We start from the raw sequence: 51,099 nt of genomic DNA, 5'->3' as shown, positions 1-51,099 counted from the left end.
GAAGGCGGCGGCGAAGGTGAAGGCGGCGGCGAAGGTGAAGGCGGCGGCGAAGGTGAAGGCGGCGGCGAAGGTGAAGGTGAAGGTGAAGGTGAAGGCGGCGGCGAAACCTTCTGATTTGGAAGCAAAAATACCGGTGCAAGATTCGATTGCACCGGTTTTCACTTTCTCAAAAAAGTTTTCAGTTTTCCTCAGCTATGCCCGTAAACACCCACCCAACGTCCGGGCCGGTTCGGGTCTTGCATGCGAAGAAACAGGTACCGCGTCGCTGTCCAGGGTTTGATACGGTTTGTGAGGTTGTCCAAAACCAAATCACCGTTTGAAGAGCGGTACACCAGCACCGCATGAGGCACTCGGCGCGTGTCCAGAACAGTAGCGATCAAGAGTTTGCTTGGATCGACGCCGGCATGGATCAAATCCCTTTTCTTCAACAGCACGAAGTCTTCGCAATCGCCGCCCCTGGCCGTCGGAAGCGCCCAACGCTCGGTCGTTTTATACTGAGATTGATCGGTGACTTCACGCGTCGATCTGTTCACACGCCGGTTTATCTGTTCGACAACCTTCAGTTCTTGCTGGCTGGACATGGACACGGATCGCTTTCCTGCACAGGCCCAATTGTATTGAGCGCACAAGTTGGCGGCTCCGGACGGAGGCGGTGAAGACGCAACACTTGGGATAAACCCGTTCCCAGACGCATGCGCAGCAGGGGTCATGGTAATGGCACAGATGCTCAAAACACTGATGCCAGCGACCCGCGCTGAAACTGGCAGAAATTTGGCGCCAAGCTGCCTGGCCAGAATTATAAAGTGCTTCATGCCTGTACCCCAATCCGATGTTTTTCGCACGATTGCACGTCAAACAGGGTCGCATTCCGATTCGTGAAACTATCCGCGAACAAACCCGCCCAGGCAATCACCTGAAAAGTTGAAGGGGAAAAAGGGCGGAAATTCGTCCGTCAATCTGACCTTTTTGCGCAAGAATTTGGGTGGCGCAGCCACAATTCAGGCGCAAACCGCGCATATCCGCAACAGCGCGGCCTGATAAGCAATTGAAATTATAAAATAATAAACTCAGCCCATATTTGCGGGCTGAGTTTCCCTGACCGATCGTGGCATAAGCCAATGATTGCCTATTCGCTGCCCGTATACCGGGTAAACCGCGCTACAAGCCGTGAAACCTGACGTTCACTCCGTGATTTCAACCACGACCAACTCACGTTCACTGGCGTCGCGCGCATGACTCAATGCTTGCTGATAATCATCCGAGTTGTAGCATTCGACGGCTGCTTCGAGCGACGGGAAACGGGCAACCACGTTGCGTGGCCGTTCCTTGCCTTCCAACTGAACGTAACGCGCCGCACGGGCGATGAAAGTACCCCCGTGCTTGGCAATGGCTGGCCCGGCCAGTTCGGCATATTTTCCATACGCCTCGGCATCGGTCACCGTCACATGCGCAATCCAGAGTGCAGCCATCTTATCCTCCCAAAACCTGTTCTGCGGCCTTGATCGCCGAATCCGCGTTCGACGCATCCCGACCACCGCCCTGGGCCATGTCCGGGCGGCCGCCGCCGCCCTTGCCGCCCAATTCCACCACGGCGGCCTTGACCAGGTCGACCGCCGAAACGGTTCCTGTCAGGTCTTCGGTGACGCCAGCCGCAACCGCGGCCTTGCCGCCGGTATCCGCGATGAGCAGTACCGCCCCCGACCCAAGACGCGCCTTGTGTTCGTCGATCAATGCCGGAAGATCCTTGCCGGACACGCCGCTGAGGGCCTGCGCTATGAACTTCACGCCGTTCACATCACGCGCTTCGGCACCGCCGCCCTGCCCGCTCCCGCCGGCCATCGCCAGATCTCGACGCAGTTGAGCCACTTCGTTCTGCAATGACTTGCGTTCCTCCAGCAGGCTTTTCACGCGTGCCACCACATCATCCGGCTGCGCCTTCAGTTCCGACGCCACCTGCGCAAGACGGTGATCCTGTGCCGAAAGGTAACGGAACGCTTCATCCCCGGTCAGTGCCTCGATGCGGCGCACGCCGGCACTGCTTGCGCTGTCGCCCAGGATGACAAAGGTGCCGATGTCACCCGTCTGACGCACATGAGTACCGCCGCACAGTTCGATCGACCAGGTTTCGCCATCATGGCCCTTGCCCGTAGGTGCCTTGCCCATCGAGACAACACGCACCTCGTCACCGTATTTCTCGCCGAACAGTGCCTGCGCGCCCAGTTTGCGCGCGTCATCTGGTGTCATGACCCGTGTCTCGACGGCCGAGTTCTGGCGGATGAAGTCGTTCACCTCACGTTCGATCTTCTGGATTTCCTCCAGGCTCAGCGCCTTGGAATGGCTGAAGTCGAACCGCAGACGATCCGCCGCATTCAGCGAACCGCGCTGCGCCACATGGTCGCCCAGCGTTTCCCGCAGCGCTTCATGCAGCAGGTGCGTGGCCGAGTGGTTGGCCCGGATTGCAGTGCGGCGTGCGTGATCGACTTCCAGCTCGACAGCATCGCCTTTTGACACGGCACCGCTGACAACCGTCACCTTATGTGCATAGACCTTCCCATCGGCGAATTTTCTGGTGTCCTCCACCCGGCTGAGGTGATCGCGATCTTCAAGGCGCCGCATCTCGCCAGTATCGCCCACCTGGCCACCAGCTTCGCCGTAGAACGGCGTCTGGTTCACCACGACCCAGCCGGTGCTGCCCGCGTCGATCTTGTCAACCAAGGCACCGTCGACAACCAGTGCCGCAACCTGAGCTTCGGCTTTCTCGGTGTCATAACCAAGGAAGTCGGTCGCCCCGGCGCTGTCCAGAACATCGAACCAAACCGCCTGATCCGCGGCTTCACCTGACCCGGCCCAGGCAGCCCGCGCCTTGGCCTTTTGTTCGGCCATCGCCGTTTCAAAGCCTTCGGTGTCCACTGTCCGGCCTTTTTCACGCAGCGCATCCTGCGTCAGGTCCAGTGGGAAACCGTAAGTGTCATACAGTTTGAAAGCCGCTTCACCGGACAAAGGCGCACCCTCGGAAAGGCCGGACACCTCATCGTCCAGCAGCCTCAACCCCCGGTCCAGCGTCTGCTTGAAGCGGGTTTCTTCAAGCAACAAGGTCTCTTCGATCAATGGCTGTGCCTGGGTCAACTCGGCATAGTGACCGCCCATCTGTTGTACCAATGACGGGACAAGACGGTGCATGACCGGATCCTTGGCACCCAACAGATGCGCATGACGCATGGCACGACGCATGATGCGGCGCAGAACATAACCGCGGCCATCATTGCTGGGCATCACGCCATCCGCAATCAGGAACGAAGTCGAACGCAGGTGGTCCGCGATCACACGGTGGTGTACGTTCTGATCCCCGTAAGGATCCACGCCAGTCGCATCGGCCGAGGCCTCGATCAGTGCCTTGAACAGATCGGTGTCATAGTTGTCATGGCTGCCCTGCAACAATGCGCCGATCCGCTCGAGCCCCATGCCCGTATCGATCGACTGCATGTCGAGTTCCACCATCGAGCCGTCTTCGAACTGCTCGTTTTGCATGAAGACGACGTTCCAGATTTCAATGAACCGATCGCCGTCCTCTTCGGCAGAGCCCGGAGGACCACCCCAGATGTGGTCGCCATGGTCATAAAAGATTTCGGTACACGGGCCGCAGGGGCCGGTCGGACCCATCTGCCAGAAATTGTCGCTGGTGGCGATGCGGATGATCCGGTCTTCGGGAACACCGACCTTTTTCCAGATTTCAAACGCCTCGTCATCGGTATGATAAACCGTTGTCAGCAGGCGGTTCTTGTCGATTCCGAATTCCCTGGTGATCAATTCCCACGCGAACGGGATCGCTTCGCGTTTGAAGTAATCACCGAACGAGAAGTTCCCCAGCATCTCGAAGAATGTATGGTGGCGCGCGGTGTAACCCACATTGTCGAGATCGTTGTGCTTGCCGCCGGCACGTACACATTTCTGCGCCGTGGTGGCGCGCTTGTAGTCACGTGTTTCCAGGCCGGTGAACAGGTTCTTGAACTGCACCATGCCCGAATTGACGAACATCAGCGTCGGGTCGTTGCGCGGCACCAGCGGGCTGGACGCCACGACCTCATGCCCCTGTTTTTCAAAGTAGTTCAGAAAGGTCGATCGGATGTCGTTCAGGGTTGGCATAGGGCTCTCTCGGCGCACAAAAAATTGGTCCCCGCAGGTTTATCCCCCTGTCAAACGAGTGTCCACAGCAGAGGCGTATCCGAACGAAACAAGGCGGCCCGGGGGACCGCCTTGTTCATGGTATTTTCAACACAACACGTCGGACCGGGAACGTAACGCCCCCCGTCAGCGACCGTCAGGCTTCAAGGATGTCATCATCTTCGGCTGCGCCCGGAGGCATGTCGAAATCCAATCCGTGAGCCGCCCGAATCTTGTCTTCGATCTCAAAGGCAATGCGGCTGTTGTCGCGCAGATACTGTTTGGCGTTCTCACGCCCCTGCCCGATCCGTTCGTCACCGTAACTGAACCATGACCCTGACTTTTCGACCACACCGGCTTTGACACCCAGATCCAGCAGTTCGCCCATCTTGCTGATGCCCTCGCCGTACATGATGTCGAATTCCACCTGCTTGAAAGGCGGCGCAACCTTGTTCTTGACGACCTTGACGCGCGTCTGGTTGCCGACAACTTCGTCCCGGTCCTTGATCGCGCCGATGCGGCGAATATCCAGACGGACCGAGCTGTAGAATTTCAGTGCATTCCCGCCGGTGGTGGTTTCGGGGCTGCCGAACATCACGCCGATTTTCATCCTGATCTGGTTGATGAAGATCACCATACAGTTCGAGCGGCTGATCGAGCCGGTCAGTTTCCGCATCGCCTGGCTCATCAGACGGGCCTGAACGCCAACATTGCTGTCACCCATATCGCCTTCCAGTTCGGATTTCGGCGTCAGCGCCGCAACCGAATCGACCACAACCATGTTGACCGCGCCCGAACGCACCAGCGTATCGGTGATCTCAAGCGCCTGCTCTCCGGTATCGGGCTGCGAGATCAGAAGCTCATCCAGATCAACGCCCAGCTTTCGGGCATATTGCGGGTCCAGCGCGTGCTCGGCGTCGACAAAGGCGCAGACGCCGCCGCGTTTCTGCTGTTCTGCAATGCAATGCAACGTCAGCGTCGTCTTCCCCGAGCTTTCGGGGCCGTAAATCTCAACGATCCGCCCCATCGGCAGACCACCAATTCCCAACGCTATGTCCAGCCCGAGCGAGCCTGTCGAACTTGCGTCGATGTCCTGTTTGGCGCCTTCGCCCAGCTTCATGATGGAGCCCTTACCGAACTGCCGTTCGATCTGGGCCAGCGCGCTGTCGAGCGCCTTTTGCTTGTCTGCGTTTTTCTTGTCGCTCATTGTCAGAAGATCCGCCATTGTCCTGTCGCCTTCCCTTTTGTCACACCCTTGATCGGGCGGCAATCGCTGCTTTGTTCGCCTCTTGTTCCTTATGGGACCAAAAAGAGAACATTTCAATAAAAACTTACAGGGTTTACTCTTCTTCAATTGTATTAAGGAGTCGTTTACGACAATCTGCGCGCATAGCCGGGTGACAATTGGAGCAATTAAATGCTTGTTTTCTATGAGGAACGCCTTGCCTTCCTTGCCGTTCCGAAAACCGGCAGCACGGCTTATCACACAGCGTTGCGGGATCGCGCTGATATCGTCGTCACTCATCCGCCCGAGCTCAAACATGCTCCGGTGCGCAGGTATGATCGGTTTTTCCAGAACATTTTTCGCAAGATGTACGATACCGAGATGGAGATCCTGGCAGTTGTTCGCGAACCCGTTGACTGGCTGGGCAGCTGGTATCGATTTCGCAGCCGCGTCGACCTGATCGGTCACGTCCATTCGACCCGAGACATGAGTTTCGACACGTTTGTGCAGGCCTATATGACAAACCCGCGCCCGGATTTTGCCGATGTTGGCAGCCAAAGCCAGTTTTTCCGTACCCGCAGCAATGGTCGCGGTGCCACTCATATCTTCAAATACGAAAACCAGGGCAAAATTCTCGACTTCCTGCAAGCGCGACTGGACATGCAGATCGACCTGCCGCAAGAGAATGTATCACCATCGGGTGATCTGACGCTGACGCCCGAGACACGGCAGAAATTTCATAAAAGACACGCAGAGGAATTCGCGCTCCACGATGCAGCATTGTAGGATGTTCAGTTCAATTGTTGGAAAACCGCCTCAGTCAACTGGTTGAGAGAAAACGGCTTGGGCAGGAAGGTCGAATTGGCGATCTCGGGTTCTGAATCGCCAAAGGCACCTTCCGTATAACCCGATACGAAGACCACGCGGGCGTCCGGGCGTGTTTCCCGAGCTTTGCGCACCCAGGTCGGCCCATCCATGCCGGGCATGACCACATCCGTCACAAATACGTCGACGTTCAAAGACGGATCCTCCAGAAGCCGCAGTGCTTCCTCGGCCGAATCCGCCTCCAGCACGGTATAGCCCTTGAGCCGCAGAGCTCTGGTTGCGAAGGCGCGGACCGGCGCTTCGTCTTCAACCAAAAGCACGACGCCCTCACCTTGCCGGGCACTTTGGGATTCGGGTTGCGCCGGAGAATCCTGTTCCGCCTCTGCCACTGTGGCGCAAACCGGTAGAAAAACGGTGAATTCAGTGCCTCGGCCCACCGTGCTGTCGACAAAGATGAAACCGCCCGTCTGCTTGACGATGCCATAGGCCGTTGAAAGCCCAAGCCCTGTACCCTCGCCCGTACGCTTTGTCGTATAGAACGGCTCGAAGACCTTTTGCAGTTTGTCGGCAGGTATTCCCACGCCGCTGTCCATTACCCTGACCGTAACATATTCGCCTGGCTGGACGGTCGCCCTGTCCCTGCTGAGCGGTTGCGACAGGTTCAACACTTCGGTCTCGATACGTATTTCGCCCCCGTCCGGCATGGCATCGCGCGCGTTGACGACCAAGTTCATCAACACCTGTTCCAACTGCCGTTTGTCCGCCCGAACCGGCTTTAATACCGGATCATGGCTGAGGGTCAGCAGAACTTTCTCGCCCACCAATCGGTTCAGCAAGTGAATGAGGTCCGAGATCGTGTCACGCAAATCCAGAACTTCGGGCCTGAGAGTCTGTTTGCGCGAGAATGCCAGAAGCTGGCTGACCAGCGCAGCGGCCCGGTTGGCGTTCTGATTGATCTGCACCAGATCCCCGTAGTCCGGGTCATTCTGATCGTGGCGCAACAACAGCAGATCGCAGTGCCCCGAAATGGCCGTCAGCAGGTTGTTGAAATCATGCGCGACCCCGCCGGCCAATTGACCCACAGCTTGCATTTTCTGTCCTTGGACAAATTGAGCCTCCAGAGTCTTCAGCTCGGTCGCATCATTCAGGACCGCGATAAGACAGATCTTGCCATCGACAACGACACGGCTCAGCGTGACCTGTACGAAGACCTCCTTGTCTTTTCGGGTCAACTGAAGAAACTCGGATCGTTGCGCGTCTTCTTGCGCGGCTGTCCGCGCCAGCCAATCCAGAATGGGGTGCCCCATACCCCGCATGATGTCGGCTATGTTGGTGCCTTCCAGGTTTTCATTTCCCAGCAACTTGTTCGCCAACCTGTTGGCATTCAGAATGGCCCCCGCCGGAGACAGGGTGAGAACCGGAACCGGAAGATCTGCAAAAGACGTGCTGGCCCCGGGCGCCTGAGTTTCAATGAGCGGCACCAACCCAAGGCTTCGTTCCTTGCTGGATCGGGAAAGCTCCGTCACAGCCACCGGAATCATTCCGTCCTGTGACTTGATAATGTTTGAGGCTCCGACCTGGGGGTCAACATCACCGAAGATGTCGCGAACCCGTTCGGGATGCGGCCCAAGCAACTTTTTCGCCGCCGGATTCGGGCACACCACGTCATCCACGCATCCGATGGTCAGAACCGGCAGGTTGAGAGACTGCCAGCTTTCCTGTTCTGACTGTTGAAACCGCCAGCAAAAAATGTCGGGAGCCAATTGAAACACGGTGACACTGTTTGTGTTTCCCCTGATCACGCAGTCTTCGCGGGCCCGACCGAAGGATCGGGCCTGAGATTGCAACCTCAACAAAATCACCTGAGGGGTCGAGAACGTCGAACCGAGGCAGCTTTCAAGGCTGGCTCCTTTCGCCGCGCCGAACTGTTCCCGCGCTGATGCGTTGGACGCCAGAATGTCGCCATAAGCATTTGCGATCAGGAAGGGTGACTCTTCCTGTTCTGCAAAAGCGGCCATGACGGCAGTGGTTTGTTGCGCGTGTCTGGCGGCGACCTGGCCTTTGATCACGACGCACAATACCACAATCAAAAGCGAAATCCCCGCGACCATCATGCCCGTGGTCCAATCCGGTGGCAGCAACCCGACCAAGGGCGCAATGCCGATCAACAATGCCACCGCCACCAACGACCAAAGACGAGATGCCGGGGGCGTGTGAGCAAGAGATGGGTCGCTGAAAAATTCTGCTGTGTCAGACATAAACGGCTCGGGCGCAAAGTTATCGGCTATAACGGCCAAAATTGGTTAATTCCCGCTTAACGGCGTTTGGAAAGCGGCAATCTACCCAAGGTTGTTATTTGCCAAAAGCTCAGCGCGTCAAGTGCGACGTAAAGAACCCGTCAGATTCGTGTGTAACGTGCCACGTTTTCCGGTAGGTTTCCCGCCACTGGGAAAAATGATCCAGAAAACCGTCTATGATCACGCCGTTTTCATCGTTCAGAACCGAACAGGTTGCGTAAGCCAGCAGGCCGCCCGGATGCACCAAAGGCGCAATGTCGGATAGAATACGGGCCTGAATGGTGGTGAGGTCCCGCAAGCGATCCTCGGTCAAGGCCCATTTTCCGGCTGGCGCCCTTCGCCAAGATCCGCTGCCAGAGCACGGCGCATCAACCAAAACCACATCAAACGGATCAACACCTGAAAGGTCATCGGAGTTGAGGATGGTTATCTTTGCGCCTGCTCGTTCCGCCCGCGTCGGAATATCTTTCATGCGGCCGGAATTCACATCATGTGCGTACACTTCGACGCCCTCGTGCGCTGCAAGAGCCAGCGCCTTGCCACCGCCACCCGCGCAATAATCCAGAACGCGCATTCCCGGCCGCAGATCCAGCGCGGCCACAACCGCCTGGCTTGCAGCGTCCTGAAGCTCGACCAGGCCCCGGGCATAGGCCTGGCTTTGGGCAATGCGCCGGGCCCCCTCTGTCACTTCAAGGGCGGTTTGGCATACCTGAACCGGATGGGAGACAATACCCTCGGACTTCAAGGCGTCGATGGCCTCGCCCAGATCGGTTTTAAGGAAGTTGACCCGCAGATGAACGGGCGCCCGGTTCTGCAAAGACATCGCGCAAGGAACCATGGCATCCTTCAGAGAGTCAACGAACCGAGGCCACAGCCACTCCGGAATGTCATATTTCTCGGCCTCGGACGCGAAATCCCGCGCCGTTTCCGTTTCCTCAACCGGCATCGGAGCGTGACGATCGCCGGTAAACAACTCGGCCAGATCACCGCCTGACGCACGGGTCGCACCGATCATCAAACCGCGCCCGGTGTCGGACCCTCCCAACGCTGCATACGAGCGCTTGCGTCGCAACGCGTCGAATACGTGATCGCGAATGGCCGCCCGATCCTTGGACCCTGCGAAACGACTGCGCCGCGCCCAGCCGGTGAGTGCTTTTTCGACCGGCGCGCCAGCCAGAATATCATCCAGAATTTCGATCGAGGCCTGAACACGGGCGGCGGGTGTCATGGTGGAATACCTCGGCGGAAATGGGCCCGGCTGGCCGATCCAATTGGTAAAATGGCACCCGCTCGCGGGTGCCTTGTGTCTTGCTGGATGGCTTACATGACCCGGTAGTTCGGGCTTTCGCGCGTGATCTGAACGTCATGCACGTGGCTTTCTTTCAGACCGGCGCCGGTAATTTTCACGAAATTGCAGTTCTTGCGCATCTCTTCGATGGTGGCGCAGCCGGTATACCCCATCGCCGCGCGCAAACCACCAACCAGCTGGTGGATCACGGCACTGGCCGAGCCTTTGTAGGGCACCTGACCTTCGATGCCTTCGGGCACCAGCTTGTCATTGGCTGCATCTTTCTGGAAATAGCGGTCGGCTGATCCACGCGCCATTGCGCCCAGGCTGCCCATCCCGCGATAAGATTTGAACGAACGACCCTGATACAGGATCACCTCGCCCGGGCTTTCGTCGGTGCCCGCAATCATCGACCCGACCATGGCACAGGATGCCCCGGCGGCAATCGCCTTTGCAAAGTCACCCGAGAACTTGATACCACCATCCGCGATGACCGGAACGTCGCCCGCTGCTGCCGCACAATCGCTGATCGCGGTCAACTGAGGAACACCAACCCCTGCCACCATCCGTGTGGTACAGATCGACCCCGGGCCAATACCCACCTTGATCGCGTCGGCTCCAGCATCGATCAGCGCTTTGGTCGCCTCGCCGGTTGCAACGTTCCCGGCAATGATCTGAACCTCGTTCGACAGGGTCTTGACCCGCCTCACAGCGTCCAGCACGCCCTGAGAATGACCATGCGCCGTATCGACGACGATGATGTCGACACCCGAATCCACCAATTGTTCGGACCGTTCGAACCCGGCATCCCCGACCGACGTCGCCGCAGCGACCCGCAGGCGACCCAGACGGTCCTTGCAGGCGGTTGGGTTCAAAACGGCCTGTTCCGTATCCTTCAGCGTCAGAAGACCGGTCAGCTTGCCTTCGCCATCGACAACCAGCAGTTTTTCGATACGGCGCGCCCGCATCAGGCTTTTGGCTTCTTCCAGATCGGCCGGTTCCTGTAGCATCGCCAGGTTTTCCGAAGTCATCATCGCGTGTACCGGCGTATCGTCCGAGTTCGCAAAGCGCATGTCGCGGTTGGTCAGGATACCCACCACGCGGCCCTGCTCGTCGACGACTGGAAAACCGGTGAAGTTGTAGCGCTGTACCAGCGCGTTGGCGTCGGCCAATGTCTGATCCACCCGCAACGTCACGGGGTTATAGACAATACCGGATTCGAACCGCTTGACCCGGCGGACCTCGCGGGCCTGTTCTTCCACCGAAAGGTTCTTGTGTACCACACCGATGCCGCCCGCCTGCGCCATGGCAATGGCCATTCGCGCCTCGGTCACGGTGTCCATGGCCGAACTCAGCAGCGGGATGTTCATGGTGATCTCGCGCGTCACACGCGTGGTCGTATCCGCCGTTGCCGGCAGCACGGAAGATGCGCCCGGAACCAGGAGAACGTCGTCAAAGGTAAGTGCCTCACGAATCTGCATCTGAATACCCCATGCAAAAGCCCGTTTGGCGGTGACCCTATTACACGGATTGAACCAAAGGAAAAGCCCTTGGGGGCAACTCTTTGGCTCTGGCTGTCGATGCAGTGGAAGAAAACGACGCTCGTTGTGCAGATCGTGCCGCTGATGGCCTTTCCCTTTTCGCTCAAACCCATATCTTGCCCGGCATACGCGCGAATATGAAAAGGTATGTCACTGATGACCACCGACCCTCTTGTCGTCTTTACCCCGTCCGGCAAACGCGGGCACTTCCCCGTCGGCACCCCAATACTGACGGCGGCCCGTCAATTGGGGGTGGATCTGGATTCGGTCTGTGGGGGCCGCGGCATCTGTTCAAAGTGCCAGATCACACCCAGCTATGGCGAATTTCCCAAGCACGGCGTCACGGTGTCCGAGGGCGCGCTGAGCGAATGGAACGCCGTCGAACAGCGTTATGACGACAAGCGCGGGTTGAAACCGGGCCGCCGTCTGGGCTGTCAGGCCTCGGTTCAGGGCGACGTGGTGATCGACGTACCGCCGGAAAGCCAGGTACACCGGCAGGTCGTGCGCAAGGCGGCCGCCGCGCGTGCCATCACGATGGACCCGGCCACGCGCCTTTATTTCGTTGTGGTGGAAGAACCCGACATGCATTCGCCCACCGGCGATCTGGAACGGCTCGAGCGGGCGTTGCGCGAGCAGTGGGACATTGATGCCGTCACGGCGGACCTGACGCTGATGTCCAAACTTCAACCGGTTCTGCGCAAGGGCAAATGGGAAGTCACCGTGGCGGTCCACAAAGGTCACAAGGACAGCGTGGCGCGTATCGTCGAAATCTGGCCCGGCCTGCATGAAGGCGGGCTGTATGGTCTGGCCATCGACCTCGGATCGACCACCATCGCCGCGCATCTGACCGATCTGGAAACCGGCGAGGTCAAGGCATCCTCTGGCCTCATGAATCCCCAGATCCGGTTCGGTGAAGACCTGATGAGCCGTGTTTCGTATTCCATGATGAACCCCGGCGGTGATCAGGAGATGACCAGGGCCGTGCGCGAGGCGATCAATGACCTGGCCACGTCGATTGCCGAAGAAGCGGGCATCGATGCCTCTCTGATCGTGGAAACGGTATTCGTCTGCAACCCGGTCATGCATCACTTGCTGCTGGGGCTGGACCCGGTGGAACTGGGTCAGGCGCCGTTTGCACTGGCAACGTCGGAAAGCATCTCCCTGCCCGCGCGCGAGATGGATCTGACCACTATGAACCCACGCGCGCAGGTCTATATCCTGCCCTGTATCGCGGGCCATGTGGGCGCGGACTGCGCGGCGGTGGCCCTGTCCGAAGAACCCGGCAAGTCCGAAGATCTGGTTCTGATCGTCGACGTGGGCACCAACGCTGAAATCCTGCTGGGCAATACCAGCCGCGTGCTCGCCTGTTCCTCGCCCACCGGGCCTGCCTTCGAAGGCGCTCAGATCAGTTCTGGCCAGCGCGCTGCTCCCGGCGCAATCGAAAGAATCGAGATCGACCCCGTCACCAAGGAACCCCGGTTCCGCGTCATCGGGTCCGATAAATGGTCCGACGAAGACGGCTTTGATCTGGATATCGCCACGACCGGTATCACCGGCATCTGCGGTTCGGGTATAATTGAGGCAGTGGCCGAAATGCGTATCGCTGGCCTGCTGGACGAAAGTGGTCTGATCGGATCGGCGGAACAGACCGGTACGGCCCGCTGCGTGCCCGAAGGTCGCACACACGCCTATCTGATCCACGACGCCAGCGCCGAAGACGGCCCCCGCATCACCGTCACGCAGGGTGACATCCGCGCCATTCAGCTTGCGAAATCCGCATTGTACGCAGGCGCACGCCTGCTGATGGACGAAATGGGCGTCGAAGAGGTGGATCGCGTGGTTCTGGCCGGTGCGTTCGGCGCGCATATCTCGACCAAACACGCCATGGTGCTTGGGATGATACCCGATGCGCCGCTGGAGAAAGTCTCGAGCGCGGGCAACGCCGCAGGTACCGGCGCGCGTATCGCGCTGTGCAATATCGGATCGCGCGCCGAGATCGAACGCGTCGTGCGCGAGATCACCAAGATCGAAACCGCCATCGAGCCGAAGTTTCAGGATCATTTCGTGGCCGCCAATGCGATCCCGCACAAGACCGACCCGTTCCCGGAACTGGCCCAGGTTGTCACACTGCCCAACCCAAGCTTCAACACCGGCGGCGAGACCGAAGCAGGTGGCGGACGTCGTCGCAGGCGCCGCGGTTAAACCGACAGTTCAGTGACCCGTGGGAAACCTCGGGTCATTGTCCTCACCGATAACAGGCGTTGCGTCGGACCTCGTCCAGCGACGTGACGCCTAGTTGGGCCATGGCGATGCTCATTTCTTCGCTGAGTACCGACCATAGCTGTTCAAGGCCCGCTTCGCCTTCGGCCGCTATTGCAAACTGAAGGATACGACCGAAAAAGGCAAAGTCCGCCCCGTTCGAAAGTGCCTTGAGAACGTCTTCACCCGACCGCAACCCACTGTCGTAGAAAAGCGGAAAATCCGGACCGACGGCCTTGCGTATCTCGGGCAGAACCGTGATTGGCGCGGGCGCACTTTCCAACTGGCGTGCACCATGGCTTGAGACCTGAATGGCGTCCACGCCCGCTGACTTGAGCCTTTGCGCGTCGTCTGCATCCAATATGCCTTTGACCACCAGATTCCCGGCCCACTGGTCGCGCAGGCGGGCCAATGTCTCCCACGTGGCCTTGGCGCGGCTTTCGGTCCGGTCGAAATCGTAGCCATCCATCAGGAAATTCGCCATTTCCGGCTTGCCTTTCAGCAGCACCGGCAAGGACCACCGCGGGTGCAAGGCAAAATCCATCACCTGCTTGGGACCCATTTTGAAGGGCATCTTGAACCCATGGCGCAACTCGCGCGGGCGTCGTCCAACCTCGGGCACATCCACGGTCAGCACCAGTGTTTCATACCCCGCAGCCTTGGCGCGATCGACAAGCTTGAACGTGCCGCTGCCATCGCCGCTGAAATACAGCTGAAACCAGGCATGGCCTTCAGCTTCGACGATCAGATCCTCCATCGCGGTCGAGGCGACAGTCGAAACCCCAAGCGGCACTTCATGGCGTGCTGCGATGCGGGCCAGCATCAAGTCGGCCCCCGGCGCGGACAAATTGCACATGCCCATCGGAGCGATACCAAACGGGCGTTTCGCGGGCCGGTCGAACAGGGAACTTGCCAGAGATCTTTCACTGACGTCGCGCAGGATACGCGGGCGCAAGGTCATTGCATCCAAAGCGGACCGATTGCGACCGGCACCCATCTCGGCCCCGGCTGCACCATCAATATAGTCGAACACCATCCACGGAAGACGCCGCCGCGCCAGGCGGCGGGCGTCCTCGGCACTGTGGATGGCGCTTGCGCCCATCAGGCCTGAACGGCCTTCATGAAACGGTCGCGGATGACGACTGGATCCATCGTGATCGGCGGCATCTTGGCGTTGCCGCTTTCACATTTGCTGACGACAATGGTCATCTGTTTGGCATCCAGCGCCTCTTGCAGCACGCGTCCGGTGTCTTCGGCGGCACATTCGATCACGCGCTCACACCCGGCTGCTTCGGCCATTTTGGCCAGAGAGGTCTTTTGCCCGGCATAGGTCGGCTGATCGCCGGTCGAACCGTACGAACCATTGTCAACAATCAGCAGGATATAATTGTCTGCCACGTTGTTGGCGATGGTCGGCAACGTCCCCAGATTGGTCAGGATCGAGCCATCCCCATCAATGACGATCACCGGTTTAGGCTGGGCCAGCGCAAGCCCCAGACCGATCGAGGACGCCAGGCCCATTGTCCCCAGCATGTAGAAATTGGTTGGCTGGTCGTCGATGGCGTGCAGTTCCTGACTGGGAATGCCGATGTTGCAGACAACCAGTTGATCACGCAGGATCGGGGCGATTTCTTTTAGTATTTCAGAACGGATCATTGGTCGCCATAGCCTCCCCAGAAATTGGCGTCGGTCAGGATGGCGACCGGCTTGTTGCACATGAATGTGTATTTCAGGATCGCGTCGAGCTCCTCGACATCCGCCTGATGGTGGAAGTGGTAGGTGGGGATGTTCAGCTGGGCCAACAACGCCTTGGTGTGAACCGCCATTTCAACCTGGCAGGCAATGGGCTCGCGCAGTTCGCCCCGGTACGAGATCAGCATCGGCAGCGGCATCCGGTAATACTGGATCAGCGTCGCCAGCGTGTTGATCGTCACGCCAATGGCCGTGTTCTGCATGATGATCGCGGGACGCTTGCCGCCCATCCACGCCCCTGCACACAGGCCCATCCCTTCGTCTTCCTTGTTGGACGGAATGTGATAGATGCCATCACGCTCATCGATTTCCGCGATGACACCTGCCAATTGCTTGCACGGGACAGTGGTGACAAACGAGATATCGTTCGCCACCAGATCGTCGGTGATCTTCTTGTCTATGTTCATGATCCAGCTTTTGGTCCTGTTTGGGGCGCTAGACGCGCGATTGAGGAATTCAGGCCCTTCGGTGCACGTGCACGGCACAGGGGGCATGGCGGACGACGCGCGAAGCGGTCGATCCCAGGAAGTAGTCGCTCAGGTCCGGTTTGTGCGAGCCGATTACGATACAGTCGACATCTTTGCTGCTGGCATAATCGATGATGGACCGTGCGGTATGGCCTTTGACGATTTCGGCCGTCACCCCTTCAAGCCCCTCGATTTTTTGCAGCAATTGCAAACGGGCCCGTTCGAAACCTTCGGCGACAACCGATTTGTCCAGATAGGCGCTGACCGATCCCTGAGGCATCTCGTAGACATGCAGCGCAATTATTTCCGCGCCCTTTCCTGACAAGGCCCGTGCGATTTCCAGCGTGTGTTGCGATATGCCGTGATCCAAAGCCAACGGGACCAGTATTTTCGTGTACATGAAGGTCTCCAGTTCTGTCAGTTCTATCCCCAGGGTTTCAGGATAATCTTGGGTGCGGCCACGGCGCCAGATCGGATATCGCAAAACGCCTGCGCGCCGTCGGCCAGGGCTCGTTCTTCGATCCAGTCCAGAGCCCCCAGCCGCCCGTCAAAGATCGCCTGAGCTGTCTGGCGAAAGTCCTTGGCGGTGTAGGTGTAAGTCCCGATGAATGTGATTTCCTGCAAGGTCATCCGGCGAATATCCAGACCACCGGTATCCTCACCCAACCCCACATGCGCGATCACGCCCCCCGGCTCGGCCATGGCCGAGGCAACTGACCGCGTCGCAGCATAGCCCACGGCATCTATGACCAACGGGTAAGTCCCCTTGGCTGAACCCACCAGCGCAAAGCTCTCGATTTTCGCCAGGTAGGTCCGACGCAGCTCATTTGGTTCCGCGATTGTCACGTCATCGACGCCCATTGCCCGCAAGGCCAAGGCCGCCGCAAGGCCGATGGCCCCGCCGCCGATCACCAGTGCGCGACGGTCCATCGCCGGATGCAGCGCCTCGATTCCCAACCGGACCGTATGCCAGCTTACCGCCAGCGGTTCCGCCAGCGCGGCTTTGACAAACGATATATCTTCCGGAACTTCGACAAGATTGCTGGCAGGCATGGTGACGTATTGCGCGAACGCCCCTTCGCGCGGCGGCATCGAGATGATCTGGCGATCCGGGCACAGGTTTTCACTACCAGCAAGGCAGGCCGCGCATTGACCGCAGCTGACCAGCGGGTTGATCGTCACACGATCACCGGCGCGTTTCTCGTCAACAATCACACCGGCCGCCTCGTGCCCAAGGATCAGCGGTGCCGGACGACGCGCATCGTGTCCCAGATAGGCATGCATGTCCGATCCACAGATGCCGACCGCCTCGATCCGGATCAAATGTTCGGATGGACCGGCCTCGGCATCCGGCACCTCACCGAACACCATCTGTTCCACACCTTGGTAAACCAGCGCCTTCATTTGGCCGTGAACCCTCCATCAACCATAAGAACCTGCCCCGTGACATAGCCGGACGCGTTCGAGCACAAAAACAGGATCGGTCCATCGATGTCCTGCATCTGTCCATTGCGCCCAATGCAGGTTTGAGCGGCGTTCCTCTCTGCGCGCTCGGGGTCGTCGAACACGGCCTGCGTCAGTTCAGTGGGAAAGAACCCCGGACCGATCGCGTTGGCGGTAATGCCAAAGGGCGACCAGGCCTCGGCCATCGCGCGGGTCAGTTGCCCGATCCCGGCCTTGGTGGCCCCATAGGCAATGCCGCCCGGAAACGCGCGCGTTGTTTGCAGCGAGGCGAAATTGACGATACGCCCCCAGCCCTTCTTTTTCATTTCGGGCACCATGGCCTGACTGAGGAAAAACGGCGCGCTGAGGTTCAGTGCAAGCGTGGCATCCCATCCTTCAGGAGTAACATCGTCGGCAGCCTCGCGTGTGTTGACCCCAGCCGCATGTACAATGATGTCCGGCGCTCCAAACTTCGAATTGACCGTCTGAACCAGCTCGCCCATTCCGTCACGATCCGAAACATCGGCGACCACCGCTTCTGCGTTGTTGCCGATTTCGGCCTGCATCTGCGCCAACGCGTCGCTGCGCCGGGCCACGCCGACAACACGCGCGCCGGCTGCGGCAAGTGTCCGCGCCACCTGCCGTCCCAGCCCCGAACTGGCGCCGGTGATGCAGGCCACCCGGCCCGTCAGGTCAAACAATGCGCGCGGGTCATCCATCGGCGGTCAGGTCGAACGTTTCATCCGGGAAATACTTGGCCAGACGCACATCCGCTGCACGGGCGTGACCCTCCATTCCTTCCAGTCGGGAAATCCGGGCGGTTGCTTCGGCGATCGATTTGGAACCTTCACGCGTGGCCCGCTGCCAGGTGACGATCTTCATGTATTTGTGAACGCTCAAACCGCCGGTATAGCTGGCCGCACCGGACGTTGGCAGAACATGGTTCGTCCCGGTCGCCTTGTCTCCGTAGGACACGGTGGTTTCCTCACCCAGGAACAGCGAGCCATAACACGTCAGCCGATCCAGCCACCAATCCAGATCCTCGGCCTGAACCGTCAGGTGCTCGGGCGCATATTCATCGGAACAGGCGGCCATCTCTTCGCGGTCGGAACAGACGATGACTTCGGCATAGTCGCGCCACGCGGCCGAGGCGTTTTCGCGGTTCAGCTCTGGCAGATCGTCGATCAAAACCGGAACCAGCTCCATCACTTTCCGCGCAAGGTCGCGATCATCCGTTACCAGCCAAACGGGCGAATTGTACCCGTGCTCTGCCTGACTGACCAGATCGGTTGCCACCACATGGGCGTCCGCGGAACTGTCGGCAAGGATCAGGCTGTCGGTCGGACCCGCGATCATGTCGATGCCAACCTTGCCGTACAGGATGCGCTTGGCTTCGGCCACGAACTGGTTGCCCGGCCCCACAAGGATATTGGCGCGCGGCAAACCGAACAAACCATAGGTCATGGCAGCCACGCCCTGTACACCGCCCATGGCCAGAATGCTGTCGGCTCCGCAGATATGCGCGGCATAGACAATCGCGGGCGCAACACCTTCGCCCGGTCGCGGAGGAGAACAGGCGGTGATATGACGGCACCCGGCGACCTTGGCCGTTGTCACCGTCATGATCGCGCTGGCGATATGGCTGTAGCGCCCACCGGGAACATAGCATCCTGCCGCATCCACCGGGATCGCCTTTTGCCCCGCAACGAAACCGGGAACGATCTCCATCTGTACGTCCGACACGGTAGCCTTCTGCGTCTCGGCAAAGCGTCGGACGTTGTCATGGGCAAAGCGTATATCGGCCTTCAGTTTTTCCGGCACTAGCGCGATGGCGGCATCAATCTCGTCCTGCGTCATCAGGACGTTTCCTTCGAACTTGTCGAACTTGATGGCGTATTCCAGCGCCTTGGCATCGCCACCGGCCTCGATATCGGCAAGGATGGTCTTGACCGTATCATGCACCTCTGAGGCATGTGATTGAGCGGTTAAAGTCGCCTTTTTCAAATATTCACGAGGCATGTTCAGCAGGTCCTATTGGTAGATTTCAGGAAGCAGGGTGGTCGACACAGCAGGCACGTAGGCGATCAGGATCACCACGATCAGCATGGTCAGTACGAAAGGAATGGCCCGGGCGGCAATCTTCAGAATGGACTCACCGGTAATGCCAGATACGACGAACAGGTTCAGACCCAGCGGCGGCGTGATAAAGCCCACACCCAACGCGGTGATCATCATGATGCAGAACTGGATTTCGTTCATGCCGATATTGTCGGCCAGCGGTTTCAGGATTGGTGCCAGGATCACGATGTTCGGCGTTGTCTCCATGACGCAGCCCGCTGCGATCAGGATGCCGATCATCAGCAAGATCAACAGATAGGGATCATCGGTCAGCGACGTGACCGAGGCCACGAAGCCCTGTGGCACGCCCATGATCGCCAGTGCTTCGGCCAAAGGGGCCGAGAAGGCGATGATCGGCAGGATGACTCCGTTCACCTTGGCCGAACTGACCAGCATCGATGGAAAGTCCGCCAGCGTCAGTGTGCGCAGGATGAAACCCATGATGATGGTGACGACCACGGCGGTTGCGCCGGCTTCGGTCGGGGTCAGGCGACCTGAGAAGATGCCGTAGAAAATGATCCCCGGCACGATGAAGGCGTACCAGCCCGATTTCAGCGCCTTGCCCAGATTGGCCAGCCATTCCCCCATGGTCATCATGCCGCCGCCCTCATAGGCGTAAAGACGGTTCATGATGATGTTGGTGATCAGGATCGACACCAGGATGGCCAGACCCGGAATCAAGGCTGCAAGAAACAGGGTCGAGGCGGAGATACCCAGCACGAGGCCGATGATGATATAGGCGATCGAAGGCGGGATCAGGATGCCGGTACAGGCACCAGCCGCAACCAGAGCACAGGCATAGGGGCGCGGATATCCGCTTTCCACCAGCCGATTGATGGTCATGCGCCCCACCGCAGCCGCCCCGGCAGCATCCGACCCTGAAATCGCGGCAAACATACCGCAGACCAGAACCGTGGCCGAACCGAACCCGCCCTTGGCAAAGCATGTCAGCGCCTCGGCTACGTCCAGGAATTTGCGCGACAGACCGGTCCGCACCAGAACGTCACCGGTCAGGATGAACAAGGGTACCGCGGTCAGGGCAAATGCGTCGATACCTGTGAACAGGCTTTCTCCGACCAGGCTGAGAGGTAGATCACCGGACATGATCAGCATCACGATCGCCGCTGTTCCTATGGCGGCCCAAACGGGCACGGCCAAGGCGATCAGGCCTACGAACAGGATCACCGGCAGGTAAAAATCCCAGCCCAGTTCAACGGTTTGATTGAGGGAATTCCAAAGCATCCGTATTCTCCTCAGTCAAACAGCTTGTCGCCTTCGAAGACGGGGGTGCCGTCACGAAGTGATTTCAGGTCACGCAGGAAGGATTGGATCAGCCGCCATATCATCAGGGCAAATCCAGTGGGCACGGCCATAAGGAACCAGACTTTCGAGACCCGAAGCCCATCCGTGACCGAGCCGAACTTGGCCGAAACATGAACCGCCTCATACGACCAGTAGAGCGCGATGATCGCCACGCCGAACATCACCAGATCGCCAAAAATATAAAGCACCGCTTTGGGTCGTGGCCCGATGTAGTGCATGATCACATCGATCCGTATGTGCGCCCGCTCTTTCACCGCAGCGGCGGCACCGATCCAGGCAAGGTAGATGAAGGAATACCGAACGATCTCCTCGCCCCAGATCGACGAATAGGCAAAAATCTCGCGCCGCAGCACCTCGATGGCCATGGTAATCACCAGCATCACGTAGAACACCAGCAGCAACCAGCGCTCTGCATTCCGGTCTATGTTTTGAAGAATGGTCATCTGATCCTCCGGCGCAGATACAGCCTGACCCACGCCTAGCTTGGCGGGATGTTGTCGGGCTGACTGAAAGTAAGGTTCGTGGACGCCTGTCAGGCGTCCACGGCTTGGGCCTTAGGCGTCGTGGACGTAATATTTGCCTTGAGTACCGGCGGCTTCGACGAGCTTTTCGAAGTTGTCCATCGATCCGGCCAGTTCCATCTTGAACGGATCCCAATCGGCGTTCTGATACCCGCCTGCATCCTGCCATTCCGCCAGTTGATCGTCACTGAGCGAATGGAACTGCACCCCGGCCTTGTTCAGCTCGGCCATGGCATAGGCGCGGGCCGACGGAACCTTGGACAGGTTCTGGTGGCTGGTCATTTCCGATCCCCACATGATGCCTTCCTGTACATCGGCAGGCATCGAATTGAACCATTCCAGGTTACAGGAATAAACCTGGCTGTCCGGCACCGCCTGCGTGAAGGTCACATGGCTGAGGATATCCTTGAAACCGAAGACATAGAGCGCGCCAACCGAAGGATCGAGCGCATCCGCAACGCCCTGCTTGATGGCCGACGGGGTCTCGCCCCAGGCTACCGGCGTCGGGTTCGCGCCGACCATCCGGTAGTATTGTTGCAGCATCTTCGATCCCGGCACGCGGAACTTGATCCCGCTCATGTCACCGGGGGTGAGTACGGCATTGCCGCCCTGACGAACCGCAACCACGCGCGGGTCGATGTTTACATAGAACAGGGCCTTGAATCCTGCGGCCTCGACCTTGGGGTGAACCTCATTTTTCCACGTGTCCGAATGGACAAGGTTGGTGAAACGCTGGTTCGAGCCGCACAGGTACGGCATGTTGATCAGGTCGACTGTCGACGCGAACGGCGCGAAATTCGACAGCGAATGCTGCGCGGCCTGAATGGTGCCGCCCTGCACCTTCTGGACCAGTGCGCCACCCGCACCAAGCTGACCGCCGGGGGCCAGTTTGACATAGACCTTGCCGTTTGTGGCGTTCTGAATGTTTTCTTTCAGGTCCAACTGCATGATCGGATAGCTGCGCGACGCGCCAAGCACATAGGCCGTGGCCACGGTCATCACGTGATCTGCGGCCTTTTCACGCTCGCTCTCTTCCTTCGCGGTCTGCGCAGCGGCCTCGGAAGACCACAAAACACCCCCTGCCCCAGCCACCATTGCGGCCGTGAACGCGCCACTGGCGCTCAGTTTCAGAAAATTGCGGCGCTCGGCCGATGCCAGTTCGGTCTTGTCGGTTTTCATCAATTGCCCTCCCAAGCAAAAGTTCAGCTGCCGTCTTGTGCGTTCCGGTCAGCTTCCTTTTTCAGAATTGCGACAACGAACAGGATCGAAGCCGCGAACAGAACCAACATCTCTCCAACGTCGCCAAGAAACGCGCTGCTCGCAAAAGCACCCAAAGCGACATTTGCGAAATAGATCGCAAAAACGATGACTGATGCAGCGAGATACATTTCCGGGACTCCCTTCAGAATCGGCTCAAATACCTTTGTAAGCGCTTACATCATAAATGCAAGCGCTTACATAAACGCTTTCATCCTTGGAAGAATGCGACTAACTTAGGCGAACCGGAATTGAGAGTTCGAGAATGTCAAAACATCGGTCCGCACCGACGCTGGATGACGTTGCCAAGGCAGCAGGCGTTTCCACTGCCACCGTGTCACGGTGCCTGAACACCCCGCAACAGGTGGTCGAGGCAACGCGGAAACGTGTTCTGTCTGCCGTGGACTCCCTGGGATACACGCCAAACTTTGCGGCACGCGTGATGGCTGCACGGCGTTCTTTCACGATTGGCGCGATAATCCCGACGATGGAAAATGCAATCTTCGCAAGGGGGTTGCAGGCGTTTCAAGAGGAGATCCACAAACAGGGCTACACCTTGCTGGTCTCCAGCTCGGCCTATCAACCGGCCGCAGAAGAAGAACAGATCCGAACGCTGGTTGCGCGGGGCGCCGACGGGCTGTTGCTGATCGGGCATGACCGTGACGCGCAAATCTACGACTATCTCGAAAGGCGTAAAGTGCCGGCCCTGGTCGCGTGGTCCTTCCTGCCAAACGAACCAATACCGTCCGTCGGGTTTGACAACAGACGGGCGATGGAGGCTTTGACAAGCAAGATCATCGAATTAGGCCATACGCGGTTGGCAACGATTTCAGGCATCAGCAAGGGCAACGACCGTGCGCGCCTACGGATCCAGGGGATAAAAGACGCGATGTCCCGACATGACCTTTCGCAAGACGATCTGGTCGTGATCGAAACCTCGTACGAGATTGAAAATGGCGCCGAGGCATTCAAGCATCTCATGTCGAATGACAACCCGCCGACCGCGGTTTTGTGCGGCAACGACGTTCTGGCCGTCGGTGCGGTGCGGCAAGCTCAGCAGATGGGACTTCGGGTACCCGAAGATGTATCGATCACCGGATTTGATGATATCGAGCTTGCGCGCATCGTCGCCCCTGCCCTGACAACTGTCCATGTTCCTCATCGTGACATGGGACGCAAGGCTGCTTTGGCGTTGATACAGATGATCGAATCCAACGCACCGGGCAAATCTGTCGAACTGCCGACCCGCATCGTAGGCAGAGAGTCTCTGCTTGGCCTCAACAGGTAGCGCCGGCTTTATCAACCCGTTGAGCAGATCCACGGAAACATGCGCCGGTTAGATCCGTAAAGGTGGTGGAAAGCCACGCGGCGTCATCTTTTTGATTGAGTAACAGCACTTTACAGATCGTTGCTGGAGCGGGTAGCGGGAATCGAACCCGCGCGTTCAGCTTGGGAAGCTGACAGGCTACCATTACATCATACCCGCCTTGTCAGATGAAATAGCACCAGAACAACCAGACGTTCAACCCGGATCGCAACCAACTTTTTTCGGTTTCTTACTCGGTTCGGGCCCGCAGGCTGTCGATCAGGGACTGGTCGACATCCAAAGCGGCGCCTGCCGCCTCCAAAGTTCGGCGATCGAGATGCTGGGGGTTCAGATCCACCCCTTTTGAAAACGCGTCAACAATGGCCTTCATGGCTGTGATCCGCGCGTATTTCTTGTTGTTGGACGGGATCACGTGCCAAGGCGCAACTTCCGTCGACGTCCGCGCCAGCATTTCGTCCACGGCCACTTCAGCGACATCCCATTTTTCGCGGTTTCTGAAATCTTCGTAAGTCAGCTTCCAGCGTTTCATCGGATTGGTCAGACGCTCGGTAAAACGGCGCATCTGCTCTTCCTGTGAAATGTGGAAGAACAGTTTTACGATTCGAGTCCCGTCATCGACCAGCATTCGTTCGAAATCATTGATTTCCTGATAAGCGGCCCGCCAGCGTGTTTCCGGGGTCAGCTTTTCAATCCGCTCCACCAGAACCCGACCATACCAGCTGCGGTCGAAAGCGGAAATCGCTCCCGAAGGCGGCAGGCGTTCCCAGAACCGCAGCAGATAATGCCGGTTGAGATAATAGTTCCGGGGTGCGCCGATGGGCCAGACCTTGAAGCTGCGCGGGTCCAGGGCCTGACTGATCCTGCGAATGGTTCCGCCTTTTCCGGCAGCGTCCCACCCTTCGAACACCAACACACCTTTGAACCCATGAAACAGATAGGCTTGCTGAATTCTGGCCAATCTTGTCTGCAATTCGACCAGCTGACCAAAGTAGGCTTTTTTGTCCAGTTTCCTGGTCAGATCCGCATCCGAGAGTTTTGGAGGGTGATGTTTACTCATGCTGCCACCTGATCGATGCATCCTGGATCAGGATATCCTGAAGCCTTCTGCAAATTCGACATTGATCAGGGTCAAATGAAAAGGCCGGGCGCTGTGCCCGGCCTTTGCTGTCCGTGTCCTTCAGATCAGGCGCGGCGGCGACGGCCACCACCGCGACGGCCACCGGCGGCGCCGGCGGCGCCCGCCTCGTCCGGCGCTTTGTTGAACCGGATCCACTCACCGCCATGCGGGTCGTTGTTGGTCAGCAGGTTGGCGGCGCGAATGGCCTCCATTTCCTTACCGGCGCGCGGCTTGGTCGAGCCAAGACCGAACAGCTGGCAGAAGGTTTCATCATCCATGTCCGCAGGCAGTATGACACCCTTGGCTTCAATCTCGGCCTTTTTCTCTGCGATCTTCTTGGGCCCTACAGGCAACGCAACAGGGTTCATGATTGCCGAGGTCATGCCCGCACCCATCGCCATTGGAAGGAAAGCGTTGTTGATGCCGTGGCGATTTGGCAGGCCGAACGACACGTTGGACGCACCACAGGTGGTGTTTACGCCCAGCTCTTCGCGCAAGCGACGGACCAGAGCGAATACCTGCAGACCAGCAGTTGCCATCGCACCGATGGGCATGACCAGCGGGTCGACCACGATGTCATGCGCGGGAATGCCGAAATCAGCCGCGCGCTCGACAATCTTCTTGGCCACTTCGAAACGCACATCGGGATCTTCCGAAATACCCGTGTCGTCATTCGAGATCGCCACAACCGGCACGTTGTACTTCTTGACCAGCGGCAGAACCAGCTCCAGACGCTCTTCTTCTCCGGTGACCGAGTTCAGCAGAGGACGCCCTTCAGCCGCCTCAAGACCGGCCTCCAACGCACCCGGCACCGACGAGTCGATGCACAGCGGCACGTCAACCAGACCCTGAACCAGTTCGACGATCTGGCGCATCAGCGGCGGCTCGGTCTCGTTCGGGTTGGGATTCGAGTTGTAGACAACGCCCGCATTGATATCCAGAACGGTCGCGCCAGCTGCCACCTGAGCCAAGGCGTCCTTTTCGACGGTCGAAAAATCGCCCGCTTCCAGCTCGGCGGCCAGTTTCTTGCGGCCTGTCGGGTTGATCCGCTCACCGATCACGCAGAACGGTTCGTCAAAGCCCAGGACGGCTGTTTTTGTTTTTGATTCTACGACTGTTCGGGTCATGTCCGTTCCTTAGGAGTTTACAGGCTTTGCCGAAGCGCCGCCGTTATTGATCGCCCAGTTGGCGTTGGTCTTGATTCCGCCCAGCGGGAAGAAGTGTACGTTGGTGATGTTGAAATCCGGGTTGGCCGCCTTGTGGTTTGCCAGTTCGGTCACGACATCGGTCGGCTCGTAGGGCAGCAACAGCTTGGAGACATCCATGGCGCGCTTTTGCAGAACCTTCAGCGACGGCCCAACGCCGCACGCGATGGCGAATTTGATCAGGGTTTGCAGCTTGGCCGGACCCGCGATTCCGATATGGATCGGCAGATCGATGCCCGCTTCCTTCAGGCTGTCGGCCCAGGCGATGATCGGCTTGGCGTCAAAGGCGAACTGGGTTGCCAGCGCCATTTCGGCATCCGTGGTCTCGTTGAACTTCTGCTTCCAGCGCAACGCGTCATCGACATTCTTGGTCGAGCCGTCCGGGTCTATGTCCTTGTTGCCTTCGGGGTGGCCCGCCACGTGCAGGCGCTTGAAGCCCGCCCTGTCGAACAGACCGGTTTCCAGCAACTGCATCGAGCTGTCGAAATCGCCGTGCGGGTTGGCGACACCGCCGGCCAGCAACAACGCCTGTTCAACACCCGCTTCGCCCTGGTACATGGAAATCCAGTTTTCCAACGTCGCCGCATCCTTGATGATCCGAGCCGGAAAATGCGGCATGACAGGGTAACCTTCCGCCGCAATACGCTTGGCGGTCTTGACCATGTCTTCGATCGGCGTGCCCTCGATATGGGCGATGTAAACGCGTGTCCCCTCGGGCAACAGCGCGCGGAAGTCATCGACCTTTTCGGCGGTACGCGGCATGACCTCGATCGAATAGCCCTGCAAAAAGGCTTCGACGGTCGGATTTACTGGGCCGTTTTCGACCGCATCACGTTTCTTGAAGTTCAGCAAAGCCATTTCGGCCTCCCATAAAGTCTGGGGCTCATGCCCAACCGTCATTGGCGATCAGCGCTTTGACGCGGTCCTGATCGTATTCCGTTTCCAGACGCACAGCCTCGGCTTCGGCAATCTCGGCAGGATCGCCTTCGACCGCGAAAGGTTCGGCTTTGCGCCATTCGGCCAGATAGGCATCACTGTCCTTGGCGTTCACCTTCATCGCGGCACGGTCGATGGCTTGTTCAAACCGTTCCTCCAACTGCCGCTTTGCGCCACGACGGCCTTTGCCGACGATGACCTGAGCGGGAATGTCGCGCCAATACACGATGGTGACGTCAGGCATTGCTGTGATTCCTCCTAACCCGATGGGCCGGTTCTAAACTTCAATGTAGGCCTGGGTCGGTCGATTTTCGACACACGGCGCTTTTCCAGCGACGTTTTTGCCCACGGTGGTGTATCGGGCTTGTAACCAGTTTTCCGGCAAACGCGCATATCATAATTCTCATCGTCACTATGAAAGCGCTGCATGAAAAAGAAAAACCCCGGACGGGAAAAACCGCCCGAGGCAAGAAGTGATGGGTCAAATGGCCTTAGCCGACCAGACCGCCATCTTCGCGGGTAATGGCGACAATGGCCGAACGCGGCACCGAGTCACCGCCTTCAGGCCAGTGGCTGTTGCCTTTTTCGCCCGGGTGCTGAATGCCGACGAACATCGTACGACGGTCCGGCGACCAGCTGAGACCGGTGACCTCGCATCCATTCGGTCCAACCAGAAAACGGCGGATTTCACCGGTGACAGGGTCACCTGCCAGCATCTGGTTGTTGCCCTGACCGGCAAAGTCACCTTCGTTGCCGTAATTGCCATCGGTCTGGATCCACAACAAGCCATTGCTGTCGAACTTCAAACCGTCGGGCGAGTTGAACATGTTGTCGGCGTTCACGTTCTCGGATCCGGCATAGGCGTCTTCGTGGACCGTGGGATTGCCTGCCAGCACGTACAGATCCCAGCCGAAGCCAGCCGCAGCATGATCGCCGCCATCCGGACGCCAGCGTAGGATCTGACCGTAATGGTTCTTGTCCCGCGGGTTCGGGCCGTTGGTCGAGGTATCGTCGCCCCCTGCATTCGGCTTGACGCCACGGTTCTTGTTGTTGGTCAGGCAACAGTAAACCTCGGGCGCGTTTGGATTGGCCGCGACCCACTCGGGACGATCCATGGTGGTTGCTCCAACCGCCGAACCAGCCTGACGGGTGTGGATGCAAACCTCGGCCTGCGATGCAAGCCCGGTGGTTTCAGGTGTCAGATCGAGCCACTCACCGGTTCCGTCGTCGTTGAACTTGGCAACCGAAAGTGTGCCTTTCTCCAACAGCGCGTTGGTATCCACACCAGCGGCATAAACCCCTTCCGAGACAAAGCGGTAAAGAAACTCGCCGCGTTCATCATCGCCCATGTAAACAACGACACGGCCGTCGTTGTTCACTATGACTTCGGCGTTTTCGTGCTTGAAGCGTCCCAGTGCTGTCAGCTTGCGCGGTGTCGATGCCGGATCGGTCGGATCGATCTCGACGACATAACCGGCACGGTTCGGTTCGTTTGGGTTTTTCGAGACGTCGAAACGGTCGTCGATCTTGGCCCAGCCATAGCCCCAATCGCTGGCCGATACGCCATAGCGCTTCAGTTCCGGGCTGGTCTCGTGGTTTTCATCCTCAGCCGAGAAGTAACCATTGAAGTTCTCTTCACAGGCCAGATACGAGCCCCACGGTGTCATGCCGTTTCCGCAATTGTTCCATGTTCCCTTGCACGTCGTGCCGGACGGATCGGCGGCGGTTTTCATCAAGTCATGGCCGGCGGCCGGACCCGTGATGGTCATTTCGGTCTGCGGTGTAACGCGGCGGTTATACGGGCTGTCCTTTACGATGCCCCAGTTGCCATCGGTGTTCGCGATTTCCACGATCGTGACACCATGCGCCATCATGCCCTTTGCGATGTCGTCATCGGATGCTGGTTTGGCGTCCGGATTGTTGCCCCAAAGAATGCCGCGGTTGGTATATTCGTTGTTCACCACCAGCAGAACATGGCCGTCGTGGAAAAACACATCCTGGCCATCCGTGTTGTCACCAAATGCGCGTGCCTGACTGGCCGCCGTGCCTCGGGTGTCATGATCGAATTCCGGAACGTCCGACCACAGCGGATCACCCCAGCGCACCATGACCTCGGCCTTGTAGCCCGAAGGCACAGTCACTTCGTCCGCCGTCGAAACCGGAATCGCCTCGAACGAGAAACGGTCCGCCGCCGCGCGGGCACCTGTCGGCAGAACCGAGCCGCCAACGGCAGCGAAACTGCCCATCGCCAGAACGCCTCCCAGAAACCCGCGACGCGACAACGCGCGCTCGACGACGCGGTCAAAGTCACATTCTTCGGGTCGTGGGCTTATGATTTCATCGTATTCATCAAAAGAAAGGGTGTGATCGTCTTTCATGGCAATCTCCATACCTGGCTGTAAGCTCGTAAAGAATCCCGCTGAGGGTTCCGTGGATGCCCATCGCACCCCAGTATGAACGGCACGTGACACGCGCGTTAATTTCAAACTTGAAATCACTTGCACGTCGGCGATCCCCCGCCTAGGGTCGGGGTAACTCGAAAATCGGAGGGCGTAACGATGGCGCCCAAGCGTCCCAAAGGTGCGGGCGCGTTCCCGAAAGCGGTCGAAAGCCCCGCGCCGGCAAGACCCGATCCGGATGCTCTTTATGCGGCACTGGATCTGGGGACAAATAGTTGCCGCATGTTGATAGCCCAGCCCAAGGGAAGTGGGTTTCATGTGGTCGACAGCTTCTCCAAATCCGTGCAGTTGGGCGCGGGTCTGGAACGCACCGGACGACTGTCGCGGGCGTCGATGTCGCGCACCGTTCAGGCATTGCGAATCTGTCAGCAAAAGCTGAAACGCAACAAGGTCAAACGGATGCGTCTGATCGCAACCGAGGCGTGCCGCCGCGCCAAGAACTCGCGCGAATTCATCCGGCAGGTGAAGCGCGAAACCGGGCTCACGCTTGAGATCATTCAGCCCGAGGAAGAAGCCCGTCTGGCGGTGATTTCCTGTGCCCCGCTGGTTTCGACCAAGACCGAGCAGTTGTTGGTCGTCGACATTGGAGGCGGTTCGACCGAATTGGTCTGGATCGACATATCGTCCGTTCCACGCCGCGACCGACCCGCGGCCATCATGCGGCTGCATCACGGGTTTCACACTGTCGACAGCCCTTTTCCCGCGGCCAAGGTCGTTGACTGGATCAGCGTACCGCTGGGCGTCGCCACGCTGCGGGACCAGTTCAATGATGTCGAGGATGACGCCGCCCGTTTCGCGTTGATGAGTTGGTTTTTCGAGGAAAACCTTGCCGATTTTGCGCCCTACAAGGACGAACAGACGCGCGAAGGGTTTCAGATCGTCGGCACCAGCGGCACGGTCACCACTGTGGCGGCCTCGCATCTGGGCCTCAAGCGGTATGACCGGACCAAAGTGGACGGGCTGCGCATGACCAGCGATCAGATTGACAAAGTCATACGCGGGTATTTAGAACTCGGCCCTCATGGGCGGCGCCGGGACCCTCGCATCGGTGAAGACCGGCAAGCCCTGATCATGTCCGGTTCGGCCATATTGCAGGCTTTGCTTCGTTGCTGGCCCACTGACCGCCTTTCGGTGGCGGACCGGGGGCTGCGCGAAGGTCTGCTTTATGCACAGATGAGCGCGGACGGTGTATTGGAAGACGGACCGTTCTGATGGCGAAGACACCTAGTGGAAAAAACAATTCGGGCCGCGGACAGCGCGACCTGAAGGTCAAGGTCAAGACAGCGCGCGGGCGCAAGCTCAGCTCGACCCGCTGGCTCGAGCGGCAGTTGAACGATCCTTATGTAAAACGCGCTCAGGCCGATGGATATCGTGGGCGAGCGGCATATAAAATTCTGGAACTGGACGACAAATTCCGCTTTCTGGTGCCCGGCGCGCGCGTGGTGGATCTGGGTTGCGCGCCCGGTGGCTGGTGTCAGGTCGCCGTCAAGCGGGTGAACGCGCTGGGCGAGAAATCAGGCAAACGGATCGGATCGGTGCTGGGCATTGACCTGCAAGAGGTCGAACCGGTCGCCGGCGCCGAGATCCATGTTCTGGACTTCATGGAAGATGACGCCGACCAGAAGGTCAAAGACTGGCTGGACGGCAAGGCAGACGTCGTGATGTCGGATATGGCCGCGGCATCATCTGGTCACAAGCAGACCGATCACCTGCGAATCATGGCGCTGTGCGAAGCCGCAGCTTATTTCGCGTTTGACGTTCTGGAAGAAGGCGGAACCTTCGTCGCCAAAGTTCTGGCCGGTGGTGCTGAAGGCGATCTGCAAAAACTGCTGAAGCAGAAGTTTCAGAAAGTTGCCAACGTCAAACCGCCTGCGTCACGCTCGGACAGTTCGGAAAAATTCGTTGTGGCAACAGGGTTTCGCGGCGATTCTTAATCATCCAACCGAATGCGATTTCCGCTCAGGCGTTGTTCGCGCAACGACGTGGCCGCCATGCCCTGCAACATCAATGTGTCACCATGGGTCAGGTATTCAGGTTCGCGGCTGCGCAACTCTTCAATACGTTGCGCCAACGAAATAGATCGTACACCCGTTGGTCTCTGCTTTGACACTTCAATGGACATCCGTCACCTCTGAACAGCACACCTGAAATGTTGTTAGCGGGGAATTTTGCCGCGAACATGGAGCAAATCGGGCACGTATATGCCGGTTCAGGGGCTGAGTTGTTGCGACAATTGCAGCAGGTTCGGATCATCCGGCAGCCTGTCCAGCGCCTCTTGCAGCACTATGCGCGCAGCTTCCGGGCCACGATTGATCTGCGCCAGTTGTACCAGCATCGGCCACGCCTCGGCCCGCTGCGGGTCCAGCGTCACAACTTCGCGAAAGGCCTGTTCAGCCGCAGGAGCATTGCGAAGCGTCAAAGCCATGCCCCCCAGTACAAGGTGGGTTTCCGGGGCATCCAGCCTATTCGAAATCGACTGCTGCCATTCCGACATGCCCTGCCCAAGCTTGGTCCGTTGCTCGGCCGTCAAACCCTGCGGCGGTATGCTCAGGAACTCTTTGGCGGCAGCGATGCGCACGTTTCGCAGAGGATCAGACAGCAACGGCTCGAGCCTGCGCACCTGATCTGCCGGGCTGGCCTGACGTTGCAGCGCCGCTGCATTCGCTCGTATCAGCGGGTCATCTTCCTGCAAAAGCGACGCTGTGACAGCGGCTATCTCTGGCGAGCCAAACGGCTGCATAAGATATGCGGCGGTTGCTCTGACGATCCCGGGCTGCGACGCATCCATTGCGACGGCAAGCAAACCTTCGGGCGTGTCGAGCTGCCCTTCGGCCGCAGCTTTGAAAACTGTCCCGTAATGCGGGCGTCGATTTGGCGATTCCGGAAACCAGCCTTCAATCTGGCTTGCAGCCCAGGCCTGGTCCTGGTCTTGATGGCAGTCAGTGCAGGCATCAACGCCCAACCCAAGATCCGGTCGGGGTATGCGAAAGCTGTGATCGCGTCGACCGTCGACACCCATGTAGGTCCGCTGGATCATATGGCAGCTTTTGCATTGGGCCCCTTCCCCGCCTTCCGGGTGATTGTGATGCGAAGGCGTGTCATAGTCCTTTGCGGCAAGGGTGGCGAATTCCGGATTTCCGGCAGGCGAATGGCACTGTGTGCAAACCCCGTTTCCTTCGGCTTTCAATTCTGCGCTGTGCGGCTCGTGGCAGTTCATGCATCCGACGCCCTGCGCGTACATCTTGGATTGCAGGAACGAGCCGTAGACGTAAACTTCATCCAGTATCTGCCCGTCGGGATGATAGGTCCCGGGGCGCAGCACAGCCAGATTATACGCACCATGGTACGGAGTTCCTGGAACCGGGTTTCCGTTGCCATGCGCCTCGCGCCGGGAATGACATCCGGCGCATTGCTGTATTTCTTCTTCGGTCCGCCCCTTGCCCCAACTCAACAGAAAGCCGGCATTGCCCAGGTCATCTGAAGACCCCTGTTCCCGGACCCAATCGATATGAGCGGACCCCGGCCCGTGGCAGGCCTCGCACCCGACCCCGATTTCGACCTGCTGAGACGTGTAGGATCTGGTTTGAGGATTGTAGTTCTTCTCAAAACCCGTGGCATGACATTCGGCGCAGCGCGCGTTCCAGTTCTTGTAGGGGCCTGTCCAATGTAACCCGTCATCAGGTGGCAGGTCCTGATCAGGGTACAGGTGATACCAGCGCTTTTGCTCTGTGTCCCAAACCACGTCGAAACTTTGCAAACGGCCCGGTTCGGTCTCGAAAAGGTATTGCTGCAAGGGTTCGATTCCAACGACGGAATGCACGTCATATTCCGTCGTCGCACCGTCTTTTTCCGTTACGCGGGCCGAGTACCTGCCTGCCTCACGTTTGAACTGGACGGACATACCGTCATGATCGAACCGGGTTCCGTCAAAATCGGCCGCAAGAGCGCCGTCAGTGGTATCTGTCCACGCCAGCGCATGATGTGACCCAGCCCAGGCTTCGGCTTCTTGCTGATGACAGTCGGTACACTGATCTGAGCCCACATATTCTGGGGTCTGCGCCTGAACTTCGCCAGCGATTGCAAGGCAGGCCAGTATCAGGGCAAATCTCATGCCGTATCTCCTTCTGAGGCATTTTGCAGATCAATCAATGCACCATTGTATTCGGCCCCCAGAATCAGGATCGCGGAATAGAGATACAGGAAAATCAATGCCGCCATGGCCCCCGCCAATCCTGCATAGGTGGCGCTGTAGGTGGCGAACTGACTGATATAAATTGAAAACGCCCATCCACCGGCCGCCCACAAGGCCAAAGTCAGCAGGACGCCGGGCAGAATTTGCATCAGGCTGTGCCTGCGGGTCGGCAGCACGAGATGTGCCAGAAGAACGGTGCCCGCAGGAACCGCCACCGTGAACGTCCAGCGCAGGCGATCCACGGAAAACCAGTTGGCCACGGCAACTTCCGTGTGTTCGGCCACCAGTTTCGTATAGACCGGCAAAACCACCTCGACCGCGGCGATGATCAGAATGGCCGACCCACCCAGAATGACCAGCACCAGGCAGAGCAGCCGGGTTTTCCAGAATGGCCAACTGTCTTCGTCATGGTAGGCCTGGTTCATGGCTGCACGTACGGCGGCAACGCCGTTGGAAGCAAAATAGATCGCCAGCAAACCACCCAAGGTGATGACACCCGAACCGGATCCAGCCAGAACGGCCCGCAGTTCGGCCACGATGGGATCTGCGACATCCTTGGGCCACGCTCCGAAAATCAGGTCAATCAACTCATCCGTGACATAGCCTTGCGACAACGCCCCTGCCAGCGCCACGGTGAACAGCACAAAAGGAAACAGCGCCATCATCAGCGACATGGCCACATGGCTGCTCATGACAAAGCCGTTCTTTCTGCTGAACCGACGGATCGACAGCCAAAGCGCCTGAACAGGTCGGCCAAACAGGGGATTCGCGGCAGTGGTCATGCGGCAACCCTAACCTGCCGAAATGGAACACAGAACCCGTCATGAATATCTATTTGGAGAATGAGGGCCAACAAACGCCTGAACGCATTGCATAAACAAGACCTCGCGTGCAGGATTGGGTCGCGCAGGACGGTAAATGCGCCAGACACAGGATACCGAATGACCCCGGATCAAAAAGACATTACGGTTAGTCCCAGGCTTCGACTGTCTGTTGTCCGGGATACATGCATCATCGCGACGCTGATCGTGCTGGGCCTCTATGCCGGGGCAAACTTCCTGATCCCGCTTGCCATGGCGCTGCTGGTCAATGTTCTGATCATCGCGCTGAGCGATCGCGTCGTCGCCCTGACCCGCGCTCCGGTCTGGCTGGCCAATATTGCCGGTGTGACCGTCGTTCTGGCGGGTTTGTTCATGATCATGTACGTGCTGGGCAGTCAGGCGACGCAGTTTGCACGCTCGATCAGCACCTACGAAAACCAGTTTGATGGTGCAGTCGAGCGAATAACGGGGCTGGTCGGCAACGACGTGACCACCTTCATTCGTGACAATCTGGTAAGTATCGACATGTCCTATGTCGCACGCGTATTGCTGGGCAGCGCCACCTCATTGTTGAACCAGTTCTTCCTGATCAGCCTTTATGTCGCCTTTCTGATGGCCGAACGACTGGCCTTTCGGAAAAAGATCCAACTGGCCGCCGGAGATCCTGTCGCCGCAGCCGAGTTTTCCGCCATGCTCGATGCGATTTCGGTCAGCTTGCAACGCTATGTCGGCGTCAAGACCCTGATCAGCCTGATAACGGCAACCATCAGCTATACGGTTTTCCGCTCGCTTGGTCTGGAATACGCGGAAACATGGGCCGTATTGACCTTTGCCCTGAACTTCATCCCCTCGATCGGTTCGATTATAGCGGTGTTTTTTCCGGCCATGATCGCACTTGTTCAATTCGAAACGATCATCCCCTTCCTGGTCATCGTGCTGGGATGTGGGACGATCCAATTCCTGATCGGCAATTTCCTTGATCCGGCCATGCTTGGCCGATCCCTGAACATGTCGACCTTTCTTGTCATTCTGGCCCTGACCTTCTGGACAACGGTCTGGGGCCTGATCGGAGCGTTTCTGAGTGTGCCTCTGACCGTATGCATCCTGATCGTTTTCAGCCACATCCCGGCCCTTCGGCCGGTCGCCATACTGATGTCTCTGGATGGCAGATTGGGCGAGGACAACAGTCAGGCCGCAGCAAGCTAGGTCATGAAGCGCCCCCTGTTCATCGGATCGGATATCTACCGCAACTCGACCTACGGTTCAAAACACCCGCTGGCCATCCCACGGGTTTCAACTGTCATCGATCTGTGTCGCGAACTGGGTTGGTTGACCTCCGAGAACTACCGCGTCAGCCCCTGCGCAAAGCCAAGTGTATTGGAACGGTTTCATACGCCGGACTATATCGCCGCCCTGCAAAAGGCAGAAGCGGACCAGCATGTCACGGACGAAACACGGGATAAATACGGTTTGGGGACTCTGTCGAACCCGGTCTTCGCCGAGATGTATCGCCGGCCGGCAACCGCCGCCGGTGGTTCCATGCTGGCCGCCGAACTGATCCGGGATGGAGGGATCGTTTTCAACCCTGCGGGCGGTACGCATCACGGCCTTGCGGACCGGGCGAACGGGTTTTGCTATCTGAACGATCCGGTTCTGGCGATACAGACCCTTTTGAACACTGGCTTGGATCGCGTGGTCTATGTCGACATCGACGCCCATCATTGCGATGGGGTTGAACTTGCGTTTCGCGGGTCGGACAGAGTCCGGATGATCTCGGTGCATGAAACGCGGCGGTGGCCGTTCACGGGCCAACTTGAGGAAGACGCCGGTGGCGCGGCCTTCAACCTGCCGGTTCCAAGACATCTGAATGACGAAGAATTCACCGCCATTCTGGATCAATTGATCCTGCCAGCCACCGAGGCGTTCAAACCGCAAGCGATTGTCCTGCAATGCGGGGCCGACGCCGTGGCCGAAGACCCGCTTTCGCGTTTGACCCTGTCCAACAACGCGCATTGGCGAACGGTCGCGGCGCTGAAGCAGCTTTCGGCTCGTTTTCTGGTTCTGGGCGGCGGAGGGTACAACCCCTGGTCCGTAGGGCGATTGTGGAGCGGCGTTTGGGCCACCCTGAATGACTTTGAAGTTCCTGACACACTTGACGACGCTCCACAGAAAATCCTGCGGGATCTGACCTGGAGCAGGGCCGCAGGACAGGCGCCTCAACCCCACTGGCTGAACAGTTTGCGAGACGCGCCAAACCCCGGCCCCATACGACAGGAAGTGAAGGACGGTTTACGTCGCCTCACCGCCAGACATTGACAGTAGATCGGCCTTTCAAAGCCTGCTAACATTCCGACATTTCGGGATATTCCTGACCGACCCAACCCCTGTTCCGTCATCAATTCATTTCTTTCAGTTTGGCACCGATTGGACCACCACCTATGAATGCACTTAATCAGATACTTGATCTCAAGGCCCGCATGGGCCAGTCCATCATCGGGCAAACCGAGGTCATCGACCGACTGCTGATCGGGATGCTGGCCAACGGAAACCTTCTGATCGAAGGTCTGCCCGGATTGGCCAAAACACGTGCAGTCAAGGCGATGGCACGCAATCTGGACGCAGAGTTCAGCAGGATCCAGTTCACGCCTGATCTGCTGCCTTCAGACGTGACGGGAACCGAGGTGTTTCAACAAACTGATGAGGGCGGCACCTTTCGCTTTGAACCCGGGCCGATCTTTGCCAACATCGTCCTCGCTGACGAGATCAACAGGGCACCGGCAAAGGTGCAGGCCGCTTTGCTGGAAGCGATGGAAGAACGGCAGGTCACGGTTTCCGGAACCACCCACAAGATGGAACCATTGTTCATCGTGATGGCAACCCAGAACCCCATTGAACAAGAAGGCACCTATCCCCTGCCCGAAGCGCAGATGGACCGGTTCCTGATGCATGTTCAGATCACCTATCCGCCGGTCGAAGACGAGGTTGAAGTGATCCGGCTGGTACGGGGCGAAGAGATCGCCGCCGGGAAAGGCGCGTCAAGCGAGCCACCACCGACGATCCCGCAGGACGCCGTTTTTGCAGCGCGTTCGGAAATCGGGCAGATCCATGTTTCGGATGCAATGGACCGCTATATGGCCGATCTGGTTCAGGCGACCCGGACGCCTGCGGCGCTCAGCGCAGAACTGGCCAGCTGGATCGAAATCGGCGCCAGCCCGCGTGCCTCATTGGCATTGGACAAATGCGGTCGGGCGCATGCGTGGATGAACCAGCGTGATTATGTGGACCCTGCGGATATTCGAGCCATAGCACATGACGTGTTCCGTCACCGCATCACGCTGAGCTTCGAGGCGCAGGGGAACGCCAAAACGGCAGATGACGTGATCGCGGAAATCCTGCGTCTCGTCGCGCTGCCCTGACGGTTCGGGTTGGCCGGGTGCATCAATCCTCAGCATATCCCGATGATCCCCGCATTCACGTCACTGCGGATCACCTGTTGCGTCTGGAACTGCATTCTCGTGCCCTGAGCTTTTTGCCACGTCAGCCTGCCCGGTCAATCCTGAATGGAACACACGCATCACGCCTGCGCGGACGCGGCCTGAACTTCGAAGAATTGCGCAACTACCAACCGGGCGACGACATCCGCACCATTGACTGGAAAGTCACGGCGCGAACCGGTGAGCCCCATGTCAGGGTCTATACCGAGGAAAAAGACCGCCCTGCCCTGTTGCTGGTCGATCAACGCGTTTCGATGTTTTTCGGAACGGAGGTCTACATGAAATCGGTCATCGCCGCCGAAGCTGCCGCAATCACCGCGCATCGCGTTCTTGGCCAGGGCGATCGTGTCGGGGGTCTGGTCTTCAACGACACAAGCGTTGCGGAACACAGGCCGCAGCGCCGCGCTGCTGCGCTCATGCGGTTTCTGTCATCCATCGGGGCTGCCAATTCGGCCTTGCATGCTGCCTTGAACCCGCAACCCACCGTGGCTTTGAATGACATGTTGGCGGAAGCCGCGCGCATGTCCCAAACCAACGGGCTGGTTTGCCTGTTTTCCGATTGTGACGGGCTTGACGAAAGATCGGAATCCTTGCTGCGCCGCATTGCGGTCTCAAACGATCTGATCGTGTTCAATATTGCTGACAAAACAGCAAAGGGACTGGCGCCCGATCTGAAACTCACGGTCTCGGACGGCAGCGACCAGATCGAAATCGACAGCTCCGACCCCGAATTGTCCGGGAAAATTCGCAAGTCCATGGAGGACAGGTTGAACCACCTGCATACATGGTCCCGGCGATACGGTTTTCCGGTTGTTCCTTTGACAACCGCGGAACCCGCCCTGGATCAGTTGCTGTATCTGTTCGGGCATTGCAGGGGGCAGAAATGAGCATCGACACGACAGGGAAATCTCTGGTTGATCTGCTGAATATGCTCGAGCCGGCACCGGAACCCACGCCTATTTCGATGGTTCCACAGACATGGGGATGGTTGGCGCTGGCCGTTATACTACTTGGGTTTGTTGGACTGGTCTGTGTTCTTTTCGTCCGGCGAAGGCGGGCGAACGCGTATCGACACCACGCGCTGGCAGAGCTGGCAGACCCGGATGTCACGTCGGCAAAGGTTGCCGAAATCCTTCGCCGCACCGCGTTGGTCGCATATCCGCGCAAGCAGGTTGCAGGGATTCACGGGGATGATTGGTTGAGCTTCCTTTCGCAAACATCTGATGATTACACATTTTTATCGAACACAGGACAATCACTGATCGAAGCGCCGTACAAGGACCTGCCGCCAAACCGCGCCTTGACACAACTTGCTCGGCATTGGGTCAAGTCCCATAAACCGCATCGGGGACCGTGATGTTTTCCTTCTCTGCGCCTTGGGTGTTTTTGCTCCTGCCGCTGCCGCTGCTGGTCTACGCCATTGCTCCGCCCCGGCGGGAAACAACCGCGTCTATTCGCATTCCGTTTTTCCGCCGCGTGGCCCAGGCGGCCGGTGTCGAGCCGCAATCCGGGTCAATGATCCGAACCCGGGCCCGGCTGCAAACAGCCAGCGCCGCCTTGATCTGGATTCTGTTGGTTCTGGCGCTGGCGCGTCCGGAGCGTCTGGGCGATCCCGTCGTGATGGAAAAATCAGCCCGCGATGTGGTTTTGGCGCTGGATATTTCCGGCTCGATGGATCAGCGCGACTTTCAGACCGGATCCGGTGCCCCGATGCAACGGCTGGAGGCGGTCAAAGAGGTTCTGAAGCAATTCATCTCTGAAAGAGATGGTGACAGGATGGCGCTGATCATCTTTGGAACACGCGCATTCATTCAAGCGCCCTTCACGCAAGATCTGAACAGTTTGAATGGGTTTCTGGACCAAACTCAAGTTGGCATGGCAGGTCCGAACACCGCTTTGGGCGATGCCATAGGACTTGGCATTCGAACCTTTGAATCCAGCGAGGTTGACCAGCGCCTGATGATTGTCCTCAGCGATGGCGCCGATACGTCCAGTCGCATGACACCGGTCAATGCTTCGGCCATTGCTGCGGAAAAGAACGTGGTTGTCTATACGATTGGTGTCGGAGACCCGAATGCCACGGGCGAAGACCGCGTCGATCTTCAAGCATTGAAGGACATAGCCGATCGCACAGGCGGAGAGTATTTCTTTGCCGACGATGCAACGGCCCTTGAACAGACCTATGAACGCATTGATTCACTGAACCCCAGAATTGTGGAAACACAAAGCTATCGCCCCAAACAAAGCCTTGCCCATATTCCGTTGCTATTCGCGCTGATCGTCATTTTGGTCAGCATGGCCGGGTTTCATTTCTCACAGCGATACCAGGGGGCCGTCTGACGATGGATCTGGCTGATTTCCATTTTATCCGAGGCTATTACCTGCTGCTTCTCATCCCCATCTTTGCGTTGTGGTGGCGGATCAGACCCAAACCGATGGCAGAAACCAAACGGCCGTCAGGGATCGCCCCGCATCTTGCCGAGGCCTTGCTGCTGGGCAAGGAAGAAAACCGGCGCATCCAGCCCATTGACGTTGCGATGATCATTGCGGCGCTTGTCACATTGGCGGCCTCGGGCCCGACTTGGTCGCGTGCGCCCAACCCGCTGATCGCGGATACGGCTCCGTTGGTGATCGCTCTCAAAGTCACCGACAGCATGGAAAGCTCGGACCTTGCGCCATCCCGGCTGGATCGGGCACGGTTCAAGATTTCCGACCTGATCAACGAACGCGCCGGTGCTCGAACCGCCCTGATCGCCTATGCAGGAACCCCGCATCGCGTTGCCCCTTTGACCGAAGATGCGAACATACTTCGTCCGTTGCTTGAGGGGTTGACGCCCGAGGTGATGCCGGAGGACGGCGATGCCGCAGCCGATGCGCTTGCGTTGGCTCTGTCCATTCTGGATGACAGCGACGGCCCGGGGGCTGTGTTGTTCGTGCTGGATGACCTCGATCCATCTCAGGTATCTGGGTTAAGCGCTTCGAATACTGATATTTTCTTTCTCACCATGCTGCCTGACGATGGTCGTATTGCTCAGTTGGACAACCTCCAGAATGCATCAGTGGTGGCGTTTTCGAACGACGACCGGGACGTCACTCAACTGACGCGCCGTATCCAATCAGCCTATATTGCCGCCCTGGATGACGATGACCGCCTGGACTGGCAGGACAAAGGCTGGATTCTGGCCTGGCCTGCTGCACTGCTGTCCCTGCTATGGTTCCGGAAAGGCTGGATGGTCCGATGGGCAATTCTGGCTTTGATTGTGTTGCCCACATCCGGAGCGCGCGCAGAAGGATGGAGAGACTGGTTTTTCACCCCTGACCAACAGGGCCAGATTGCGATGAACCAAAAACGGTTTGGCGACGCGGCCGAGATGTTCGAAGACCCATATCACAGGGGATATGCCTATCTCAGGGATGGTCAATACGAAAAGGCGTCGTCCGTCTTTTCCACGCTGGACACGCCGGAAGCTGCGTTTGCCGAAGGAATGGCCCGAATAAGGAACCGCGAGTATCGCCCAGCCATATCGGCGTTCGAAACCGCCTTGGAACGTCGCCCCGACTGGCCCGAAGCCCAGCAAAATCTCGAGGTATCCAAAGCCATCCTGGACTATGTCGAAACGACGCGCGAACAGTCCGATACCGGCGAAGAGGCTGGCATCGGTGCAGATGATACGGTGTTTGACAACGACGCAGCACGCGGCAGTGACACCACGGTTCAAGCCGCCAAGGACGGGCCGCAGTCACTGTCCGCCGACCAGTGGATCAGTATGATTGACACCGATATGCAGGATTTTCTGAAAAACCGTTTCCTGTTGGAAAATCAGGAGCAAACAGAATGAGATACCTTGTTGTCTTCATTCTGCTGATGCCGGTTTCCTTGTCCGCACAGGACAGTTCATCCTACCAACCGCAGGTTTCAGTAGACATCCCGAACCAGGCCGTCATCGTCGGCCAGCCCGCCATCGTCCGCATCAAGGTTCTGGTTCCGACCTTCATGCCGCAACCGCCCGTATTCCCATCATTGGAGCAACAAAACATCCTGATTCGCCTGCCTGAAAGGGCTTCTGGTCCGGTAAGCGAAACGGTGGACGGAGAGACGTGGTCGGGGGTGCAGCGCAGTTATCGCCTGTATCCGTTGGCACCAGGGCCGGTCGCGTATGACGCGCAAGAGGTTGTCGTGACATTTGCCGATCCGCAGTCCAATGATCCGGTTCAGGTTTCGATGGCGCTTCCCCCCATACAGCTCAATGCAGAAATCCCGGATGGCGCTCAGGGTCTTGACCCGCTGATCATCGCAAGCGGTTTCTCTCTTGATCAGAAGCTGGACGGTCCGACCGATATGCAGGCCGGCGATTCCATCACGCGTGAGATAAGCGCGCAGATCTCTGGCACCACGGCCCTGACAATCCCGGCGCTGACGCCACAGGATCAAAGCCAACTGCTTCGCGCCTATCCCAAGGAACCCCGCTTTTCAGAAACAGAGGACCGGGGCATCCTGTCCGGGCAACGGGTCGAAGAAACCGTGTACATCGCCCAAGATGGTGGCGACACACAATTGTCGGCCGTTTCGATCGACTGGTTCAATCTGGACACCGGTCAGATCGAAACGGCATCACTTCCCGCGACCACGCTTTCACTGACACCCCCCAAGCGACAGCCACCAGACGCGCAATCCATCATCAAATCAGTTCTTTTCCTTGTCATTGCTGTATTCGCATTGTGGACATTGGGAAGGTTTCTGCGCCCGCGCTATGCAACCTGGAAAACGGAACGGCGCCGCAGGTATCTGGCTTCGGAGAGATATGCCGTCGATGCCTTGCGATCCGCTTTGCAATCAAGGGATCTGCCCGCGGCTTATCAGGCATTGGATCTTTGGAAATCACGCAGCGCGCATCCCGAGCGTTCTTTGGATCTTGAGAACAGCCTGATGAAGATCGGTGCTGCGCGGTATTCAGCGACGGCTGGCAACAGCCCGGAAGATTGGCAAGCAGCCATGCAAAACCTGGGTGCACTGAAAAGCGCAACAGAACGCAAGGACGGGTCCTTGCCCCCGCTCAATCCTTAGATTTCAACTTTGACAGTTGCTGATCAGCTTGCGCCGATCGATCAACCGTAGCCGGCCATAGCCCAATTCCACGAGGCCCAGATCCGCCAGGTGGTGCAGATGCCGGTGCAACGTCGGCTGAGATACCGCAACCATTTCAGCAAGCTCTTCCTGAGACACGACAATCCACCCATCCGATTTCAAGGTGCCTTCATCAAGATGCAACAGGCGCAGCACCAGACGCTTTTCAGACCCCGTAACCGCAAGGTTGGCCATGATGCGCAGTGCGGTCTTCATGTTTTCATGCGTCAACGCATAGAAATCACGGATGTATTCCGGGTTTTTCCGAACCAATCTTGCCACGCGGGAACCGGGAAAAAACAACGTGCGGGTCTTTTGCGTTGTCACGACGCTGACCAGCCGTTTCGCCCCGGAGAAAAGCGCAAGATCCCCGATCCAAAAACCCGATCCATCCTGATGCAAGACGAATTCCTGTCCGTCATCGGCAGGTGCGGTGATCTGAAGCGCGCCTGAAAGCACCGCGAAAATACCATTGGCCTGATCGCCGTGGTGGTAAAGGGTTTCTCCGGAATCGAAGGTTCTGTGAACTGCGACGGTCATTAGATCATTCTGAAACCTTGAATCGCGCGCGCCAAACCATTCGGTTTGGGTCAGAATCCGCATATCCTCATCAGAATCAAACATTTGTATCTTTCAAAATAATCATATGATAAGTTTTCGATACGTTTCATCGCTTAAAATAACTGTGTTCACTGCTCGAACAAGTATCTGTTTTTTGTGCGGGCAATCAACAACTTGCTTGCAGCTTCAAAGTATAGGCTCGCGGCTTCAAATTTATTTTTCTTTTCCGGGTCGTTAAGACCCGACTGATCAGGAGCACTTCATGTCATCTCCACGAATGATTGCAGACAATTGGCGCAGAACACTGCGCCGGTTCGCCGTGGCGACCGTTACTGTCGCCCTTGCCGTGCCCGCCTGGGCGCAGGATCAAAAACCCAATATTCTTGTGATATGGGGCGACGACATCGGTCAATCCAACATCTCTGCCTACACCATGGGCCTGATGGGATATCAAACCCCCAATATCGACAGGGTTGCCAAGGAAGGCATGATCTTTACCGACTACTACGGTGAACAATCCTGTACGGCTGGTCGGTCCTCGTTCATCATGGGCCAGTCTGTGTTCCGCACCGGATTGTCCAAAGTTGGTTTGCCGGGCGCGAAAGAGGGCATGCAAGTTGAAGATCCAACGATTGCCGGCCTACTAAAAGCTCAAGGCTATGCAACCGGTCAGTTTGGAAAGAACCACTTGGGCGATCGGGACGAAATGTTGCCGACCAATCATGGGTTTGATGAGTTTTTCGGAAATCTCTACCACCTGAACGCCGAGGAAGAGCCTGAAAACGAAGACTACCCGCAAAGCCCGGAATTCCGCGAACGGTTCGGTCCGCGCGGGGTCATAAAATCCAGTGCTGACGGAATGATCGAAGACACCGGCCCACTGACCAAAAAGCGCATGGAAACGGTGGATGACGAAACGGTTGCGGCCGCGCTCGACTTCATCACGCGCAAAACGGAAGAAGGTGTTCCGTGGTTTGTTTGGTGGTCCGGCACCAGAATGCACTTCCGTACTCATGTCAAAGACGAAATGCGCACGAAAGCCGACGAAATCGCCGGCAAGCATATGGATGAATACCAAGCAGGGATGATCGAGCATGACATGCATGTCGGCCAATTCCTTGCCCTGCTGGATGAACTGGGGATCGCGGACAACACGATCGTTCATTATTCCACCGACAACGGCCCGCACATGAACACTTGGCCGGATGCGGCGATGACACCGTTCCGAGGGGAAAAGAACACAAACTACGAAGGTGGTTGGCGTGTTCCGTCAATGGTACGCTGGCCCGGCAAAATCGACGCCGGCTCGGTCAGCAACGAGATCATGCATCACATGGACTGGTTGCCGACCTATTTGGCGGTTGCAGGTAATCCGAACATCAAGGAACAGCTGCTTGAAGGGATCACCGTGGCCGAAGTTGGCGGCGGACGCGACTACAAAGTGCATTTGGATGGATACAACTTCCTGCCGTACCTGACGGGTGAAACAGATGAAGGCCCACGTCACGAGATTTTCTACTTCTCCGACGATGGTGATCTGACTGCGTTGCGTTACGATGACTGGAAGGCAGTGTTTCTTGAGCACCGCTATCCGCAGACTTTGCGTGCTTGGGCAGAGCCCTGGACCGAACTGCGTATTCCGTTGCTCTTCAACCTGCGCCGCGATCCGTACGAACGGTCCAATGTCACTTCCAACACCTATTGGGATTGGTATATCGACCGTGTTTACCTACTGCTGCCTGCGGCAGAATATGTGGGCCAGTTCCTGGAAACATTCGAAGAGTTCCCGCCGCGTCAGAAGCCGGGCAGCTTTACGATTGGCGACGCCAAGGACAAGATCTTCAGTCAGGTCGGCTCCAAGTAAAATCGCGACACCTGAACCCGCAGCACCTGATCGGCGCTGCGGGTTTTTTGTTTTATCCACGGTATTTCTTACCGAAACATGCGTCGAAGGAATTAGGCCATGACAAGAGAGCCCCTAGCCTTGGCTGTTGCAGTTGTACTGAGCGGACTTGCGAGCTTCACGGCATCCGCAGATCCGCTGCCCTCATGGGCGGACACGGAATCGCGGGACCATATCGTTGACTTTGTCGAGGCGGTGACAGACCCTGAAAACAAAAGCTACGTAACCCCGGCAGCCCGGATCGCGGTATTTGACAATGACGGTACGCTCTGGGCTGAACAGCCGGTGTATTTCCAGTTCATTTTCGCCATGGATCGGCTTTCTGAACTGGCCGAACAAGATCCTTCGATCCTGTCCACACCTGCTTTGAAAGCCGCTGCCGAAGGTGATCTTGCGACGGTTCTTCAAGGCGGTCACGATGCGTTGATCGAAGTTGTCAACGCGTCACATTCCGGGACGACTGTCGAGGCGTTTCAGGCCGCAGTCGCGGAATGGCTGGCCGAAGCGCGACACCCGGACACCGGATTGCCTTATGACCAGATGACCTATCAGCCCATGGTCGAGCTGTTGCGCTATCTGCGGGACGAAGGGTTCAAGACCTATATTGTCTCGGGTGGCGGTATTCACTTCATGCGGGTCTTTGCGGAACAAGCCTATGGCATTCCGCCGGAACAGATTCTGGGCACCTATGGAAACTCGACTTTCGAAGATGTCGATGGCGTTCCGACCGTCATCAAGGCCCCCGGGATTGCCTTCATCGACGACAAGGAAGGCAAACCCATCAACATCGAACGCACAATCGGCAAACGCCCCATTCTGGCCGCCGGAAACTCAGACGGCGATTTCGCCATGCTGGATTGGACAACCTCGGGCAATGGGCCACGGCTGGGTGTTCTGATCCACCATACCGATGCCGAGCGGGAATGGGCCTATGATCGGGAAAGCCCGATCGGACGGTTGGTTGACGGTCTGGATCAGGGGCCGGACAAAGGCTGGGTCATCGTCGATATGGCGAAAGACTGGTCGCGGGTCTACACTGGAGGAAACTGAACGACCCGAAAGACTTACCGCCCATGTGGACATTGCTGGTTTCCACCTTTGTTTTTTTGCTCTATGCAATCGCAATTGTGTTTTCGGTGCGCGCTGCACAAACCGCGCGCACGCCGCAAGGAGCCGTTGGCTGGGTGGTCTTTTTGGTATCGGCACCGGTTTTTGCGGTGCCGATGTACCTGTTTCTGGGGCACCACAGGTTTCACGGCTATCGCATCGCGCGCCAGCAAAGCGAACGGGTCGTCGAAGGAATCAAGACCTTTGCCGACTATTCCAGACCTGATCCGACCACGATGTCGATCAATCCACGACCATTCGAGTTTCTGGCTCACCTTCCGGTCTCCAGTGGCAATGGCGCTCAGCTTCTGATTGATGGTCAGGCAACGTTTGATGCCATTTTCGAGGCGTTGGACGAGGCCAGAAACTATATCCTGATCCAGTTCTACATCGTCCGAGACGACGCGCTGGGCCGCAAGCTTCAGACCAAGCTGATCGAGGCCGCGAAACGTGGGGTGCATGTCCGTTTCATGATCGATGCTGTCGGCAGCTATGGGTTGCCAAGCACCTACCTGGACACGATGCGCGATGCGGGAATTGACGTGGCCGACCCTCGCCGTCAACGCGGCCCGAATTTCCGGTTTCAGCTGAATTACCGAAACCACCGAAAGACTGTCGTTATCGACGGTGAAACAGGTTTTATCGGCGGTCACAACGTGGGCGTTGAATATCTGGGAGAAGACCCGCATTTCGGCCATTGGCGTGACACGCATATCAAGATGACCGGACACATCGTCCGGCAATTGCAGCTCATCTTCACCGAAGACTGGCACTGGGCCCGCGATGAAGACCTGATTGATGATCTCGACTGGGCAGGCAGCGTGGCCGAGCAAGACATGAATGCCCTATTGGTGGCGACCGGACCCGGAGACGAAACCGAAACCGGCGCCATGATGTTCTTTTCGGCAATCGCCGAGGCGAAAGAAAGACTGTGGATCGCATCGCCCTATTTCGTGCCCGACATCGACGTCATGACCGCCCTGCAACATGCAGCGATGCGCGGGGTGGACGTGCGCATCCTTGTCCCGGATGTGATCGACCATCGGCTACCCTGGCTGGCCGCTTTTGCCTATTTCGACGAAATCCGCGACTGCGGCGTGCGTGTGTTCCGATATACGGATGGATTCATGCACCAGAAGGTGCTGGTGGTTGACGACACGCTGGCCGCGGTCGGCACGACCAATCTGGACAACCGGTCCTTCCGGCTGAACTTCGAGGCGATGGCCCTGTTTTTCGATGCCCGCGCAGCCTTGGCTGTTGATCAGATGCTGCGCGCGGATTTCGAGGCGAGCTATGAGTTGACGCGCCGTCTGGCCCAGCAACCCGCGCATATCCGGTTTGGCGCCCCCTTGGCGCGGCTGTTTGCGCCTATCCTCTAGGAAAAGAATTTCTCTTGAAAGACGCGCGTCATCATCGCCACCAGATAAGCGGTCGACAGACCAAAGGCCAGCAGACCGGCAACCGCGGCAAAAGACCCGAAGATACGCAATCCTTCGCCCAAAACGATATCGCCGTATCCCAGAGTCGTGAACGTCACCAGTGAGAAATAGATGGCCGAGTTCCAATCCGGCAGAACCTCAAGCAACACCCATACGATGGCCCAGATCCAGACCTGAATCGTATGCGTGGCGACGATAAACGCCAAAGATACCGCGATTGGTGTTGCCGTTCCAAAGAACACCCCCTTGGCGGACCATCTTTCATCCCACTTGATGATCGCAACGGTACACCAGGTTAACAAAAGAATCTCGACCAAGAAGCAGAGCGCCAGAAATGTACTGCCCCATATGATCTGATGCAGCAACGTCATGTTTTTCATCCTGATTTACGACAGTGGACCGTCCGGGCAGAATGGCCCTTTGAGGTGCGGGGCACAACCCCGGCGATCGTGCCAAAAGCCTGCGGCGAATGGAACCGGGTACCGGTCCGCACTGGACAGTTTGGAATTCCGTCGCACATCCTTGGAAGAAAAAAGGCCAGATCATGCTGTTGACCATCGACCGTGTTCAGAAAACCTATCCCGGCGGGCGCCCGGTTCTGCGCGACGTGTCGCTGACCCTTGATCACGGGCAAACTCTGACCCTGACCGGAGAAAGCGGCAGTGGCAAAAGCACTCTGCTGAACCTTGCCGCTGCGCTCGATTGTTTTGACGGCGGTGAAATCACTCTGAACGGTACGCCTCTGTCCCCTTTGGACGATGCCGGGCGGGCCGAGTTGCGGCGCAGGCAGGTCTCGCTGGTGTTTCAGCAGTTCAATCTGATCCCTTCGCTGACCGTTGCGCAGAACCTTTCCTTTCACGCCCGCCTTGCCGGCGTCGAGGATTCCGGTTGGACCGCGCATCTGACCGAACGCTTGGGCCTGTCCGATCTTTTGGACCGATTTCCCGAAAACCTGTCCGGCGGGCAACAGCAGCGGGTCGCGATTGGCCGTGCGATGGCTGCGCGCCCGAAACTGCTGCTGGCGGATGAGCCCACGGGCAATCTGGATGAAACCGCCAGTGCAACAGTACTGGATCTGATGCTGGCACTTGTGGCCGATACCGGCGCAGCGCTTCTGTTGGTCACGCATTCCCAACAGATTGCGGCCCGACTGGATCGAAGCCTCCAGCTCTGCGGTGGTCGTATCCAATGACAGCTGCCGTCATTCAGGCTTTGATGTCACATTGGCGGGTGCACTGGTTGCAGCTTGCAACGCTTTTGACAGGCATCGCGTTGGCCACGGGTCTCTGGTCCGCGGTTCAGGCCATCAATGCCGAAGCACGTGCCAGCTATGCCCGGGCCAACGCGCAACTCGCCCTTGGCCAGTTCGACGAGTTGCGCGATCCATCCGGTCTGATCCCGGTCTCGCGTTACGTCGATCTGCGTCGTGCTGGCTGGCAGGTGGCGGCCGTTCTGGAGGGCCCCTATCGGATCGCAGGCCGCACTTTGCGTCTGATGGGTGTGGACATGGTCGCCTACCCGGCCCTGCCAGCCGTTACCGAAGCTGACCAAAGCACCGCGCCGACTGAGCCGGCGGACATGCTGACCGCTCCGGGGCGGCTTCTGGTCGCGGAAGAACTCGCGCCGCTGTTGCGCGACCAGGACAACCTTCCGCCGTTTTCACTCACCACGGCGCTGCCACCAGACGTTATCCTGACGGATATCGGCACAGCCGAAGCCCTGCTGAACCAAACCGGTTTCATCTCGCGCCTCATTGTTTTGCCGGATCAGCCGCGTGATCGCCCCCCCCTGGCCGAAATCGCGCCCGAACTGGAGCGCGCCAGCCCATCCTCGCAAGTCGATACTGCACGGCTGACAGACAGTTTTCACCTGAATCTGTCGGCTTTTGGCCTGTTGTCCTTTGCCGTTGGCCTGTTCATCGTGAACGGCACTGTCGGGCTGGCTTTTGCCCAACGCCGAGGCATGATCCGTACCCTGCGAGCGCTGGGTGTTTCGATGCGGCGGCTGGTCTTCCTGATCCTGACCGAACTGACGGGGCTGGCCCTGATCGGTGGAACCATGGGTCTGCTTCTTGGGTTCTTTCTGGCCGGAGCGTTGTTGCCCGATGTCGCAGCAACCCTTCGCGGCCTGTATGGTGCGCCCGTGACCGGACAGCTGACATTGCACCCCCATTGGGTGTTTGCCGGGATGGCAATGGCTGTCTGCGGCACCTTGTTTGCCAGTGGCCATGCGCTGTGGCGATTGTCTCGTATGCCTCTGCTGGCGGGGCCCGGAGTGCAAGCCTGGCAGGGCAATGCTCGGACACGCCTTGTGACCGGTTTGCTCGGCTTGGCCCTGATCTTCGGCGGTACCATCGCCTATCTCGGCATCGGTGGGCTGGTTGCCGGTTTCGTGCTGTTGGCCGGATTGCTGACCGGTGCCGCGCTTTTGTTGCCGGCGCTTCTGACCTTTGCGCTTTCCGTCTTTGGCAACAGGTCCCGTGGTGCCGTCGCGCAGTGGGTCTGGGCCGACATGCGCGCCCAATTGCCCGGGCTGTCGCTTGCCCTGATGGCCCTGTTGCTTGCGCTTGCGGCAAATATCGGTGTGGGCACGATGGTTTCAAGTTTCCGGCTGACCTTTGTCGGCTGGCTGGACCAACGCCTGACTTCAGAACTCTATCTGACCGTCCGTGACGAAGAACAGGGGCGCGAGATCACGGATTGGCTGCGGCCACAGGTCAAGGCCATCCTTCCAATTCGCAACATGGAACTGCCACATGAAACGGGCCCCCTGTTTCTGTACGGGGTCATTGACGATCCGGTCTATCGGCAACACTGGCCGTTGATATCGGCAACCGCGACCGTATGGGACGACGTCATGGCCGGAGACGCGGTTCTGATCAACGAACAACTGGCACGGCGCGCGAACCTCTGGCCCGGAGATACGCTGACACTGTC

At 58.2% G+C, this 51,099-nt stretch carries 46 protein-coding genes and 1 tRNA gene (1 of these 47 only partly in view); 18 read left to right on the top strand and 29 right to left on the bottom strand.

What is annotated here, in order from left to right:
* Positions 1 to 188: 188 nt before the first annotated feature.
* The 4 genes from AC2FFD_RS19510 to recA all read right to left on the bottom strand — a co-directional run bounded on the left by AC2FFD_RS19510 (position 189) and on the right by recA (position 5,386).
* Positions 189 to 710 (bottom strand): transglutaminase-like cysteine peptidase, encoded by a 522-nt coding sequence (locus AC2FFD_RS19510; protein ID WP_257600845.1) that lies wholly within the window; start codon positions 708 to 710, stop codon positions 189 to 191.
* A gap of 471 nt (positions 711 to 1,181) precedes the next feature.
* Complete coding sequence (locus tag AC2FFD_RS19505; RefSeq protein WP_170344227.1) at positions 1,182 to 1,469, bottom strand: DUF1330 domain-containing protein; 288 nt, start codon at positions 1,467 to 1,469, stop codon at positions 1,182 to 1,184.
* Position 1,470: 1 nt separating this feature from the next.
* Entirely contained in the window at positions 1,471 to 4,143 is a 2,673-nt protein-coding gene (gene alaS, locus AC2FFD_RS19500) for an alanine--tRNA ligase (protein WP_170344226.1), read from the bottom strand.
* A 175-nt stretch (positions 4,144 to 4,318) separates the two neighbouring features.
* Complete coding sequence (recA, locus tag AC2FFD_RS19495) at positions 4,319 to 5,386, bottom strand: recombinase RecA (RefSeq protein ID WP_152458025.1); 1,068 nt, start codon at positions 5,384 to 5,386, stop codon at positions 4,319 to 4,321.
* Between the two features lie 192 nt (positions 5,387 to 5,578).
* Between recA and AC2FFD_RS19490 the strand changes: the two genes are divergently transcribed.
* The gene (locus AC2FFD_RS19490; protein ID WP_496873889.1) at positions 5,579 to 6,172 is read left to right on the top strand and encodes a gamma-glutamyl kinase; all 594 of its coding nucleotides are present in this window, start codon (positions 5,579 to 5,581) and stop codon (positions 6,170 to 6,172) included.
* Positions 6,173 to 6,177: 5 nt separating this feature from the next.
* Here the strand turns inward: AC2FFD_RS19490 and AC2FFD_RS19485 are convergent, their stop codons facing one another.
* The 3 genes from AC2FFD_RS19485 to guaB form a co-directional block, all read right to left on the bottom strand.
* Entirely contained in the window at positions 6,178 to 8,469 is a 2,292-nt protein-coding gene (locus tag AC2FFD_RS19485; RefSeq protein WP_496873888.1) for an ATP-binding protein, read from the bottom strand.
* A 109-nt stretch (positions 8,470 to 8,578) separates the two neighbouring features.
* Entirely contained in the window at positions 8,579 to 9,736 is a 1,158-nt protein-coding gene (locus tag AC2FFD_RS19480; protein WP_496873887.1) for an RsmB/NOP family class I SAM-dependent RNA methyltransferase, read from the bottom strand.
* A 92-nt stretch (positions 9,737 to 9,828) separates the two neighbouring features.
* Entirely contained in the window at positions 9,829 to 11,277 is a 1,449-nt protein-coding gene (gene guaB / locus AC2FFD_RS19475; RefSeq protein ID WP_170344221.1) for an IMP dehydrogenase, read from the bottom strand.
* A gap of 216 nt (positions 11,278 to 11,493) precedes the next feature.
* Between guaB and AC2FFD_RS19470 the strand changes: the two genes are divergently transcribed.
* Positions 11,494 to 13,539: an ASKHA domain-containing protein gene (locus AC2FFD_RS19470; protein WP_496873891.1), complete on the top strand. Its 2,046-nt coding sequence runs from the start codon at positions 11,494 to 11,496 to the stop codon at positions 13,537 to 13,539.
* 43 nt (positions 13,540 to 13,582) lie between these two features.
* Here AC2FFD_RS19470 and AC2FFD_RS19465 read toward each other — a convergent pair whose 3' ends face one another.
* The 11 genes from AC2FFD_RS19465 to AC2FFD_RS19415 all read right to left on the bottom strand — a co-directional run bounded on the left by AC2FFD_RS19465 (position 13,583) and on the right by AC2FFD_RS19415 (position 22,608).
* Positions 13,583 to 14,698: an alpha-hydroxy acid oxidase gene (locus AC2FFD_RS19465; RefSeq protein ID WP_496873886.1), complete on the bottom strand. Its 1,116-nt coding sequence runs from the start codon at positions 14,696 to 14,698 to the stop codon at positions 13,583 to 13,585.
* Positions 14,698 to 15,252: a sulfopyruvate decarboxylase subunit beta gene (gene comE, locus AC2FFD_RS19460; protein WP_425078290.1), complete on the bottom strand. Its 555-nt coding sequence runs from the start codon at positions 15,250 to 15,252 to the stop codon at positions 14,698 to 14,700. The genes AC2FFD_RS19465 and comE overlap by 1 nt, the downstream gene beginning before the upstream one ends.
* Positions 15,249 to 15,755 (bottom strand): sulfopyruvate decarboxylase subunit alpha, encoded by a 507-nt coding sequence (gene comD / locus AC2FFD_RS19455; RefSeq protein ID WP_117868908.1) that lies wholly within the window; start codon positions 15,753 to 15,755, stop codon positions 15,249 to 15,251. The genes comE and comD overlap by 4 nt, the downstream gene beginning before the upstream one ends.
* Before the next feature lie 49 nt (positions 15,756 to 15,804).
* The gene (locus AC2FFD_RS19450) at positions 15,805 to 16,215 is read right to left on the bottom strand and encodes a universal stress protein (RefSeq protein WP_170344215.1); all 411 of its coding nucleotides are present in this window, start codon (positions 16,213 to 16,215) and stop codon (positions 15,805 to 15,807) included.
* A gap of 23 nt (positions 16,216 to 16,238) precedes the next feature.
* Positions 16,239 to 17,219: an alcohol dehydrogenase catalytic domain-containing protein gene (locus tag AC2FFD_RS19445; protein WP_496873885.1), complete on the bottom strand. Its 981-nt coding sequence runs from the start codon at positions 17,217 to 17,219 to the stop codon at positions 16,239 to 16,241.
* Complete coding sequence (locus tag AC2FFD_RS19440; protein ID WP_257600762.1) at positions 17,216 to 17,977, bottom strand: SDR family NAD(P)-dependent oxidoreductase; 762 nt, start codon at positions 17,975 to 17,977, stop codon at positions 17,216 to 17,218. The genes AC2FFD_RS19445 and AC2FFD_RS19440 overlap by 4 nt, the downstream gene beginning before the upstream one ends.
* Positions 17,970 to 19,277 (bottom strand): histidinol dehydrogenase, encoded by a 1,308-nt coding sequence (hisD, locus tag AC2FFD_RS19435; protein WP_496873884.1) that lies wholly within the window; start codon positions 19,275 to 19,277, stop codon positions 17,970 to 17,972. The genes AC2FFD_RS19440 and hisD overlap by 8 nt, the downstream gene beginning before the upstream one ends.
* A 12-nt stretch (positions 19,278 to 19,289) precedes the next feature.
* Positions 19,290 to 20,618 carry a TRAP transporter large permease gene (locus AC2FFD_RS19430; protein WP_170344209.1) on the bottom strand — a complete coding sequence of 443 codons (1,329 nt, stop codon included), beginning with the start codon at positions 20,616 to 20,618 and terminating at the stop codon, positions 19,290 to 19,292.
* Between the two features lie 11 nt (positions 20,619 to 20,629).
* Positions 20,630 to 21,142 carry a TRAP transporter small permease gene (locus tag AC2FFD_RS19425; protein ID WP_170344207.1) on the bottom strand — a complete coding sequence of 171 codons (513 nt, stop codon included), beginning with the start codon at positions 21,140 to 21,142 and terminating at the stop codon, positions 20,630 to 20,632.
* Between the two features lie 111 nt (positions 21,143 to 21,253).
* Positions 21,254 to 22,399: a TRAP transporter substrate-binding protein gene (locus AC2FFD_RS19420; protein WP_496873883.1), complete on the bottom strand. Its 1,146-nt coding sequence runs from the start codon at positions 22,397 to 22,399 to the stop codon at positions 21,254 to 21,256.
* 23 nt (positions 22,400 to 22,422) lie between these two features.
* Positions 22,423 to 22,608: a hypothetical protein gene (locus AC2FFD_RS19415; RefSeq protein WP_170344203.1), complete on the bottom strand. Its 186-nt coding sequence runs from the start codon at positions 22,606 to 22,608 to the stop codon at positions 22,423 to 22,425.
* A 134-nt stretch (positions 22,609 to 22,742) separates the two neighbouring features.
* Between AC2FFD_RS19415 and AC2FFD_RS19410 the strand changes: the two genes are divergently transcribed.
* Positions 22,743 to 23,765: a LacI family DNA-binding transcriptional regulator gene (locus tag AC2FFD_RS19410; protein ID WP_257600764.1), complete on the top strand. Its 1,023-nt coding sequence runs from the start codon at positions 22,743 to 22,745 to the stop codon at positions 23,763 to 23,765.
* 124 nt (positions 23,766 to 23,889) lie between these two features.
* Here AC2FFD_RS19410 and AC2FFD_RS19405 read toward each other — a convergent pair.
* The 6 genes from AC2FFD_RS19405 to AC2FFD_RS19380 all read right to left on the bottom strand — a co-directional run bounded on the left by AC2FFD_RS19405 (position 23,890) and on the right by AC2FFD_RS19380 (position 29,440).
* Positions 23,890 to 23,963: transfer RNA gene (locus AC2FFD_RS19405), tRNA-Gly, on the bottom strand.
* 70 nt (positions 23,964 to 24,033) lie between these two features.
* On the bottom strand, positions 24,034 to 24,861 hold the full coding sequence (locus tag AC2FFD_RS19400; protein ID WP_496873882.1) for a polyphosphate kinase 2 family protein: 828 nt from the start codon (positions 24,859 to 24,861) through the stop codon (positions 24,034 to 24,036).
* Positions 24,862 to 24,986: 125 nt separating this feature from the next.
* Positions 24,987 to 26,048 carry a methyltetrahydrofolate cobalamin methyltransferase gene (locus AC2FFD_RS19395; protein WP_170344199.1) on the bottom strand — a complete coding sequence of 354 codons (1,062 nt, stop codon included), beginning with the start codon at positions 26,046 to 26,048 and terminating at the stop codon, positions 24,987 to 24,989.
* Between the two features lie 9 nt (positions 26,049 to 26,057).
* Complete coding sequence (locus tag AC2FFD_RS19390; RefSeq protein WP_496873881.1) at positions 26,058 to 26,984, bottom strand: methylenetetrahydrofolate reductase; 927 nt, start codon at positions 26,982 to 26,984, stop codon at positions 26,058 to 26,060.
* 25 nt (positions 26,985 to 27,009) lie between these two features.
* Entirely contained in the window at positions 27,010 to 27,306 is a 297-nt protein-coding gene (locus AC2FFD_RS19385; protein ID WP_117868895.1) for a virulence factor, read from the bottom strand.
* Positions 27,307 to 27,553: 247 nt separating this feature from the next.
* Complete coding sequence (locus AC2FFD_RS19380; protein ID WP_496873880.1) at positions 27,554 to 29,440, bottom strand: PhoX family protein; 1,887 nt, start codon at positions 29,438 to 29,440, stop codon at positions 27,554 to 27,556.
* Positions 29,441 to 29,620: 180 nt separating this feature from the next.
* On the opposite strand from AC2FFD_RS19380, the gene AC2FFD_RS19375 reads away from it, so the two are divergent.
* Both AC2FFD_RS19375 and AC2FFD_RS19370 read left to right on the top strand, forming a co-directional pair.
* Complete coding sequence (locus AC2FFD_RS19375) at positions 29,621 to 30,733, top strand: Ppx/GppA phosphatase family protein (protein WP_170344196.1); 1,113 nt, start codon at positions 29,621 to 29,623, stop codon at positions 30,731 to 30,733.
* A complete protein-coding gene (locus tag AC2FFD_RS19370) occupies positions 30,733 to 31,455 on the top strand; it encodes an RlmE family RNA methyltransferase (RefSeq protein WP_170344195.1) in 723 nt (240 codons plus the stop codon). The genes AC2FFD_RS19375 and AC2FFD_RS19370 overlap by 1 nt, the downstream gene beginning before the upstream one ends.
* On the opposite strand, the gene AC2FFD_RS19365 is transcribed toward AC2FFD_RS19370, so the two are convergent.
* From AC2FFD_RS19365 to AC2FFD_RS19355, 3 genes are all read right to left on the bottom strand, one after another.
* Positions 31,452 to 31,643, bottom strand: a complete 192-nt coding sequence (locus AC2FFD_RS19365) for a hypothetical protein (protein ID WP_480447811.1) — start codon at positions 31,641 to 31,643, stop codon at positions 31,452 to 31,454. The genes AC2FFD_RS19370 and AC2FFD_RS19365 overlap by 4 nt on opposite strands.
* Positions 31,644 to 31,730: 87 nt before the next feature.
* On the bottom strand, positions 31,731 to 33,632 hold the full coding sequence (locus AC2FFD_RS19360; RefSeq protein WP_496873879.1) for a cytochrome c3 family protein: 1,902 nt from the start codon (positions 33,630 to 33,632) through the stop codon (positions 31,731 to 31,733).
* Positions 33,629 to 34,495, bottom strand: coding sequence for a YihY/virulence factor BrkB family protein (locus AC2FFD_RS19355; RefSeq protein ID WP_170344192.1), 867 nt, complete (start codon positions 34,493 to 34,495; stop codon positions 33,629 to 33,631). The genes AC2FFD_RS19360 and AC2FFD_RS19355 overlap by 4 nt, the downstream gene beginning before the upstream one ends.
* 159 nt (positions 34,496 to 34,654) lie before the next feature.
* Between AC2FFD_RS19355 and AC2FFD_RS19350 the strand changes: the two genes are divergently transcribed.
* The 8 genes from AC2FFD_RS19350 to AC2FFD_RS19315 all read left to right on the top strand — a co-directional run bounded on the left by AC2FFD_RS19350 (position 34,655) and on the right by AC2FFD_RS19315 (position 43,093).
* The gene (locus tag AC2FFD_RS19350) at positions 34,655 to 35,740 is read left to right on the top strand and encodes an AI-2E family transporter (protein ID WP_170344191.1); all 1,086 of its coding nucleotides are present in this window, start codon (positions 34,655 to 34,657) and stop codon (positions 35,738 to 35,740) included.
* A gap of 3 nt (positions 35,741 to 35,743) precedes the next feature.
* Positions 35,744 to 36,850, top strand: coding sequence for an acetoin utilization protein AcuC (locus tag AC2FFD_RS19345; RefSeq protein ID WP_496873878.1), 1,107 nt, complete (start codon positions 35,744 to 35,746; stop codon positions 36,848 to 36,850).
* Positions 36,851 to 36,972: 122 nt separating this feature from the next.
* Positions 36,973 to 37,950: an AAA family ATPase gene (locus AC2FFD_RS19340; protein ID WP_425078299.1), complete on the top strand. Its 978-nt coding sequence runs from the start codon at positions 36,973 to 36,975 to the stop codon at positions 37,948 to 37,950.
* Positions 37,951 to 37,967: 17 nt separating this feature from the next.
* Complete coding sequence (locus AC2FFD_RS19335) at positions 37,968 to 38,915, top strand: DUF58 domain-containing protein (protein ID WP_496873877.1); 948 nt, start codon at positions 37,968 to 37,970, stop codon at positions 38,913 to 38,915.
* Entirely contained in the window at positions 38,912 to 39,385 is a 474-nt protein-coding gene (locus tag AC2FFD_RS19330; protein ID WP_496873876.1) for a DUF4381 domain-containing protein, read from the top strand. The genes AC2FFD_RS19335 and AC2FFD_RS19330 overlap by 4 nt, the downstream gene beginning before the upstream one ends.
* Positions 39,385 to 40,368, top strand: a complete 984-nt coding sequence (locus AC2FFD_RS19325) for a VWA domain-containing protein (RefSeq protein WP_496873875.1) — start codon at positions 39,385 to 39,387, stop codon at positions 40,366 to 40,368. Before AC2FFD_RS19330 ends, AC2FFD_RS19325 begins: the two co-directional genes overlap by 1 nt.
* A gap of 2 nt (positions 40,369 to 40,370) precedes the next feature.
* The gene (locus AC2FFD_RS19320) at positions 40,371 to 41,867 is read left to right on the top strand and encodes a VWA domain-containing protein (RefSeq protein WP_496873874.1); all 1,497 of its coding nucleotides are present in this window, start codon (positions 40,371 to 40,373) and stop codon (positions 41,865 to 41,867) included.
* A complete protein-coding gene (locus tag AC2FFD_RS19315) occupies positions 41,864 to 43,093 on the top strand; it encodes a hypothetical protein (protein ID WP_496873873.1) in 1,230 nt (409 codons plus the stop codon). Before AC2FFD_RS19320 ends, AC2FFD_RS19315 begins: the two co-directional genes overlap by 4 nt.
* A 3-nt stretch (positions 43,094 to 43,096) precedes the next feature.
* On the opposite strand, the gene AC2FFD_RS19310 is transcribed toward AC2FFD_RS19315, so the two are convergent.
* Positions 43,097 to 43,777 carry a Crp/Fnr family transcriptional regulator gene (locus AC2FFD_RS19310; protein ID WP_496873872.1) on the bottom strand — a complete coding sequence of 227 codons (681 nt, stop codon included), beginning with the start codon at positions 43,775 to 43,777 and terminating at the stop codon, positions 43,097 to 43,099.
* 199 nt (positions 43,778 to 43,976) lie between these two features.
* Here AC2FFD_RS19310 and AC2FFD_RS19305 point away from each other — a divergent pair, with 199 nt between their 5' ends.
* The 3 genes from AC2FFD_RS19305 (at position 43,977) to cls (ending at position 48,103) form a co-directional block, all read left to right on the top strand.
* Entirely contained in the window at positions 43,977 to 45,578 is a 1,602-nt protein-coding gene (locus AC2FFD_RS19305) for an arylsulfatase (RefSeq protein WP_496873871.1), read from the top strand.
* Between the two features lie 99 nt (positions 45,579 to 45,677).
* Positions 45,678 to 46,667 (top strand): HAD family hydrolase, encoded by a 990-nt coding sequence (locus AC2FFD_RS19300; RefSeq protein WP_257600781.1) that lies wholly within the window; start codon positions 45,678 to 45,680, stop codon positions 46,665 to 46,667.
* A gap of 23 nt (positions 46,668 to 46,690) precedes the next feature.
* Complete coding sequence (cls, locus tag AC2FFD_RS19295; protein WP_496873870.1) at positions 46,691 to 48,103, top strand: cardiolipin synthase; 1,413 nt, start codon at positions 46,691 to 46,693, stop codon at positions 48,101 to 48,103.
* On the opposite strand, the gene AC2FFD_RS19290 is transcribed toward cls, so the two are convergent.
* Positions 48,100 to 48,534 (bottom strand): ion channel, encoded by a 435-nt coding sequence (locus AC2FFD_RS19290; protein WP_257600783.1) that lies wholly within the window; start codon positions 48,532 to 48,534, stop codon positions 48,100 to 48,102. The genes cls and AC2FFD_RS19290 overlap by 4 nt on opposite strands.
* A 173-nt stretch (positions 48,535 to 48,707) precedes the next feature.
* Here AC2FFD_RS19290 and AC2FFD_RS19285 point away from each other — a divergent pair, with 173 nt between their 5' ends.
* Entirely contained in the window at positions 48,708 to 49,355 is a 648-nt protein-coding gene (locus AC2FFD_RS19285; RefSeq protein ID WP_496873869.1) for an ABC transporter ATP-binding protein, read from the top strand.
* Positions 49,352 to 51,099: the 5' portion of an ABC transporter permease gene (locus AC2FFD_RS19280; RefSeq protein ID WP_496873868.1), read on the top strand. Its footprint extends 667 nt past the window's final position; only the first 1,748 of its 2,415 coding nucleotides appear in the window; it begins with the start codon at positions 49,352 to 49,354; its stop codon lies off the right edge, out of view. The genes AC2FFD_RS19285 and AC2FFD_RS19280 overlap by 4 nt, the downstream gene beginning before the upstream one ends.

Source organism: Ruegeria sp. YTSC002 (genome assembly GCF_059609845.1).
Note: the sequence above shows the minus strand (reverse complement) of the source record. Positions and strands in the feature narration are given on the sequence as shown.

Bases quoted from the DNA above. Each gene is read 5' to 3' on its own strand.
- AC2FFD_RS19510 (WP_257600845.1), bottom strand. From the start codon at position 710: ATGACCCCTGCTGCGCATGCGTCTGGGAACGGGTTTATCCCAAGTGTT.
- AC2FFD_RS19505 (WP_170344227.1), bottom strand. From the start codon at position 1,469: ATGGCTGCACTCTGGATTGCGCATGTGACGGTGACCGATGCCGAGGCG.
- alaS (WP_170344226.1), bottom strand. From the start codon at position 4,143: ATGCCAACCCTGAACGACATCCGATCGACCTTTCTGAACTACTTTGAA.
- recA (WP_152458025.1), bottom strand. From the start codon at position 5,386: ATGGCGGATCTTCTGACAATGAGCGACAAGAAAAACGCAGACAAGCAA.
- AC2FFD_RS19490 (WP_496873889.1), top strand. From the start codon at position 5,579: ATGCTTGTTTTCTATGAGGAACGCCTTGCCTTCCTTGCCGTTCCGAAA.
- AC2FFD_RS19485 (WP_496873888.1), bottom strand. From the start codon at position 8,469: ATGTCTGACACAGCAGAATTTTTCAGCGACCCATCTCTTGCTCACACG.
- AC2FFD_RS19480 (WP_496873887.1), bottom strand. From the start codon at position 9,736: ATGACACCCGCCGCCCGTGTTCAGGCCTCGATCGAAATTCTGGATGAT.
- guaB (WP_170344221.1), bottom strand. From the start codon at position 11,277: ATGCAGATTCGTGAGGCACTTACCTTTGACGACGTTCTCCTGGTTCCG.
- AC2FFD_RS19470 (WP_496873891.1), top strand. From the start codon at position 11,494: ATGACCACCGACCCTCTTGTCGTCTTTACCCCGTCCGGCAAACGCGGG.
- AC2FFD_RS19465 (WP_496873886.1), bottom strand. From the start codon at position 14,698: ATGGGCGCAAGCGCCATCCACAGTGCCGAGGACGCCCGCCGCCTGGCG.
- comE (WP_425078290.1), bottom strand. From the start codon at position 15,252: ATGATCCGTTCTGAAATACTAAAAGAAATCGCCCCGATCCTGCGTGAT.
- comD (WP_117868908.1), bottom strand. From the start codon at position 15,755: ATGAACATAGACAAGAAGATCACCGACGATCTGGTGGCGAACGATATC.
- AC2FFD_RS19450 (WP_170344215.1), bottom strand. From the start codon at position 16,215: ATGTACACGAAAATACTGGTCCCGTTGGCTTTGGATCACGGCATATCG.
- AC2FFD_RS19445 (WP_496873885.1), bottom strand. From the start codon at position 17,219: ATGAAGGCGCTGGTTTACCAAGGTGTGGAACAGATGGTGTTCGGTGAG.
- AC2FFD_RS19440 (WP_257600762.1), bottom strand. From the start codon at position 17,977: ATGGATGACCCGCGCGCATTGTTTGACCTGACGGGCCGGGTGGCCTGC.
- hisD (WP_496873884.1), bottom strand. From the start codon at position 19,277: ATGCCTCGTGAATATTTGAAAAAGGCGACTTTAACCGCTCAATCACAT.
- AC2FFD_RS19430 (WP_170344209.1), bottom strand. From the start codon at position 20,618: ATGCTTTGGAATTCCCTCAATCAAACCGTTGAACTGGGCTGGGATTTT.
- AC2FFD_RS19425 (WP_170344207.1), bottom strand. From the start codon at position 21,142: ATGACCATTCTTCAAAACATAGACCGGAATGCAGAGCGCTGGTTGCTG.
- AC2FFD_RS19420 (WP_496873883.1), bottom strand. From the start codon at position 22,399: ATGAAAACCGACAAGACCGAACTGGCATCGGCCGAGCGCCGCAATTTT.
- AC2FFD_RS19415 (WP_170344203.1), bottom strand. From the start codon at position 22,608: ATGTATCTCGCTGCATCAGTCATCGTTTTTGCGATCTATTTCGCAAAT.
- AC2FFD_RS19410 (WP_257600764.1), top strand. From the start codon at position 22,743: ATGTCAAAACATCGGTCCGCACCGACGCTGGATGACGTTGCCAAGGCA.
- AC2FFD_RS19400 (WP_496873882.1), bottom strand. From the start codon at position 24,861: ATGAGTAAACATCACCCTCCAAAACTCTCGGATGCGGATCTGACCAGG.
- AC2FFD_RS19395 (WP_170344199.1), bottom strand. From the start codon at position 26,048: ATGACCCGAACAGTCGTAGAATCAAAAACAAAAACAGCCGTCCTGGGC.
- AC2FFD_RS19390 (WP_496873881.1), bottom strand. From the start codon at position 26,984: ATGGCTTTGCTGAACTTCAAGAAACGTGATGCGGTCGAAAACGGCCCA.
- AC2FFD_RS19385 (WP_117868895.1), bottom strand. From the start codon at position 27,306: ATGCCTGACGTCACCATCGTGTATTGGCGCGACATTCCCGCTCAGGTC.
- AC2FFD_RS19380 (WP_496873880.1), bottom strand. From the start codon at position 29,440: ATGAAAGACGATCACACCCTTTCTTTTGATGAATACGATGAAATCATA.
- AC2FFD_RS19375 (WP_170344196.1), top strand. From the start codon at position 29,621: ATGGCGCCCAAGCGTCCCAAAGGTGCGGGCGCGTTCCCGAAAGCGGTC.
- AC2FFD_RS19370 (WP_170344195.1), top strand. From the start codon at position 30,733: ATGGCGAAGACACCTAGTGGAAAAAACAATTCGGGCCGCGGACAGCGC.
- AC2FFD_RS19365 (WP_480447811.1), bottom strand. From the start codon at position 31,643: ATGTCCATTGAAGTGTCAAAGCAGAGACCAACGGGTGTACGATCTATT.
- AC2FFD_RS19360 (WP_496873879.1), bottom strand. From the start codon at position 33,632: ATGAGATTTGCCCTGATACTGGCCTGCCTTGCAATCGCTGGCGAAGTT.
- AC2FFD_RS19355 (WP_170344192.1), bottom strand. From the start codon at position 34,495: ATGACCACTGCCGCGAATCCCCTGTTTGGCCGACCTGTTCAGGCGCTT.
- AC2FFD_RS19350 (WP_170344191.1), top strand. From the start codon at position 34,655: ATGACCCCGGATCAAAAAGACATTACGGTTAGTCCCAGGCTTCGACTG.
- AC2FFD_RS19345 (WP_496873878.1), top strand. From the start codon at position 35,744: ATGAAGCGCCCCCTGTTCATCGGATCGGATATCTACCGCAACTCGACC.
- AC2FFD_RS19340 (WP_425078299.1), top strand. From the start codon at position 36,973: ATGAATGCACTTAATCAGATACTTGATCTCAAGGCCCGCATGGGCCAG.
- AC2FFD_RS19330 (WP_496873876.1), top strand. From the start codon at position 38,912: ATGAGCATCGACACGACAGGGAAATCTCTGGTTGATCTGCTGAATATG.
- AC2FFD_RS19325 (WP_496873875.1), top strand. From the start codon at position 39,385: ATGTTTTCCTTCTCTGCGCCTTGGGTGTTTTTGCTCCTGCCGCTGCCG.
- AC2FFD_RS19320 (WP_496873874.1), top strand. From the start codon at position 40,371: ATGGATCTGGCTGATTTCCATTTTATCCGAGGCTATTACCTGCTGCTT.
- AC2FFD_RS19315 (WP_496873873.1), top strand. From the start codon at position 41,864: ATGAGATACCTTGTTGTCTTCATTCTGCTGATGCCGGTTTCCTTGTCC.
- AC2FFD_RS19310 (WP_496873872.1), bottom strand. From the start codon at position 43,777: ATGTTTGATTCTGATGAGGATATGCGGATTCTGACCCAAACCGAATGG.
- AC2FFD_RS19305 (WP_496873871.1), top strand. From the start codon at position 43,977: ATGTCATCTCCACGAATGATTGCAGACAATTGGCGCAGAACACTGCGC.
- AC2FFD_RS19300 (WP_257600781.1), top strand. From the start codon at position 45,678: ATGACAAGAGAGCCCCTAGCCTTGGCTGTTGCAGTTGTACTGAGCGGA.
- cls (WP_496873870.1), top strand. From the start codon at position 46,691: ATGTGGACATTGCTGGTTTCCACCTTTGTTTTTTTGCTCTATGCAATC.
- AC2FFD_RS19290 (WP_257600783.1), bottom strand. From the start codon at position 48,534: ATGACGTTGCTGCATCAGATCATATGGGGCAGTACATTTCTGGCGCTC.
- AC2FFD_RS19285 (WP_496873869.1), top strand. From the start codon at position 48,708: ATGCTGTTGACCATCGACCGTGTTCAGAAAACCTATCCCGGCGGGCGC.